Below are 55,465 nucleotides of genomic sequence, written 5' to 3'. Positions count from 1 at the left end.
CTGCGCCGCGAGATCCTCCCGCGCCTGCAGGAGATCCTGGGCGGTGACCCCGTGCCGGCTTTGGCCCAGGCAGCCTATGACGCCGCGCTTGACGACGCCTTCCTCACCACCCACCCCACCCCCGACTGCGCCGAGCTGGCCGCCCTTCCCGAGCCGAAGCGCCGCCGGGCGATTGCCGCGTGGCTGCGCGAGGAAGGGGTAGAGGTTACGCGCGAGGCGGTGCGCGGCATCGATGCCCTGTGCACGCAGTGGCACGGGCAAGGGGCAGTCGCCGTCCGTGGTGAAAAGAGAGGTACAAGGTTGGAAGTCGCACGCGTTGGTGGCAAACTGTCACTATTGCCTCGGTCAGCAAAGGAGCGCTTACGTGCACGACACCCATGATTCAGCCGTCCCCGCCAATCCTTATGGAGAGGACATTAGAAACGTACTCGTCGCCGAAGACGATCTTCAGGCGCGCATCCAAGAGATGGCGGACCGCGTTTCCGAGAAATACAGCAACGCCGATGATGACCTCATCCTGGTGTGCGTGCTCAAGGGTGCGGTCTTCTTCTTGACGGACTTTGCCCGCAAGCTCACCATTCCGTCCCAACTGGAGTTCATGGCGGTGTCCTCCTATGGCAACTCGGCCTCCTCCTCGGGCGTGGTGCGTATTTTGAAGGACCTGGACCGCGATATCGAGGGCCGCGATGTGGTCATCGTGGAAGATATCATCGACTCCGGCCTGACCTTGTCCTGGCTCATCCGCAATCTGCAGGGTCGCCAGCCGCGTTCCCTGGAAGTGGTCACGCTGCTGCGCAAGCCTGAGGTAGTCAAGGCGGAGCTGGATCTCTTCGACGTGGGCTTTGATATCCCCAACGAGTTCGTCGTGGGCTATGGCCTGGATTTTGCGGAGCGCTACCGTGACCTGCCGTATGTGGGCACGCTGGAGCCTGCGGTATACAGCAACGACTAGTTTTTCTTGCCCTCTGTTGCATGAGGCCTCGAATTCGCAAGGTAATTAATGAAAAATAAGAACATCATCCGCTATGGCTCGATCGCGGGCCTAGTTCTCATCCTGCTGTACGCTTTCACGTTCTTTAGCAATGATGCCCGCAGCTTCAAGCAGGTGGACACCTCCGTGGCCATGCAGCAGCTGACGGATAAGAACGTCGAGGAAGCACAGATCGATGACCGCGAGCAGCAGCTGCGCCTCAAGCTCAAGAAGCCGGTGACGGTGGAGGAGCAGGAGGGCGTCGAAGAGGTCATTGCCAAGTACCCGGCCCGCGCCTCCGAGCAGGTCTTCAATGCGGTGAAGGGCTCTGGTGCGGAGAAGTACCAGACCAAGGTGACGCAGGATTCCTTCATCGGTTCCATGATCAGCTTCCTGCTGCCGATGCTGATCCTCTTCGCGCTGCTGTTCTGGCTCATGACCCGCATGCAGCAGGGCGCGGGCGGCATGTTCGGCATTGGTGGCTCCAAGGCCAAGGAGCTGACCAAGGACATGCCCACCAACACCTTTGCGGATGTTGCCGGTGCGGATGAAGCGGTGGATGAACTCCAGGAGATCAAGGACTTCCTGGATGATCCGGAGCGCTACCACGCGCTGGGCGCGAAAATCCCGCGCGGCGTGCTGTTGTACGGCCCTCCCGGCACGGGTAAGACCCTGCTGGCCCGCGCCGTTGCGGGTGAGGCCGGCGTGCCTTTCTATTCCATTTCCGGTTCCGACTTCGTGGAGATGTTCGTCGGCGTCGGTGCCTCCCGCGTGCGCGACCTGTTCAAGCAGGCCAAGCAGAATAGCCCGTGCATCATCTTCGTCGATGAGATTGACGCCGTGGGCCGCCAGCGCGGTTCCGGTACCGGCGGCGGCCACGATGAGCGCGAGCAGACGCTGAACCAGTTGCTCGTGGAGATGGATGGCTTCGGTGACCGTGAGGGCGTCATCCTCATCGCCGCCACCAACCGTCCCGACATCTTGGACCCGGCGCTTCTGCGCCCGGGCCGCTTCGACCGCCAGATCCCGGTGACCAATCCGGACCTGGCCGGCCGCGAGCAGATTCTGCGCGTGCACGCTAAGGACAAGCCGCTGGCCAAGGAAGTGGACGTGGCGCAGCTGGCCAAGCGCACCGCCGGCATGTCCGGTGCGGACCTGGCCAACGTTCTCAACGAGGCTGCCCTGCTCACCGCGCGCATTGGCGGCAACGTCATTACCTACGACGCGCTGGAGGAGGCCACCGACCGCGTCGTCGGCGGCCCGCGCCGCCAGAGCAAGATCATCTCTGAGCATGAGAAGAAGGTCACCGCCTACCACGAGGGCGGCCATACCTTGTCGGCGTGGGCGCTCAAGGACATTGAGCGCGTCTACAAGGTGACCATCCTGGCCCGCGGCCGCACCGGCGGCCACGCCATGACCGCGCAGGAAGACGACAAGGGCATGTACACCCGCGACGAGCTTTTCGCTCGCCTCGTCTTCGCCATGGGCGGGCGTGCCGCGGAAGAGCTCGTGTTCGGCGCACCGACCACCGGTGCCTCCTCCGATATCGAGCACGCCACCAAGATCGCGCGTTCCATGCTGACCGAATACGGCTTCAGCCCGGACCTGGGCACCGTCAAGTACGGCCAGGAACAGGGCGATCCCTTCAGCTATGCCGGCGGCGGTGGAACCATTGACTACTCGGATTCCGTGGCCACCAAGATCGATGAGCAGATGGCGTACCTCTTGGACCGCGCGCACCAGCAGGCCTATGACATCCTGTCCGAGCACCGCGACTACCTGGATAAGCTCGCCGAGATGCTGCTGGAGAAGGAAACCCTGCGCCGCCCGGATCTCGAGGGCATCTTCGAGGGCATTGAGCCGCGCGAGGCCTTCGACGTCTTCCCGAACGAGGACGCCCGCTTCCCGCGCCAGGCTGGTCGCGAGCCGGTGAAGACCCCGGTGGAGCTGGCCCAGGAGCGTGGTGAGGAACTGCCGAAACGCATGACGCTTCTCGACGCCTCCCGTGCCGCCCGCGAGCGCCGCCACGCGGAGCTGGAGCGAGCAAAGGAGAACGGCGGCGAGCTCGCTGGCGCTGCATCGGAGGCGCCGGTCGAGGAGATCGGCTTCAGCTTTGGCCAGCACGCCGGCGATTACGTGGATCCGGAGAAGGGCAACACCTTCTTCGGTGAATCCGAGATCACCGAACCTACCGGCCGCGAGCTCAGCGAGGACCGTGCCGAAAGCGATGGAGCACACGATGAGACCGTGGCCCCAGAGCAGGCCCAGCCGGCTGCGGAGCAACCGGCTGAAGAGCAGAAGGGCCCCAGCAACGAGGTCACCCAGGAGATTCCGCGCGTGCCGGAGTCCGCTGCACCGCAGCAACAAGCACAGCCGGAATCGCAACCGCAAGCACAGGCACAGCCTCAAGCACAGCCACGCGAACGCGAGCAAGAGCGCCGCGGCCGCCACGCCAAGCCGGAGGATCACGCCTGGGGCGCGCCCGGCTGGGGAGACAACGAATACCGCAACAACCCGTACAAGGACGGCGAGAATAATGAGCGATAACATCCCGGCGCAGCGCGAGTTCGATCACGAGCGCGCCGAAGCCGCTGTCCGCGAGCTTCTCATCGCCGTGGGCGAGGACCCCGACCGCGAGGGCCTGCGCGAAACCCCGGCCCGCGTGGCCCGCGCCTACGCGGAGGTCTTTGCCGGTCTCCACCAGGACCCGACCGAGGTCCTCCACAAGACCTTCGCGGAGGAGCACCAGGAACTCGTCCTCGTGCGCGATATCCCCATCTACTCCACGTGCGAGCACCACCTTGTGCCCTTCTACGGCAAGGCACACATCGGCTACATCCCGGGCCCCGACGGCCACGTCACCGGACTGTCTAAGCTGGCCCGCCTGGCGGATATGTACGCCAAGCGCCCGCAGGTCCAGGAACGCCTGACCTCTCAGATTGCAGACGCCCTCGTGGACGTCCTCCACGCACAGTCCGTCATCGTGGTCATCGAGTGCGAGCACCTGTGCATGGCCATGCGCGGCATCCGCAAGCCAGGGGCCACGACGACGACGTCCGCAGTCCGCGGCGGTTTCAAGAAGAATGCGGCCTCCCGTGCGGAGGTCATGAGCCTCATTAGGAGCTAGTTTCCATGGCAGTCAGCAACCTTACCGTTCCCGGCCGCACGCTGGTCATGGGCATCGTCAACGTCACGGAAGATTCCTTCTCCGACGGCGGACGCTGGATTAATGTCGACGACGCCATCGCGCACGCCCGGCACTTGGTGGCCTCCGGCGCGGACATGATCGATGTGGGCGGCGAGTCCACCCGCCCAGGTGCGGTGCGTGTCGCGGCCGAAGAGGAAGAGCGCCGCGTCGTGCCCGTCATCAAGGCGCTGCACGAGGAGGGGATCAAGACCTCGGTGGACACGATGCGAGCCTCGGTTGCCACAGCGGCCGCGGAGGCCGGTGTCGACATGATCAACGACGTCTCCGGCGGTGCGGCCGACCCGGACATGTACCGCACCATGGCCGCCACCGGCCTGCCGGTGTGCCTCATGCACTGGCGCACCGTCCAGTTCGGCAGCGCGGCCGGAGTGGCCGACCACGGCGGGGACGTCGTGCGCGATGTCCACGAGTCCCTGGCGAAGCTCGCCGATAACGCCCTGCAGGCAGGTGTCAGCCACGACAATATCGTCGTGGATCCGGGCCTGGGCTTTGCCAAGTCCCCGCAGGATAACTGGGCTTTGCTCAAGGCGCTGCCGGAGTTCCTGCAGGGCGAGTTCCCGCTGCTCGTGGGCGCTTCCCGCAAGCGCTTCCTCGCCGCCATCCGGGAGGATCGCGGTGCCGAGTCCAGCCCGCTGCTCGCGGATCCGGCCACCGCGGCCGTGACCGCCATCTCCGCGCAGATGGGAGCGTGGGGCGTGCGCGTGCACGAGGTCGACGTCTCCCGCGATGCTGTGGATGTGGCCGCCGCCTGGAATGCGGGCGCGGCGTATACCGGCGGCGAGCATGCCTCCGGCAGCTATGCCAACGGCGCCGATGGAGGAACCGTGGTCTCGACTTCGCTGGGGAGGGCTTAAGCCCATGGCGGATCGCATCGAGCTCACCGGTCTGGAATGCTTTGGCTACCACGGAGTCTTCGAGGAAGAGAAGAAGACGGGGCAGCCCTTCATCGTGGACGTCACATGTTGGTTGGACACCGCGGGCATCGAGGATGACCTGTCCCGTACGGTGAATTACGCCGAGCTTGCCGACGTCGCCGCAAACATCGTCGAAGGCCCCTCCCGCGATCTCATCGAAACGGTGGCCGCTGAAGTCGCCGAGACCGCGATGAAGCGCTTCGAGATCCTCCACGCCATCGAGGTGACGATCCACAAGCCGAAGGCACCCATCCCGCGCACCTTTGCAGACGTCGCCGTCGTAGCGCGCCGCTCCCGGAAGCGGATGGCAGGCTAATGCGCGCTGTCTTGTCCATCGGCTCCAACATGGAGGACCGCCGCGCGCTCCTACAGACCGTTTTCGATGAATTCGCCGCCGAGACCGTTGCGGCCTCCCCGGTCTATGCCACCCCGCCGTGGGGCGTGACCGACCAAGATGAATTCCTCAACGCAGTGCTTATCGTGGACGTGGACTGCACTCCGCTGAAGCTGCTGCGCCGCGGCCAGAAGTTGGAGGAGACCGCCGAGCGCGTACGCGTGCGGCACTGGGGTCCGCGCACCTTGGACGTGGACATCGTGCAGGTAGACGGCGTGACCTCCGATGATCCGGAGCTCACCCTCCCGCACCCCTATGCGCACGAGCGCGCCTTCGTGCTCGTGCCGTGGTTGGCTGCGGATGAGCATGCACAGCTCAACGGCACCCCGGTGCGCGAGCTCATCGCGGGTCTCGATGAGGACGAGGTCGCAGCGGTGAAGGAAGTGGGGTAGGCGATGAAGAGGACGTCGATCAGCGCGCTCGTCGGCGTGGCCCTCTTCGTGGCCGCAGCGGCCGCCATCCTCACCACCCGCTTTTATGGCTCAATGCTGGCCATTCCGGCGACGGTGTCAATTTCCCTGTGGGCCATGGCGCTGGTCTGCGTGCTGTTGACCCTCAAGGTGCGCGGCGCCAAGGACGATGAGCATGGCATCGGCCTGGATAGCTCGCAGCTGAATCCCATGACCATCGCACAATTCCTGCTCGTCGGTAAAGCCTCCGCGTGGACCGGCGCCATCGTGGGCGGGGCCTATGCGGGAATGGCGGTCTATGTCGTGCCGCGCGCCGGCGAGCTCGTTGCTGCGGCCGGTGACCTGGCCGGGGTGGTGACCTCAGCGCTGGGTGGTGCCGCGATGTGCGTTGCCGGAGTGGTGTTGGAGCGACACTGCGAGGTGCCACCTCCATCTGATGGTGCACAAGCGGTAAGTTAGTGGGCATGACGAGTCCGAACCACGCCCCTGAGCCCCAGCACGAGTCGGCCCCGGATGATCGCCCGACGACCCAGTTTTCTGTACAGCCGGACTCCCAGCCGCCAACGTCGGTGGAGTCTTCCCAGTCCGGTTCGAAGACGGACGCCGGTTCCATCGGACTCATCGTCTTGGTCATTCTCGCGGTCATTGCCAGCCTGGTCATGCTGATTTCGGGCTCGGCGAATGCGCTGAAGATCGCCTTGCTCGCCTCCCTGTGGGCCGCGGTTCTGGGCTTCTTCCTGGTGGTGCGCTACCGCCGTCAGGCCCATGAAGCCAACGAGCTTCTGGCGGTGGAGCGCGCCCATGCCGCTTCCTCGCTGACCGCCTCCGGATCTTCCACAGCAGACAACAGCCAGGTCCTGGCGGAGATCCGTTCTGAGCTGGAGGCCATCCGCGCCCAAATCGAGGAGATCTCGGGGCGCGAGTGGGTCTACGAACCTGCCGCCCTGTACGCGGAGGCCCGCCGTATCCAGGAGCTGGAGCGCAAGGCCGGTGGCGCGAGCGTGGATGAGCGCGGCGATGCGCCCACCGTGAACTTCACCCAGAAGTCCGGCGGCGCGCCGTCTGCCGACGCCGTGGCAGGCCGCCTCGGCTCGCAGCCGACCCACCCGGTGAGCAACCCGCTGGACAACCTGTTGGCGGATAATGCCCGTGCTAACGCCCAGCAGCCGGCTGCGGAGCCAGGCGCGAAGCCTGCTCAGCAACCCACTCCGAAGCCAGCCGAGCAGCCCGCCGCGAAGCCCGCCGGGAAATCCGCAGAACAGCAGGGCGCCCGCCCAGCCCCATCGCCCTTCGGCGCGCCGCAGCCTTCTCAGAACCGTCCCTCGGCGTTTCGCCCAATGACCGAAACGCAGCCTCAGCCGCAGGCGGCACAACAGAAGCCGCAGCCGAAGCCTCAACCCCAGCCGAAGGCTGAGAAGCCACAGCCCCAGCCAAAGGCGCCGGAGTTCAAGACCGATAGCTTCCAAGCCGTGCAGTGGAACCAGGGCGCCGCGGGCGGGCAGCACGTCAAGTCGAACCCTGCCCCCGCGCAGCCGCACCACCGCCACCGCAAGCCGGAGGCTGACACCGCACAGCCCAGCACCCGTGGCCGCCGCCGCAGCGATGAGCACCGCGAGGGCGCGGTCTCCGTGGCGGAGCTCATGGCGCGCAGGAAGCAGCAGAACAAGGGTGACAAGAAGTAGATGCAGGCACCACGCATGCGGGTGGCGGTCTGGGGTAACTCCCGAGCCGGCCTTAACTTCGCACGGCGCCTCGAGTGGGCCGGCCACACCATCGAGAGCCTTGAGGACCCCTCCGAGTTGGACCGCTTCGATGCGCTGCTTCTCGCCGTGACGGCTCGGGAGCTGGAGGGGGCTGTGGGGGACGTCGCCAAGCACGTTCGCCCCAGGCAGATAGTCATCCATACCTCGTTGTTAGCCGGCGTGGAGGCGCTCGATGAACTAGAGACGCGAGGCTGCCTGACCATAGCCGCCGCACCCATGGGTTGGGAATCGTGTGCGATAAGCACCCTCGATGAGGTGACAGACACCGTCATCGGGCTGCTGCTGACGGAGATTCATATGACCCCGGAACACCTGCCGGAGGAGCAGCGCCTTGAGCGTGCCGCGCGGATGTACTACGCGGAGATGCTCTGGGCGTTGCACAGTAGGGCGGCGCTTGCGGCGAAGATCATCGATGATTTTCCTAGCCACGTGCCCGACCTGGATACCGGGGACATTATCGATGCTTACCCGGCCGCCGTGGAGCTGGGCATGGCGCGCAACTACCGTGACGTCGCCCGCATGGTGGGCGAGCAGGAGAGGATTGAGGAATTGGAACTGTGGGCAGTCAGAAAGGAAGCGCCGTGGCAGAACAACTCCTAGTGGAGGATATCGAGCGCATCCGCATGGTCGGCAGCGCCTACCGCAAGACGGGCAAGCGCGTGGTGCTCGTGCCGCTGGGCCGCGATATTCATGCGGGGCACCTTGCCTTGGTGCAAGCGGCGCAGCGCGTGCGCGGCGGCATCGTGGTCGTGGCTGTGGACCCGGAGACGGACATCTCTGCCCTCGACGGTGTTGATGTGGTGTGGCGCTACGGCGAGCAGAGCCAGCGCACGCGGATCCTCGCACCCGACCACGGCATGGAGGACGTGAGCGCGGAGCTGACCCGCATTGTGGCGCTGACCTGTGCTTTGGGGCCCAGCGATGTGCTCATGGGGGAGAAGGACTACGAGCTGCTCGTGGCCACCCAGCAGGCCTTTACGGACCTCCACATCGCGGCGCGTGTGCAGGGCGTGCCCTCGGTACGCATGCCGGATGGAGTGGTGATGAGCCTGCGCAACGCGGACGTCGCACCGGAGGCCCGCGAGCAAGCCAGCGCGCTGTCGGCGGCACTCACCGCCGGTGCGTACGCGGCGGAGTCCGGAGCCGAAGAGGTTGTGCGCGTGGCACGTGAAGTGTTGGCCGCAGCAAACGTGGAGCCGGAGTACGTCGAGCTGCGCGGACGCGACCTGGGTGAGGCCCCCGCAGAGGGCGATGCCCGCCTCTTTATCGCCGCTACCGTGGGTGGGGTGCGGCTCATCGATAATGCAGGTGTGCCGTTGGGAATTGGCTTCCGTAATCTAGAGCAGTGCGGATAAAAGTCTGTGGCGCAGGTCTCCACCAGTTAGGTTGGAGACATGAAGATTGGAATTCTGGGAGCCGGCGCTATCGGCGGATACTTTGGCGGAAAACTGAAAGCAGCGGGCCACGACGTCGCCTTCGTCGCTCGCGGTGAGACCTTGCGGGTTCTGGGGGAGACGGGCGTGACGCTGATCGACGCCCACACAGAACCCACAACCACCGAAGTTATAAAGGTCCCGGCTGCGCACACCTTTGCTGAGGTCAAAGAACTCTTGGGTGGGCTGGATGTGGCAATTATTGCCTCGAAGGCGCTGCCGGGCAACGAGACCTTTGGCAGCGCGGAGGACCGCGAGGCCCTGCAGGGAATCCCGGTGGTGACCACGCACAACTCGGTCGAGATTCCGTACCTGGCGGCCGAGGAATTCGGGGAAGAAAACATCCTCGCCGGTGTCGCTCGCGTCTATGCCACGCGCCTGGAGCCGGCGCAGATCAAGCGCAACCCAGGGCCCTTGGCTTTGGCTTTTGGTCCGCTGAGTGCTGAGGCGCCGGAGTCGCTGCGCCGTACGGGCGAGGAGCTGGCGGCCGCGTTGAAAAAGTCTGGGGCCTCCAGCAAGTTCCACGACGCCGCGCTTGTCGACGTCTGGTCGAAAGCCATGTTCGTCACCCCGACAGGCACTCTAGGCACCTTGGTGGACAAACCGATTGGGTACCTCTGCCAGGAAATCCCCGGCCAGCTCGAGGCCTTCATGCGGGAAGTTGAGGCCGTTGGGCGCGCACTCGGCGTGGAGCTACCAGAGAACGTGGTGGAACAGACCATGGAGTTTGCCCGCCAGCAGCACCCGGACAGCACGTCCTCAATGCAGCGCGATATCAAGGAAGGATTGCCCAACGAATTAGACGCCCAGGTCGGAGCGATCCGACGCATGGGCGTCAAAGCTGGGGTTGCAACCCCGTTGTGGGACTTCGCACAGGAGGTGCTGGAGGCGCAGCTGCGCACCGCCTAAGAGTGCGCACTACGCAGCGTCGGTGCCTTATTCGGTACCGATCTTGCCGCCCTTCTTCCACACCACAACCACGGCCGGGCGCGGGGTGGACTTACCGCCATCAGGCCAGTGGGAGGTGGCCTTGTCGAAGGTGGCGTCATCAGACTCGCCCGGGTGCTGAACGTTGACCATGACGCGGTCATCGTCGACGATCGGGCCACAGGTCTCCGCGCCCGCCGGGACGGTGAGGAAGCACTTGAGCTCGCCGCGGGTCTCGCCCTCGGTGGTCACGGCGTAGAGGCCGTCGTTAGAGTCCAGCGCGTTGCCGTCAGTGGAGATCCACAGGTTGCCGTGGTTGTCGAAGGCCAGGTTATCCGGGCAGGAAATCGGGGAGACCTTCTCCTTGTCGAAGCCACCGAAGTAGGTGCTGGCCTCACGCGGGTCACCGCAGACTAGGAAGAGGTTCCAGGTGAACTTCTCACCGGCGTGGTCATCCTCGAGCTCCATGACGAGGCCGTTCTTGTTCTCCTTGACCGGAGCCCATTCCTTGGCGTCTTCCTTGTTCTTCTTAGCGTTCTCGCCGGTGGCGCCGCGGTACTTATTGTTGGTCAGCGCGATGTAGACCTTCTCGGTCTCCGGGTGAACCTGGACGTCTTCCGGGCGGTCCATCTTGGTGGCGCCCACCTTGTCGGCGGCCTCACGGGTAAAGACGGCGACCTCTTCGGCGGACATGCCGTCCACGTGGGACTCGAACTTGTTGTTCTCAGTATCGGAGGTCAGCAGCTTGACCCACTCGCCGCTGCCATCGAAAGCGCCGTCCTCCGGCAGGACACCAGAGCCGTCGATTTCCTTCTCCGGGGAGTTGCCCTCCATCTTGGCCACGTACAAGGTGCCGTGGTCCAGGATGGTCATGTTGTGCTCGAGATCGCCTTCCTTGTACTTCTTGGTGGAGACGAACTTGTAGACGTACTCGAAGCGGGAGTCATCGCCGGAGTAGCACACCACGGTGCCATCCTTGGTGATGTGGATGTTGCCGGCCTCGTGCTTGAAGCGGCCCACTGCGGTGTGCTTGATCGGGGTGGACTTCGGGTCCAGCGGGTTGATCTCCACGAGCCAGCCAAAGCGGTTCGGCTCGTTCGGCTCCTTGGTCACATCAAAGCGGTCATCGTACTTTTCCCACTTACGGTCGGACGGGCCCTCCTCGATGCCGAAGCGCTTCAAGGACTCAGCAGCCTTCTGATCCTTGATGTCGCCGCCGGCGAAGTATTGATCAAAGTTCTCTTCGCCGGAGAGCATGGTGTTCCACGGGGTCACGCCGCCGGAGCAGTTGTTGAGGGTACCCAGGACCTTCTCACCCTTCGGGTCGGCGGAGGTCTTCACCAGGTCAGTGCCCTTAGCTGGGCCCACCAGGGTGAACGGGGTGGTGGCGGTGATGCGGCGGTTGAGCGGGCCGAACTCACGCTTGAGCTCGCCGGAGCCCTTGACCTTGGACACCTCGAGGATAGTGTGGCCGTGACCGGCCCAGCCGATCTTCACCTGTTCCTCGGTGGGGTTCTCCGGATCGTAGTCCGGGAACATCATCGGCTCGGTGGTGTACTCGTGCGAGCACATGTAGATCATGCGGTTCTTGTCATCCGGGTGCTCGATGAGGCCGGCGAAGTCATTGTTGAAGCCGAACTGCTTCTCCGCCGCTTCGGCGGTCTGGTTGTTGACGTCGAATTCCGGAGCGCCCTCGATGACCGGGTCACCCCAGGCAATCAGGACGGACTGCTCGTAGCCCTTGGGGATGACGACCTCATCCTTGGTATTGGCCTCAACGGCTTCAAAGTGCATGCCCTCGGCGGAGGTGAGCTCGATGTCAGAGCCCTTTACCTCGCTGGTCTTGTTGGAGGATCCGCCAGCCGCAGACCCGTTGTCATCCGGAGCAGCGCATGCAGCCAGCGCAGAGGAACCACCAACGGCGACGACAGCCAAGCCACCGGCGCGCAGGGCGGTACGGCGGGAGAACTGGTCGCCGAAGTAAGGGTTGTCGGAGGTGTTCTCGCATTCGCCGAAACAGGCATTACCGCACTTGTAGGTGCAGGTAAGAGAAGAACGAGAAGAGGTAAACATGTTAGCCAAGAGATTGCGGCCGTTGAGTGCCATGAAAGTGATGCTCCAAAAATCGAAAATCGTTGGTTGCGCAAGGGGATGTCGCAACGGACGTCATGAGTTAATACGGTTGAGATGACCGCATGGTTGATGCTGTCTAACCACCAGATGAACTCTCTGTGAACCGGGATCGCGCCAGCGTATGGGGATCGACTACCCTAGACAACCGTGAGCGAGAAGAAGAATACTGAAGTTACTGACGTCCCCGAGCAGCTGCGCATTCGCCGCGAGAAGCGCGCCCGACTGTTGGAGTCCGGCACTGATCCTTATCCGGTGACCGTAGACCGCACGATCTCCCTGCGGGATCTTCGCCAGCAGTTCCAGGTGGTGGCCGAAGGCGAGGAGCCGGCCGCGGAAGAGGGCGTCACCTACCTCAGCGCTGGTGAGGAGACTGACGTTGAGGTGGCCATCGCCGGCCGTCTCATTTTCATGCGCAATACCGGCAAGCTGTGCTTCGCCACCCTGCAGGATGGCGACGGTACCCAGGTGCAGGCCATGCTGTCCCTTGCAGAGGTAGGGGAGGAGCGCCTAGCCGCGTGGAAGTCCGACGTTGACTTGGGTGATTTCATCTCCGTGCGCGGCCGAGTAATTGCCTCGCGCCGCGGCGAGCTCTCCGTCATGGCTAGCGAATGGACCATGGCGGCGAAGTCCTTGCGCCCGCTTCCGGTGTCCTTCGCTGACATGAATGAGGAAACCCGCGTGCGCCAGCGCTACAACGACCTCATCGTGCGCGAGGAAGCCCGCAAGAATGCCATGACCCGCGTCAAGGTCATGCGTGCACTGCGCAACTACCTGGAGGATGAGGGCTTCGTAGAGATCGAAACCCCGATGCTGCAGACCCTCCACGGCGGTGCAGCAGCCCGCCCGTTCGTAACGCACTCCAATGCTTTGGACATTGACCTGTACCTGCGCATCGCGCCGGAGCTCTTCCTTAAGCGCGCCGTCGTCGGCGGCATCGATCGCGTCTTTGAGATCAACCGCAACTTCCGCAACGAGGGCGTCGACCGCTCCCACTCCCCGGAATTCGCCATGCTGGAGACCTACGCCGCGTGGGGCGACTACAACGATTGCGCCCGTACCACCCGCGAGTCCATCCAGTCGGTGGCACGTGCGGTCTTCGGTTCCACCACCGTTACTCTGGCGGATGGCACCGAGTATGACTTCGGTGGTGAAGAGTGGCCGGAGATTGAAATGTATCCCTCCCTCAACGAGGCTCTGCAACGCAAGTTCCCGGGCCAGCCGGAGGTCACCATCGACTCCACCGTCGAGGAGCTGAAGGCGCTTGCCGACGTCATCGGGCTCGACGTCCCGAAGGACGGTGGCTGGGGCCACGGCAAACTGGTGGAAGAGATCTGGGAGGTGCTCTGCGAGGACCAGCTCGAGGGCCCGATCTTTGTGAAGAACTTCCCGGTCGAGACCTCTCCGCTGACCCGCCAGCACCGCTCCCTGCCGGGTGTGACCGAGAAGTGGGATCTCTACGTGCGCGGCTTCGAGCTGGCTACCGGATACTCGGAGCTGGTGGATCCCGTTATCCAGCGCGAGCGCTTTGAGGATCAGGCGCGCTTGGCCGCCGGCGGTGATGAGGAAGCCATGGTCTTGGACGAGGACTTCCTCGCCGCCATGGAGCAGGGAATGCCTCCGACAGCCGGCACGGGCATGGGCATCGACCGCCTGCTCATGGCCCTGACTGGCCTGGGTATCCGTGAGACCGTGCTCTTCCCGATTGTGAAGCCGGAGAAGTAGGCCCGAGGCCAACTCGCACAGAGCTCACCCCGCGGCACATTCCGCGCGCAACGCACAAGCCACCAGCCCCACAGCTGAAGGCTTGTGCGTTGTTGTTTTGCAGCCTCCAGTTTGTCGCCGCAGCGCACATCACTCAGCGAGAAGCCTGCCTGCGTGGAAAATACAAAGCATGAAAAAGCTACTCTCTCTTCTCACACTGCCGCTTGTAACGGCTGGCTTGGTTGCGTGTTCTTCTGATGAAGGAACCGAGGAAACCCATCGATTCGAAGTTGTGGAGTCCTCCGGTTCTCAAAGCAGTGCGCAAAGCTCTGAAAGCGCCGAAGAAAGCGATTCCACAGATCGCGAGCCGGAGTTTGGCTCTCAATCTTCCGGACTCAAAGAGCGCGATGCCGAGGACTTCCGCGCCACTGGGTTCAGGTATGAGACCACGGTTGCTTGGGGAGTGAGGAGCCCAGACGGCAGGGTGTCGTGTTCTCTGACTGAGGGCTCTAAAGGGCCTTGGTGCAGCGTTGGCTTTGAGAACCCGCCTATCCTGCCTGACCCCGAGAACCCGCAATGGGAAGCGAACATGGTTTCCTTCAAAGATGGCGCAGGCTTCTTCCCCAACGGCGTGGTGGATGCCGGCGACCAGGTTCCATCGCAGCAGCTGGGGGAAGGCGAGAAGGTCGAAATAGACGGTGTGGTTTTTGAAGCCCCCAGCGCAGATGAATTCACCGTTCAGGCCCAAGGGCACCAGTTCACCGTGAAATACGGCGGCCAGTTTTCGGCGGATACCTATCCTTTTAAACCGGACTCCAATGGCTATGCGCCCGTGGGTACCGTCTGCGGCGAGGCTGACACCAATTTTGGCCGTCAGAAAGTCTTTGTGCAGACAGACGGGACGAATTGCACGACTGCAATGGACATCGTGGACAAGTACTTCAACTACGAGTGGGACATCAAAGAAATGAACTCTCGCGGAATTTTGGAGCTTGACGGCTGGAAGTGTTCCTACCGAGAACCGGAGTACATTGACATGCCGGATCCGGATGCACGCCGTCTGCACTGCGGTGATTTGTCCGGTAATGGTCGGGTCATTCTTCTCGACGCTGTACACCCAGATGTTCCGAAATACACATATAACTACTAGCGCAGCACTAATTCGTGGGACGATGATTGTTATGAAGAAGCTTCTCTCTATCCTTTCTGCCTCCCTCATGGCCTGCGCCGTGGCTTCGTGTTCTTCCACGAGCGAACCGGCGGGCGATGAGCCACAGTTTCAACAGAACTCAGCCAGCTCCACTAGCTCTGAGTCTGCCTCCAGTAGCTCTACTGAGGCCGCGGCGTCGAGCAGCGCCAAGCCCGATAAAGACAAACCCGGCGGATTGAAGGAACGCGATCCGAAGGACTTTAAGGCCGGCGGTGATCGGGCGAGTATTCCGAACCCCATCCCGGCCGTCAAGAGCCCTGATGGGCGCGTCCTCTGCCTCATTCACGAAGAGACTGACGGCCCAAACTGCAAGGTGGAGTTTGCTGATCCGCCAATCTATCCGGGGCCAGTCATGCAAAGCTGGAGGTCAAACGCGGTGAGCTACCGCAGTGACCGTGGCTTCTTCCCTGTGTGGGCCATCGAGTTCTATAGGCCCACCGAGGTTGAAACGCTCAACGAGGGCGAGACCGTGAGCTTTGACGGTGGAACCTTTGAGGCGCACAGCGGCAATGAGTTCGTGGTCAAGTCGAACGGGCACCACTTCACCGTCAAGGATGATGGACAGTACTACTCCGATACCTTCCCGGCGAAACCGGACGCGGATGGCATTGCCAACACCGGTGCGGTGTGTGGTGAGAGCGGCACGCGTGGTGAAGACACCGGTTTGGTCTACGTGCAAGAGGACGGCACGAATTGCAATGACGCCATGGAATTGTTGGATGAATACGCCAACCATGATTGGCAGGCTGGCGAGGGCGGAAGCCGTGGCCACCTCGAGACTGACCTAGGACACTGTGCATACGGTGCGCCGAAACTGTGGGAGGATACCCCAGAAAACCGGCTGCTGGGCTGCAGCCTGGATAGCGGTGGCAGCGTCGTGGTCATCACGTCCCGCAACATGGAAACGATTCCTTAAAACCCCACCACCTGCCGGGGAGCGAGGAAACCTCGCTGCCCTGGCTCATGTGGCATCCCCGGCTAGCTTGCGAGTACTCTAAACTCCTTGCGCGCTGACATCGGAAGCGTTGGCGCGAGTATCCCCAGAGCAGAGAAAAGAAAGGTGTGGCTGGCCGCATGTCCGCTGAGATTCCCTCCAAGGTAGTCATCAACCTCAGCATCCTGGTGCTGGGAGCGATGGTCATGATTCTCAACGAGACCTCGCTGTCCGTCGCACTACCAGCCATCATGGCGGACTATGGCATCCCCGCCACGAGCGCACAGTGGTTGTTGACGGGATTCATGCTCACCATGGCCGTCGTCATTCCGACCACCGGTTACCTGCTGGAGAGGCTCACCACGCGCCAGATTTTCTTCGCCTCTGCCGGGTTCTTCCTGGCAGGCACCGTGGTGGCGGCCCTTGCGCCGAGCTTCGTCGCTCTGCTCCTCGGGCGCGTCCTGCAAGCAGGCGGGACTGCGTTGATGATCCCCACTCTCATGACCGTGGCCATGACTCTGGTCCCACCGCAGCGCCGCGGCACGGTGATGGGCATTATTTCTGTGGTTATTTCCGTCGCCCCGGCGCTGGGCCCCACGGTCGGCGGGGCAATCCTCAACCGCTTCACCTGGCACGTCATTTTTTGGGCCATGGTGCCGCTCATCGCTCTCATCCTGGTGGCTGGTCTCTGGCGCCTGAGTGATGTGGGTGAGAACCGCGATACCCCACTCGACGGTCCCTCCGTACTTCTTTCTGCTTGTGCATTTGGCGGTCTGATCTATGGTTTGTCTTCGATTGAAAAGATGCTGCAGGGTGGCGCCTGGGTAGACATCGCCGTCACCGTGGTGGGCGTCATCGCGCTCATCGTCTTCATCCGCCGGCAGCGGCGTCTGGCGCTCGAGGATCGTGCACTAATGGATATGCGCCCCTTCCGCGTTCGCAACTTCACGCTCGCGGTGCTCATCCTGGTATTGTCCTTCGGCCTGATGCTGGGAATGGTTACGGTCTTGCCCATCTACCTGCAGACCACCCTGGGCGTCACCGCCTTTGCCACGGGTTTGGCGGTGATGCCGGGTGGAATTCTCCAAGCATTTCTTTCCCCGATTGTGGGCCGACTCTTCGATTCCTATGGCCCGCGCCCGCTCATGATTCCGGGCTCGCTGTTTATGGTGGCCAGCCTGTGGCTCTTGGCCACCTTGGGCGAGAACTCAGCCGTGTGGATGGTTGTGGGCATGCACGTTCTCTTCTCCTTCGGCATGTGCCTGATGATGACGCCGTTGATGACAACAGCGCTGTCCTCGCTTCCGGAGAAGCTGTATTCGCACGGGTCGGCCATCATGAACACCTTCCAGCAACTGGCGGGTGCGATGGGAACGGCCTTCCTCGTTGTCTTCCTCACGCGCGGCACCCAGGCCGGTGTCGCGGCGGGGATGGGACCAGCCGCAGCGACGGCACAGGGAACGCACTGGGCTTTCCTCTTCGCTGGCGTGGCCGGCACCGCCATTGCGGTGATTGCGCCGCTGCTCAAGCGCGTGAATTAGCACAGCGGCATGTTCAGGCGAAGCTCCTCTGCATCCTCGCCCCACACGAGAACGGCGTCGGTCGAGTCCTCGGCGCCCATGTAGAACACCGGCTCGGTGTCGGAAACGTCGTAGCTGCGCACGGTGCACTGTCCGTTGGACAGTTCCTGTGCATCCTGCGTCGGGGCGGCTGCATCGCGCTTGGCGACGTCCCCGTACCGCGCCACGGAGTAGCCCACACCGTCACCAACGCAGGTGATTTTCGCGTCCTGACCATCTTCCGGTTCGCGGGCATCGCAGGTGGCACCGCTGAAGCCTTCCCCGCCGGGACGGGAGCTGATGAGTCCCGGGTGGTCGTCGACAAGCGCCTGCTCCGCCTCGGACCACGCCGGCCGCCCCAAGAAGAACCACAGTAGGCCGCCGATCAGAGCTAAGAGGAGAAGCCCCACGCCGAGCCCGGCGAAGACTTTCTTCTTCGAGGTCGACTTGCGCTTGGTGGAGCCTTTCGCGGGAGCGGGAGCTGCGACCTGCGGTTGGGGCTGCGTTCCCCACCCCTCCTGCGGGGCGGGGGAGTAAGGCTGTTCTGGCTGCCACTGCGGTGTGCCCGTTGCGGCGGTGTTCGTGCCACTGGTATTCGCGCCAGCCGTGTTCGTGCTGGTCGTGCCCGCGCTACGCAGCGAATCAACGACGGCAGCAGCCGAGGGATAGGCGGCAGCTGCGCGGAAGGAAGGGCAGGCGGCGGCGACGATGCGCGCGAGGCGGTCGATTGCTTCTTTCGCTGTTGCGTTGGGAGCTTCGTTAGTTGAGGCTGGTCCGACCGCAGCGAAGAAGGCATTCGAGCGGTTATCGGTCAGGATGATGCGACGCGGATTGAGCGCGCGGATGGCGTAGTTGGCGCGGCCCTTGTTGAGCAGAAAATCGGTGGCGTCTGCCAATGGAGCAAAGACGGCGAGGGCTTCCTCCCGGGACAGGTGGTGCGCGCCAACGCCGGAGGAGGTGAAGTTAGAAAGCTGCTCGCCCGGCAGACTGCGGCGCACAAAGAATTCCTGACCGCTGTTCATCGTGCCTGTGCCCACGATGGGTGCGATGGCGCTGTGCTGTAGCTGCCCCATAATGCCGGACTGGCGGAGTACGCCGCGGTGCTCCGGGGCGTAGATTTCCACGAGCATCTCATCGTGTGAGGGATCTTCTACGAGGAAGAGCGTGGAGTCGGCTCCTTGGTCCAAGACTGCCTTTTGGCGCAGCTGGTGCTGGGTGGTGAAAAATTCTGGGAGCATAGACACGGTGAGGGGAAATCCTTCGCGGAGAGTCGACGATGAGATTTATAGAATCCTCTTCATTCTAAGGGGATGAAGCCTCCATGGCAGGCTGGTGCGTGATGCGGGCTTTCTACTGCCTGTTCGCTACCGGCGTACAGTGCCGTTGCCTGCGGAAACGGGGATTTAGGGGAAGTGGGGAGAAAAATCGTGAATGGAGTGTCCGCCCCGCGCGTTAGAGTGGATGACACATTTAAAGCGAAAGGTAAGAGGTAATGTTCGAGAGGTTTACTGACCGTGCTCGCCGCGTCATCGTTTTGGCGCAGGAGGAAGCACGCATGCTCAACCACAATTACATCGGCACCGAGCACATCCTCCTGGGGCTTATCCATGAAGGTGAAGGTGTAGCAGCCAAGGCCTTGGAGTCCATGGGCATCTCGCTGGAGGATGTCCGCCGTGAGGTGGAAGAGATCATTGGTCAAGGTTCTCAGCCGCACACAGGCCACATCCCATTTACCCCGCGCGCCAAGAAGGTCCTCGAGCTCTCGCTGCGTGAGGGCCTCCAGATGGGGCACAAATACATTGGCACCGAGTTCCTGCTCCTCGGCCTCATCCGTGAGGGTGATGGTGTGGCTGCGCAGGTGCTGACCAAGTTGGGTGCTGACTTGCCGCGCGTTCGCCAGCAGGTTATCCAGCTGCTCTCCGGATATGAGGGCAACGAGGGCGAAGGCAACCAGTCCCAGGGCGGTGCCGGCCCGGTTGGCGCTGGTGCTGGCGCTGGCCAGGGCGGCCGTGGCGGCTCGGGCGGCTCCGGTGAGCGTTCCAACTCTCTGGTGCTGGACCAGTTCGGCCGCAACCTCACCCAGGCTGCGCGCGATGGCAAGCTGGACCCAGTGGTGGGCCGCGATTCCGAGATCGAGCGCATTATGCAGGTGCTGTCCCGCCGCACGAAGAATAACCCGGTGCTCATCGGTGAGCCCGGCGTGGGTAAAACCGCCGTGGTCGAAGGCTTGGCTCTCGATATCGTCAACGGCAAGGTCCCGGAGACCCTCAAGGATAAGCAGCTCTACTCGCTGGACCTGGGCTCCCTGGTGGCCGGTTCGCGCTACCGCGGTGACTTTGAGGAACGCCTGAAGAAGGTGCTCAAGGAGATTAACCAGCGCGGTGACATCATCCTCTTCATCGATGAGATCCACACCTTGGTCGGCGCCGGTGCCGCCGAGGGCGCTATCGACGCCGCGTCGCTGCTGAAGCCGAAGCTGGCCCGTGGCGAGCTGCAGACCATCGGTGCCACCACGCTGGATGAGTACCGCAAGCACATTGAGAAGGACGCCGCTCTCGAGCGCCGCTTCCAGCCGGTCAAGGTGGAAGAGCCTTCTCTCGATGACACCATCCTCATCCTCAAAGGCCTGCGCGATAAGTACGAGGCACACCACCGTGTCTCCTATACCGACGAGGCACTGAAGGCGGCGGCCTCCCTGTCTGACCGCTACATCAACGACCGCTTCCTGCCGGATAAGGCCGTGGACCTCCTCGATGAGGCCGGTGCCCGCATGCGTATCAAGCGCATGACCGCTCCGGAGGGCCTGCGCGAGGTCGATGACCGCATCGCTGAGGTCCGCAAGGAGAAGGAAGCTGCGATCGACGCCCAGGACTTTGAGAAGGCCGCTGGCTTGCGCGATAAGGAGCGCAAGCTGGGTGAAGAGCGCGCGGAGAAGGAAAAGCAGTGGCGTTCCGGTGACCTAGAGGAGATCGCTGAGGTCGGTGAGGAACAGATCGCAGAGGTCCTGGCTCACTGGACTGGCATTCCGGTTCTCAAGCTCACGGAGAAGGAATCCAACCGCCTCCTCAACATGGAGGAGGAGCTGCACAAGCGCATCATTGGCCAGGACGAAGCCGTCAAGGCTGTGTCCCGCGCCATTCGCCGCACCCGTGCTGGTCTGAAGGATCCGCGCCGTCCTTCCGGTTCCTTCATCTTCGCCGGCCCGTCCGGTGTGGGTAAGACGGAGTTGTCGAAGTCCTTGGCTAACTTCCTCTTCGGTTCGGATGATGACCTTATCCAGATCGATATGGGTGAGTTCCACGACCGCTTCACCGCCTCCCGTCTCTTCGGTGCTCCTCCGGGATACGTCGGCTACGAGGAAGGCGGCCAGCTGACGGAGAAGGTCCGCCGTAAGCCGTTCTCCGTGGTCCTCTTCGACGAGATCGAGAAGGCCCACAAGGAGATCTACAACACCTTGCTGCAGGTGCTGGAGGACGGCCGCCTGACCGATGGCCAGGGCCGCATCGTGGACTTCAAGAATACGGTGCTCATCTTCACCTCCAACCTGGGCACCCAGGACATCTCGAAGGCCGTGGGCTTGGGCTTCACCGGCTCCTCGGAGAATGATTCGGATGCGCAGTATGAGCGCATGAAGAACAAGGTCAACGACGAGCTGAAGAAGCACTTCCGCCCTGAGTTCCTCAACCGTATCGATGAGATTGTGGTCTTCCACCAGCTCACCCAGGAGCAGATCGTCGAGATGGTGGAGCTGCTCATCGGACGCGTCGAGAAGCAGCTTTCCGAGCGTGACATGGGCATCGAGCTCACCCAGAAGGCCAAGGATCTTCTTGCCAAGCGTGGCTTCGATCCGGTCTTGGGCGCTCGCCCGTTGCGCCGCACCATCCAGCGCGAGATTGAGGACCAGCTCTCCGAGAAGATCCTCTTCGGTGAAATTGGCGCCGGTGAGATCATCACCGTGGATGTTGAAGGCTGGGATGGTGAGTCCAAGGACAACTCTTCCGCAACCTTTACCTTCACCCCGCGTCCGCGCCCGCTGCCGGAGGACACCTTCGACAAGGAGCTCGAGGAAACCGCCGTGCGCGAGGCCGATGAGGAACTAGCCACCGAGATCGATGAGGGATCCCACGGTCCGAATTCCGATGGTCCTGACACCGTCACCCCGGATGTCCTCGATGAGTCTGGTAGCGACTCCGCCGAGGAATCCCACAACAACGATGGTGATGACGGCAATCCGCCGCCGGCTGGTGCCGGTGCTGGCCAGCCGCTCTAAGCGCTGACTTGGGCCCCGCGCTGGGCCTATAAGGATTAGCCCCGAACCGCATGCGAGTGACACTCCGTGCGGTTCGGGGCTTTCTTTGCGTGACCGGTGGGCGGGACGGCCCGGTGGGCGGCGTGCCCACAACTAGAACAGAATCAGCACACTGTCTCGTGGGATTCGTGTTCTGGGGGCTCGATTTGGATGGTGGAGTGCTCGATGCCATGTTCGCGCAGAACGTGCTGGGCGGCATCTAACAGCGGACCGGTGTCGACGGTGCCGTCGCGCACGATGTGCACGGTCGTGAGAACGTTGACTCCGTCCAGGCTCCACAGGTGCAGGTCATGGATGTCGGCAACGCCTTCGACCCGACGCAGCACGGGTTCGATCACGCTGGCGTCGAAGCCCGCCGGAACCTGCTCGAGCAGAACGCTTGCCGACAACCGCATGAGCTGCCACGCGCGTGGGAGCACCATCGCCGCGATGACTAAAGAGGCGATCACGTCCGCCGCCACAAATCCCGTGGTCAGCACCACGATGCCCGCTACGATCACCGCGACCGAGCCGAGCAAGTCCACCAGTACGTGTAAGAACGCGCCTTCCACGTTGATCGAGGACTCGCGGTGCCGGTGCAGCACCCACGCCGAGAGCGCATTGGCTACCAGGCCGATCACCGCGATGATCAGCATCGCCTTGCCCTGTACCTCGGCCGGGCTCTGCAGGCGGCGCACCGCCTCGACGACAATCCACACTGAGATTGCCAGCACCATTACTGCGTTGGCTAGCGCCGCAAGTACCTCTACTCGCCGGTAGCCGTAGGTGGCCTGGGCTGATGCTTGGCGCCGCCCAACCAACACTGCGATCACCGCAATGATGAGTCCCGCGGCGTCGGAAAGCATGTGCATCGCATCCGCCATCAGTGCCATCGAGCCCGCCAACCATCCGCCGATTAGCTCCGCGAAGAAGACAATGCCGGTAATACTGAGCGCAATCAGGAGCGCGCGCAGCGGCGTGCTGGAGTGATCATGGTCGTGGTGCTCGTGTGCCATGCACTCAGCCTATCACCACCAACGCTTATTGACAATAAAATGAAAACGTATGGCGGCGGGCAAAAGTGTGCGTTCTAGCTCTACTTGGCCACGCCGAGGTCTACCAGAGCTTTCTTTGCTACTTCAGGGTCATCACTCTTGATCATGTACTCAACGATTCCCTTATCATCCGCGAGGATCTCCTGAACAGTGAAGATGGCCTCCAATCGCTGTGCCTTGAATGTGGAACCGCGCGTTGATTCTGCCGGAATCTCAGCGGCGTCCAAGACGGGCTTGCCGTCACGAACGGCGGCGGTGGCAGCAGGATCATCGGTGAAGACTACATAACCAACCTCAGGCGCCTTCGTAGTATCCACGGAACAGTTGGTGCCCTTCGCTTCTGGGGCAGGGGAGTTATCCGCGCCGTAGTAGCTGAACATCACTTCATAATCTGTGCACACTTCCACGAAGTCAGCAATCGGCTCGGGCGCATGGTCGGTAGGAGTGAGGCCGCTTTGAGCGTCGCCAGCAGTATCGCCACCGGTCTCGCCGGCGGTGTCACCGTTGGAAGCCCCGGAATCGGCAGGTGCTTCAGCGGCGGGCTGCGCAGGCGCGGCGGAATCCTCAGACTTGTCACCAAAGAGGGCATCTTTAGCTGCGACGTAACCAATCGCTACCACCACGATGACCGCGATTACTAGCGGAAGGAGCAACAGCTGCTTCTTTACACTGAGGCCTTGCTTCGGGGCATCGGTATGGGAACCTGTCGTGCCTGCGGTGGGGTTCGACGTGGAGGCGGTGCCTGATGCATTCTTCGAAGCTGCGCCTGGGTCTAGTAGTTCGCCATGCTTGATGAAATGGCGGTAGCCATTATCCGCAACTGTCTGGCCTTCTTTGATGTGTGATGTGTCTTCCGCCCCGTTAAGGTGATCGGGCGAACCCGGGTATGCAAGTCGGCTCATTATTCAGTCCACCACCGTGAATCAATATCGGAATACAGGGAGCGCATCGACTCAACGTGCTCTTCAAAGCTATTGCGATTGAGACGGTGCTTGTTTTCTTTCCACCGCTTAAAAAGCTCCTCCGAAGACACCGCGCGCGAGGCCTCCGTTCGTGCCTCCCGGCCTGCGGTCAGGGCCCACTGGGCGGCAAACTGCACGCGACGCGCGGCCTTTTCCGTGAACCCGCTCCACACTTTGTATGTGTTGTAGAGTTGAGCCACGACGGCCCAGCTATCCTGGTAGGGCAGAACTGTGACGTTGCCCAGGTTGTCAAGTTCAAGGAACTCAAAATGAGATGGATCCTTCTTATCGGCGGTCACGAGGATCCTTCGGTTGGTGACAAACGCGGCACCATCCACCCCGCTAGCTTTCGTGGCGGCGGCTTCCAGCACAATCTCGTCGACACCAAGGCCTTCTACAACGGCTGCGGCGGCAGCGTGCACAATCTCGGAATCACCAGCACGTTTAAGCGCAGCACCGAGATCTGGCCGGTCTGTCAATGCAATTTGGGGTCCTGTCATGCACACGAGACTAACAACACATCAAAAACTGTGACTGGGTGCGCTGAATTATGGTGTAGATCACCCCCAGCATAGGGGTGATGGATGGGGCACCACGGAACCGTGCCAGAAACCTCGGTACGTTGTGTGGGTATGAGCTCAACGTTCACGCCAGCAAAGTTTGATGATACTTGGATCTACCGCCTTACAAAGTTCCCGTGGCCGGAACCGGCGCCGAGCAAAGATGAGGTGCGCCGACACTCTTGGGGAATGACGTACAAGAGCAATAAGGCGTTTGCGACCCCGCTAGGGGTTGAGGCCATCAACGCAAGGGCGGCCAAGTACTACAAAACATCTCTCGAGCAAAACTGGGGGGTCACTGGTGCACAGGAAGCGTATCAGGTTATTGATGCTCTGCTCGAAGGTGGCCAGCACGTGGAAAATGACCTGGTTTTACCCCTCGCATACGCCGTGAAGAACGTCCCCGAGCGCGAGCTAGATGCGGAAGTGGAGGAAAAGGTCGAGTTCCTCAAAGACTTCTTTATTGCCCAAGGCGCGGATCCGCGCCTTGGAGAACATAAGTTCCGCTACCTCGTGAGGATGTTGCGCTCGGAGGGCTTTGCCAAAGCAGCAGCCCCGGCACTGCCCACCACTACGCGCGCATGGGACATAATCCGTGTTCACGCTGTTGGTGGCCCGGCAACGGAGCTGGGGTGGATCTCTCCAGAAGAGTTCCTTCAGATTTCGGACAAGGCCGTGGCGACCCTGCAGCGCTACTTCGTGTCGTGGGCTGACGTAGCCGCAAGTTTCTGGTGGGGCCGAATGATCTGGGCGAGTGATGGTGAGCCCGACGTCACCGCTGCGATGAAGGATCAATCGCAACGGCTCACCGAGCTGCTCGCACACAGTGATTCGCCTTGGGTGCGCGTGCCCTTGCACGACATCCAGGCCGAGGAGCCATTCTCATCCTTGGGTGGTTTGCACTAAGTCTTAGGAAGCCTGGCAGTTAGAGGGTGCGGGGACATCCTTGAAGCGATCGATCAGATAGTCCACGCCGCGCGGAACCGAGTTGATGATGCCAACGGCGTGGTTGGCCCCGGAGTGGGGAAGAACGTCGACGGGGTCGGCGGCGTCAAACTGGACGGTGCCGCCGAGTGAGCAGTAGCTACCGGCCATCGCGCGAGCTTGCTCGTAGGGGATGAGGTCATCGGTGGGGGAGTTCATGACCAGCATCGGGGCGTTGAGGGCACGCTGGCCCAGTCGTTGCTCCGCAAGCATCTGGGCGGCAGCCGGTTTGCGGCGCACAAGTTCGCCGAAGGACTCGCCCGTCTTGGTCAGCTGGCTGGTGCGGGTAAAGCCCCACGTCGCAATCGAATCACCAATGCAGGCGTGGGCGGCGCTGGCAAGGAAGTGCATGCCGCGCGGGTTCATCTCGGTGACGACCTCGTTATAAAACTCAGGGCTGCGCTCCGCATAGCCGTTGATGGCATAGCCCAACACGTGAACGATGGAGGAGCCATCGACCGCGTTCATGACCTCGAAAAGATCGGCCGGCGGGGCACCGGCGTAGGTGCCCTTGACGTTGAGCTCCGGTGCATAGGTTTCCGCGTACTCGGCTGCGGCCGCGGCCGCACCGCCTCCTTGGGAATAGCCAGCAAAACCCACGGGGGCATCGGCCGGCGCGTTCGCGTGGCGGAGGGCGGCGCGGGCGGCGTCGAGAACCGCGTGTGCTTCCTCGATGTGGTTGACATAGGTGTGGTGACCTGGTGTGCCGAGTCCAACCAGGTCGGTCGTGACCACGCGCACGCCCTGTTGCGCGGCGTATTGGTACAGCGCGTACTCGTAGTTCATATTGAGCGTGACCTGATTGGCCGGACCCAGCGCGACGTTGCCCACCGACTGCGTGGCATTGGACGGAGCGCACTGGTCGCCCGCGCCGCGGGTGCCGGGTGCGAAGATGATGGTGGGGCGCTCACCCGGGCCGCTCCAGGCAGCGGAAGGCTCGTAGATGACGCCGGTGACGGTGGTGGGGGAGCCGTCCATGAGCGTGGACTCATAGGAGATCTTCTCCGCAGTGACGCCGGAGACGCCTGCGAGGTGGTCAATCGGATGGGCGGAGGTCGGCGTGCCGGGTGTAGCCGATGCTGTGACGGGCAGCAGCGCAGAAGCCGCCAGCGTAAGGGCCGCCACGAGTGCGCGAGGAGAGATTAGATTCATGCCGTAAGGGTAATCGCTCTGTCGCCGGTGCGCAGCGACTTCGCTGCGCTGAGACGTCGCTGCGCTAAGCTAGCGCGCATGGGCATTTATTTTCGCAAGCGCAAGAAGACCGGAAAAAATAGCTGGATCAATCTCTCCGGCTCCGGTGCCTCGATGTCAACAAAGGTCGGTCCCGTGACCTTTAACTCCCGCGGCGGCATGTGGGTCAATCTTCCAGGTGGACTGAACTTCCGGGGGCGCTGGCGCTAATGACTTCTCACCCCAGCAGCGACTATGTCCGTATGGGGTACGAGGCCGACGTCGTCCTGCGCCTAGGCATGATGCTCATGGGTGCGGGAACGTCCGGCTACCGCGTGCTGCGCGGCATGAAACGTGCCGCTCGCGCGCTCGGCTTTGATCGGCTCGACGCCAACGTTGGCGTCACACAGATCACCTGTACGTTCCACCGTGGCCGCGACTTCCGCACGGTGGTGGCGCAGCAGCATTCACCGGCTGTCGATGCTTCCCGGATCGAAGCCCTAGAGGACCTGACCCACCACCGGCTGTACGCGGGCATCACGGCGGAAGAACTCACAAAGATGCTCGACGTCATCGAGGCCAACGTGGTCAAGCGGTGGAACCGCTGGCTCCTAGCTGCGGCGGCGTCCATTGCGTGCGCCTCTTTCGCGGTCCTGAACTTCTTTACGCCGCTGGCGATTCTGCTGGTGGCCCTCGCTGCCTTTTGTGGTCAGCTCACCCGCGCGGTTCTGCACAGCAAGCACGTCCACCAACTGGGGTGCATCGTGGCAGCCGGAACGGTGGCCAGTCTCGTGTACTTCTTCACCACCGAGGCCGTGGCCGCCGCCGGGGTGGCGGACCCGTCAGAGTTTTCCTCGGGCTACGTGGCCGCGGTGCTCTTCCTCATTCCCGGCTTCCCGCTGTTCTCCGCGCTCATTGACCTCGCGCGCTTCGACTTCGAGGCCGGGCTATCCCGCCTGACCTATGCGCTGACGGTGATCACCGCCGCCACCTTTACCGTGGCCCTAGTCAGCTGGACCACGGAGCTCACTCCGGAACCGGGCATCCCCGACTATGCGCCGGTGTGGTACCTCGCCGCCGCGGCGGCCAGCTTCTTGGGCATTTCCGGATTCGCGTTCCTCTTTAATTCCTCGCGCCGCATGGTGCTCGTGGCGGCCGCGGTGGGCACGGTGGCCAACCTCGTTCGCCTTATCCTTATCGGGGTCGGGGCCACAAGCTACGTCGGCGCGTTCGCCGGCGGTCTCATCGTGGGGCTTTTGGGCGCGGTGGCCTCCAAGCGCGCGCATCTACCGCGCATCACCACGACGGTGCCGGCGTCCGTCATCATGATCCCGGGAACCTCCATGTTCCGCACGGTTTATCACCTTAATGTTGGCAACATGGACCAGGCGTTGAACAACTTCGCCACTGCCTCGATGGCCGTGGCGGCCATTGGTTGCGGGCTCATCCTCGCCCGCCTGCTGACTGACCGCGATTGGACCTTCGGTCACCTCATCGATTTCTCGCACGTGCCTAGTGCGGCAGGTGAAACAGGCCCTGCTCGTTGATGTCCATTAGGCCATCCTCGATAAGCGAGGCCTGCGCCCGCGAGCGCTGCGCCGCGTCCGGCCACACCGCATCCAGGTCGGCTTGGCTCACTGGGTGGGGTGAGCCGCGGAGGACGTCGAGAAGCAGCCCGCGCACCTGCCGGTCCGTGCCGGTGAACTTCTGCACGCGCTTCTTTGCCCGCGCCGCTTCCTCCTCGCTGGGTTCCGGACAGCCCGCGAGCTGCCACGCGCACGAGGCCTTGATGGGGCAGGCGGCGCAGTCGGGGTTCTTGGCTGTGCACACCAGTGCACCGAGCTCCATGAGCGCGGCGGAAAAACGTGGCCCATTTTCTTCCGGAAGCAATGCTTCCACCTGTGCCAGCTCGCGTTTTGTGGGAGGCGGCGCGAGGAAGCGGCCCTCCTCGGCACGGGCATAGACGCGGCGCACGTTGGTATCCACCACCGGGACGTTGTAGCCAAAATGGAAGCACGCCACGGCGCGCGCGGTGTACTCACCGATCCCGGGCAACGCCAAGAGCTTGTCGACGTCCCCCGGAACCGCCCCCTCACCAATCTCCTTCGCGCACTCCCACAAGCGCAGCGCGCGGCGCGGGTAGCCCAGCTTTCCCCAAGCGCGCAGTACGTCCGCTTTGGACGCCGCCGCGAGGTCGTGTGGGGTGGGCCAGCGGCGCATCCACTCCTCCCACTGTGGGGCCACGCGTGCGACGGGGGTCTGTTGGCTCATGACCTCGCTTAAGAGCACACCCCACGCTGAGGTGCCCGGCCGGCGCCACGGTAGGGGACGCTCATGGGCATCGAACCATTCCACGACAGCTTGGGTATCCATAGGCATCTCAGTGTAGGGCGGTGGGGACTAGAGTAAGAATCATGCCTTTAGTAGATGTCCCTCAAAACCCACAGAAGGTGTGGGAAGCCCTCCAGGAAGGTAACCACCGCCTGGTGACGGGTAACCTCATCGACGTTAACCAAGACGCGAAGCTGCGCGCTGGCCTGACTCAGGGCCAGGACCCACGCGTCATCGTGCTGGCCTGCTCCGATTCCCGCGCGCCCATTGAGCACGTGTTCAACATTGGTTTCGGCGATGCCTTCGTCATCCGCACCGCCGGTCACATCCTGGACAGCGCGGTGATGGCGTCGCTGGACTATGCCCTGGAGAATCTCAAGGCCAACCTGCTCGTGGTGATGGGGCATCAGTCCTGCGGTGCGGTGGGCGCAGCCGCGGACTTCCTGGCGGGCGGCGATCTGCCGACGGGCCTGCAGCGTCCGATCATTGAGCGTGTGGCCGCTGCCTCGATGGTGGCCAAGCGTGATGGCCGCGAGGAACTCGCCGATTTTGAGCGCGAGAATACCGCGCAGACAGTCTCCCAGATCATTTCTGACGTTCCGGCTGCGCGCCAGCTTCTCGACGCCGGCACGCTCGGCATCGTCGGCCTGCGCTACCTCCTAGAGGATTCCAGCGTGGAGACCGTCGTCCTGCACGGCGTTCACTAGGCTCGCCGGCTGGCCCGGGCACTGGGCGGGACTAAGCGCATAGAAGTCGCTGCTCAAGACACGCGGCCCCGGGCTGGCCCGGGTTGGGCTCTAGTCCCCTTAAACTAAGAGCTGTGACTGAGCCATCCCGTACCCCGAAGCAGCTGCCGCGAGAGATTTACCTGCGTCGCCGCATCGCCGCGCTCGTGGCGATTCTGGTACTCGTGGTCATCCTTATTTGGGCTGCTACCGCGCTCTTTAGCGGTTCGAAGGAGGACCCGGGAGCCGAGTCGCAGCAGGCGGCGGCGTCGGGAACTCTGACTCCGTCGGAGGATGCAACCTCGGCGGTGGAGACGACGGAATCCACTGCGTCTGAGGAATCCACCGAGCCCGAGGCGGGGGAGGCGGACAAAGAAGAACCGACCTCCGAGGCAAAGCCAGCTGAGCTCACCGTTGATCCATCCAAGACAACGTGTTCCCTCCAAGACCTTAAAGTGATGGCCAAGACCAACGAGGACAGCGTCCCCGCTGGAAAGATGCCCACGTTCTACTTGGAGGTATTTAACCCGACGACGGAGGACTGCTCCATCGATCTCGATGAAGAGCAGCTGCGTTTCGAGGTCTACAAGATGGGCTCGAACGAACGCGTGTGGTCCGATACCGATTGCTATGCCTCGGTAGAAACCGGCAAGCAGACTTTCAAGTCCGGTGAGACGCGCTACTTCCAGGCGGATTGGTCCCGCAAGCGCTCCGAGCCGGGCCAGTGCACCGAGCGCGAGGAAGCCGAGCCGGGCGCTTACTTCCTGCATACTGTCATCGGGGAAAACTACTCCCCAGCGTTGCCGTTCAACTTGCTTTAAGCGCTGCAATCGCCTCGCTCAGGGTTGCGGCTTGGCGCACCTGTATGCCGCCGCCGACATCTACCTTTCCGGGCGGGACGATGGCGTAGCGGTAACCCAAGCGGGACGCTTCTGCCAAGCGGCGGTCTAGGTTCGGTACGCGGCGAACTTCGCCGGCCAAGCCCACCTCGCCGATGACCACCGTCTTCGGTGGTAGCGGCTGCTCGTGCAAGGAAGACCACGTGGCGAGCGCTACGGCAAGATCCGTCGCCGGCTCTTGAATCTTCATGCCGCCCACCGTGGCCACGTAAGCGTCCTTATCGTTGGTGCGTTCACCGGCGCGGGCCTGCAGTACGGCGAGCACCATCGGGACACGGTTGGCATCGAGCCCCGTGACCACGCGCCGCGGGTTCTTCGCCACGGGGTCGACGGTCAGCGCCTGCACCTCGGCCAGGATGGGGCGCACACCATCCATGGCGACGGTCACCGCCGAGCCGTCTGGGGTGCTGCCGCGGTGCGAGAGGAAGAGGCCGGAAGGGTCCGCCACCTCCCGGATGCCGGCGGCGGTTTGCTCAAAACAGCCCATCTCATCGGTGGCGCCGAAGCGGTTCTTGAGTCCCCGAAGCAGACGCAGGGAGGATTGGCGGTCACCTTCAAAGTTCAACACGACGTCCACGAGGTGTTCGAGCACGCGCGGGCCAGCGACGTTGCCGTCCTTGGTCACGTGTCCGACGAGGAGAATGGGGATTCCGGTGGTTTTGGCCAGCGTGGTCAGGGCTGCGGTCACCGCACGCGACTGTGCCACGCCACCGGCTACGCCCTCCACCCCGGCTGCGTGCATGGTTTGGACGGAGTCCACGATGAGGAGGCTGGGCTTGAGCTGCTCGACGTGACCAAAGACGACATCCAAATTCGATTCGGCCGCGAGGTAGAGCGTCTCGTGCAAGGCCCCGGTCCGCTCGGCTCGGGCGCGGACCTGCCCGGCGGATTCCTCGGCCGTGGCATAGAGGGCGGTGCGGCCCAGTTGCGCCCAGCGGGAGGCGACCTCCAATAACAAAGTGGATTTTCCGACTCCCGGCTCACCCGCCATGAGCACCACCGAACCGGGAACGATGCCGCGGCCAAGAACGCGATCGAGCTCCCCGATGCCAGTGTTGAGGGCCTTCGTGGCGGCAGCGCCCACCTTCGTAATCGGAACCGCTGGGCTCGTCGGTGTCAGGCCGGTTGGTCGGCGTCCAGACACAGCGGCCTGGGCCGCGGTGCTGCTTTCTGACGCCGCGGTTTCCTGCAACGTTCCCCATGAACCGCACTCGGGGCAGCGGCCAAGCCACTTGGGGGAGACGAAGCCGCATTCAGAGCACGTGTGGACGGGACGAACCTTTTTTGCCATGCCCATCACTCTAGTAAGTGGTGTGGACATTCACGTCGCGGGCAGGATCGCACCCTTTTCATCGCGCGCGATATGCACAGAGGCGCTACAGTGTTAGCCAGGTTACATCTTGTGTGTGCCTGCCCCCTCTTTATCCCCGTCCGATTTCTCACAACAAGAAGGTATTTCCATGAAGATTCGTCGTACCCTCGTCGCCGCTGGCGCTGCTGCCGCCGTCGCCCTCGCTGGCACCCCGGCTGCTTCTGCCGCACAAGCTCCCGAGCCGCTGGCCACTGTTCTGACCGAGATCACCAACGTCGCTGGCTATGAGGCTCAGAACCTCATCCTCGTACCGGCGGCGCTGTCCTCCTTGGGCTTCCTGTCGAACCTGCTGTCCTAGTCCAGTTCACTTACCCCCACACCTCACTATTCAAGGAGACCCCATGAAGATTCGTCGTACCCTCGTTGCTCTGACCGCTGCTACCTCCCTGGCTGTAGCTGGCGCCCCGGCCGCTTCCGCCGCTACCTACCCGGAACCGCTCAACCAGGTTATGGATGAGATGGTGAAGTACGGCGGCCCGCAGGCGCCGAACCTTCTTCTCATCCCGGCTGCCCTGTCCTCTCTGGGCATTCTTAACTCTCTGCTTGTGATGACTACGGCATCCTCGCGAGCTTAAGAGTTTCCTGCGTTCGCTGAGGAGCGTTAAACGCACACCGCCCCAACTGCCAAAGTTGAAGCCCGTGATTCGAAGATCTGGGAAAACTTTGGCGGCTGGGGCGGTTCTCTATGAAGAAAAGGCTTACTTGTTCTCGGCGTAGCCCTCGGTGGACTGCGGGTCGCGGTCAAAGTCACCGGACTGCAGCGGGGAGGCAGACACGGTGGCGTCAACCTCGATGGTGCCGGTGTTGAAAGTGAAGGTCACCGGGCGGGAGCCGCCGAAGGCGAAGCCGTCGTTCTCCAGGGTGGTGGCTACGTAGGTGATGTTCTTGTCCTTGCCGTCCTTCGGGAGACGGTCCAGGTTCGTCTGGGAATCAGCGTAGAGGGCGTGATCGCGAGGAAGCGGCTCTGCGCCTTCCAGTGGTACGTCCTGGCCGTCGACGCTCACGGACTCGAGGACGACGTCGTCGACCTTGTAGCCCTGGTTGACGGCCACGAACTTCAGGGAGGTCTCACCGGTGTCCGGTTCAACCTGAATGGTGACGTCACGCACGGCCACCTTGCCATCTTCGGTGCTTGCGGATGCGCCGTCGACAGCAATGACCTTTTCCGCGGTCTGTGCAACATGACCGGCCGAGCAGGACGCCAAGGCCAGCGCGGAGAGGGCGGTAACTGACATGATGGCACCGCAGCGAGCGGCGGACTTCAGGGACTGCACTGTGAGTGTCCTCCATTGAATTGCGATCACAAAGCTTATCAACGCTTTAGCCTAGTACCTCCGCAGTAAAAGCACACAGTTTCCGACAAACCTCTTGGGTAAACCGGGGGTAGCCGCGCTTTATGTTGGCCGTCATCGTGGTGTAAAGCGAGCTGCTCTACGGGCTTGGGTGGGGGAGCAGTGCCGGAAAACTGCGTGCTAGAGTAGATACCCTGTATATGCGGCCCACTGAGAGTACGCCGAGAGCGCACGATGGGCACCGTCTCAAAGGCTTCATAAGGAGTGGCAATGGAATTTAAGGTCGGAGAGGTCGTCGTCTACCCCCACCACGGCGCCGCCAAGATTACGGCGATTGAAAAGCGCGAGATGGGCGGCGAGGAGCTCGAGTATCTCGTCCTCCAGATCAACCAGTCCGACCTCGTGGTTCGTGTGCCCTCCAAGAACGTTGAGATGGTGGGCGTGCGTGATGTTGTGGGCAAGGAAGGCCTCGAGAAGGTCTTCTCCGTTTTGCGCGAAGAAGACGTGGAGGAGGCCGGCAACTGGTCCCGCCGCTATAAGGCCAACCAGGAGCGCCTTGCATCCGGCGATATCAACAAGGTGGCAGAAGTCGTGCGTGACTTGTGGCGCCGCGATCAGGACCGCGGCCTGTCCGCCGGTGAGAAGCGCATGCTTGCCAAGGCCCGCCAGATTCTGGTCGGTGAGCTTTCCCTGGCTAAGCCGGTCGATGACAAGAAGGCGGACACCATGATGGAGGAAATCAACGCCACCATCGAGCGCCACCGCGCCGCCGGCTTGGTCGAGGACAAGTCCATCACCACCGACATTGACAATGACGTCGATCTCGATGACCTCTCCTTCGACGACGAAGACTAATACCCGCCGCGTGATCGCCCTCGTCGCGGCGGCCGGTCAGGGAACGCGCCTTGGCGCTGATATTCCTAAGGCCTACGTGGAGCTGCGCGGAAGTACCCTGCTTGAGCGCTCCGTGAAGGCCATGATTACCTCGGAATTTGTCGATGAAGTCATCGTTCTCGTCAGCCCCGCCATGGAGGATTATGCCGCCAGCATCCTCGACCGCATCGATTCTGATATGCCCGTACGCATCGTCCACGGCGGGGGTGAGCGCGCCGATTCCGTCTGGGCGGGCCTGCAAGCCATCCCAGATGAGGATGCCGTGGTGCTGATCCACGACGCCGCCCGGGCGTTGACGCCGCCGGGGATGATCGCGCGCGTCGCCAAGCGCGTGCTCGACGGGGCCACCGCAGTTATCCCGGTCCTTCCCGTGGCGGATACCATCAAAGAAGTCGAGGGGACCACGGTGCTGTCTACTCCGGATCGCTCCCGCCTGCGCGCCGTGCAGACGCCGCAGGGTTTTAACCTGGCCGCGCTGCGCCGCGCCAACCTAGACTATTGGGCGCAGGACCCTGACTTTGTCGCCACGGATGACGCCAGCCTGATGGAATGGCACGGCGAGCGCGTGGAGACCGTGCAGGGAGATACCTTCGCGTTTAAAATCACCACTCCCATCGACCTCGTCCTGGCGAAAGCCGTGACGGATGAGGCCGAACCGACCATCTTCGAGGTGCCTAGTGACTAACCCCATCATCCCGCGCGTGGGAATCGCCACCGATGCCCACCAGATCGAGCCCGGAAAACCCTGCTGGATCGCCGGCCTCCTCTTTGAGGACGTGGATGGCTGCGAGGGCCACTCCGATGGTGACGTGGTGAGCCACGCGCTTGTCGACGCCTTGCTCTCCGCCTCCAACCTCGGCGACCTCGGCTCCTTCGTTGGCGTGGGCCGGCCAGAGTACGACGGAGTCTCCGGAGCACAGTTGTTGCGCGAGTGCCGCGAGCTGCTGAAAAAGGAAGGCTTCATCATCGGCAACGCCGCTGCGCAACTGGTTGGCCAGAGCCCCAAGATGGGCCCGCGGCGGAAGGAAGCCGAGGCCGTTCTGAGCGACATCCTCGGCGCCCCAGTGTCCGTCTCTGCGACGACGACGGATCACCTTGGCTTCACCGGCCGCAAGGAGGGCCGCGCTGCCGTGGCCACGGCCGTAGTCTGGCGCGCTCCCAATTCCTAACGTAAAGTCATCAGAAAAGGAGGACGCTGTGGCTTTGACAATGCGAATTACCAATACCGAGGCACTTCGTGCTCGGCACGACGAACTCCTGCACGCCTTGGAAGCTGTGGTAGGGGAAAACCTTAGCTCTGAAGATTTGCGGATGCTTGCAGAGTCCGGTCGCTTTTCGAAAACAGAGCGCGCTCTATACGACGAGCTCCGACGCGTCGAGCTTTTGCTTGAACGTTAACGGTGGTCTGTATGGGGGAATGGGGCAACGTCTGACAATGGAATTCTTTAATTGGGTGCATGCCGTGCACCTGAAAGTGTTGCCCCTCAACGAAGAGTCCGATATTCGGGTGTGGACGGACCTCAATCCAGATGATGGCTCTGCACTATTGGAATTGCATGCCCCGTTGGTTTATGGGGTAGGAAGCGATAGCAGCCATAGTGTTTCCTACAGTGACCTTTTCGAATCTGTGGTTCGCTTTCACACGGCCGTTTCACCTGATGAATTGTCCCTCAGCATAAAGTCGAGCAAGTTTGAGCTACGGGTCGGGACCGCTCCTGGGGTTCGTTTCGAGTATGAACGAGACAATCGTGTCGCTCCGACGGCCCATATTCATCATTCAGGGGTGGCTGGCCTGTTGAGCCCAGCGCTGATGAAAAACTTTTCCGGAGTGAAGAATCGACGGAAGAAGGGAAAGATTGAGGACATACATTTTCCAGTAGGCGGCAGACGATTTCGGGTGTCTCTGGAGGATTATTTCTTCTTCCTTTTCGCGGAGTGCGGTTTTCGATCAAGACCTGGATGGAAAAGCTACCTCGGCAAAAGTCGGGAGAAATGGCTCGACGAACAGTTGCGCGGAGCGGTAGCTGATAATCCTGAACGAGCTGCGAAGGCCTTGCGGCAGATGGGATACGCCGTTGAATGGACAGGCACTGCGCCCGATTCTGATACATGCGACCATCGGCCGTGGTGAATTCCTACCTGGGGGTCAATTAGACTAGGCCAGGTGAGTACTTTGCGCATTTTTGATACCGCCACCCGCAGCCAACGTGAGTTCGAGCCGGTTCGTCCCGGCCACGCGTCGATCTACCTGTGCGGTGCTACCCCGCAGTCCCAGCCGCACATTGGCCACCTGCGCTCCGGCGTCGCCTTCGACATCCTGCGCCGCTGGCTTAGCGCGCAAGGCTATGACGTGGCACTCGTGCGCAACGTCACCGATATCGATGACAAGATCCTCACCAAGGCTGCTGAGAATAACCGCCCCTGGTGGGAGTGGGTCTCCACCTACGAGCGCGAGTTCACCAAGGCCTACAACACCCTGGGCGTTCTGCCCCCTTCGGTGGAGCCGCGCGCGACGGGCTTTGTCACCCAGATGGTGGAGTACATGCAGCGGCTTATCGACGCCGGCTTCGCCTACGCCGTGCCTAGCGGCACGGCGGGGGGAGAGGACGAATCCGGTTCCGTTTACTTCGACGTCGCGGCGTGGAATGCCACGGAAGGCTCGGACTACGGCTCGCTGTCCGGCAACCGTGTCGAGGAGATGGAACAGGGCGAAACAGACAACGCTGGCAAGCGCAGCCCGCAGGACTTCGCGCTGTGGAAGGCTGCAAAGCCGGGGGAGCCGTCCTGGCCCACCCCTTGGGGTCGTGGCCGTCCGGGCTGGCACCTGGAGTGCTCTGCCATGTCCACTTACTACTTGGGCAGCGAGTTCGATATCCACTGCGGCGGCTTGGACCTGCAGTTCCCGCACCACGAAAATGAGATCGCGCAGTCCCATGCGGCGGGGGATAAGTTCGCCAACTACTGGATGCATAACCACTGGGTCACCATGGCCGGTGAGAAGATGTCGAAGTCCTTGGGCAACGTCCTCTCCATTGCCAACATGCTGGAGATCGTCCGCCCGGTGGAGCTGCGCTACTACCTGGGCTCCGCGCACTACCGCTCGGTGCTCGAATACTCCGAGGAGGCGCTGACCGAAGCTGCGGCTGGCTACCGCCGCATCGAGGATTTCGTAGGCAAGTTCGAGGGCGTCGAGAAGGGCGAGTGGACCCCGGCCTTCGAAGAAGCGATGAATGATGACATCGCTGTGCCGAAGGCACTGGCGGAAATCCACACCACCGTGCGCGCGGGCAATAAGGCGCTGAGCGACGGCAACCGTGAAGAGGCTGAGCACCTCGCCGGAGCCGTGCGCGCTATGGCCGCGGTTCTTGGCTTTGATCCACTGGATGAACAGTGGAAAGATAGTGGCGAAGAAAGCGGCGCTGAAGCGGCCCTGGACGTTCTCGTTCGGGCCGAATTGGAGCGTCGCACCACCGCCCGCGCAGAAAAGGACTGGGCTACTGCGGACGCCGTGCGCGACCGCCTTGCAGCCGCGGGTATTACCATCACCGACACCGCCGACGGCCCCACCTGGTCCCTGGCGGATTAACGTCCTCTGCATACGCAGAGGACACCATAAGGAGAAGATCTATGGCACGTACCCATGGCCGCGGCGGCGCAGGTATCCGCAAGACGAATAAGAAGGGCGCCACGAAGGGCTCTGGTGGCCAGCGCCGCAAGGGCTTGGCAGGCAAGGGCCCCACGCCTAAGGCGGAGGACCGTATCTACCACGCCAAGCACAAGGCGAAGCTGGAGCGCGAGCGCCGCAATTCGGGCCGTCACCAGAAGGAGACCGCGGAGATGGTCGTTGGCCGCAACCCGGTCATCGAGTGCCTGCATGCCAAGGTGCCTGCTACCTCCCTTTACATCGTGCAGGGCACGCGCAATGACGCTCGCCTTTCCGAGGCGGTAGCCATGTGCAATACCCGCAACATCCCGATTCTTGAGGTCCAGCGCCACGAGATGGACCGCATGACCGGCAACGGTATGCACCAGGGCATTGGCCTGCAGATTCCGCCGTACAAGTATGCCGACGTTCATGACCTGATGGATCGGGCCCGCGATGCTCAGGAACCGGGTATGTTCGTCATCCTCGATAACATCACCGACCCCCGCAACCTCGGCGCGGTCATCCGCTCCGTCGCGGCCTTCGGCGGCCACGGCGTTATCATCCCAGAGCGTCGCTCCGCCTCCGTCACCGCGGTGGCCTGGCGTACCTCCGCCGGCACCGCCGCGCGCTTGCCGGTGGCTCGCGTGACCAACGTGACCCGCACGGTCCAGGACTTCCAGAAGGCCGGCTACCAGGTTGTTGGCCTGGATGCGGGAGGCGAGCACACCCTCGATACTTACAACGGTGGTACCGACCCCGTTGTCATCGTCATCGGCTCTGAGGGCAAAGGCATTTCGCGCCTCGTCCGCGAGAACTGCGATGCCATCATGTCCATCCCCATGACCGACTGGGTTGAATCCCTCAACGCCTCCGTGGCGGCAGGTGCGGTGCTTTCCGAGTTCGCCCGCCAGCGTCGCGCGGCCCAGAAGTAGGCTCACGCTTTCGTCGCCATGTTCCTCACGAGTGTGCGTCCCGCCCCGGAGCTTATTGGGGAGGGACTGCCCGGCGTGCCGGAACACATGCGCCGCCTGGGCGTGCTCATCGCAGCGCTGCCCGGCGGCGCCTTGCGTTTGCCTACGCCCGTGACCGTCGTCGTGGGGGATAACGGCGCCGGAGAATCCACGCTGCTCGAGGCCATCGCCGTGGGGCTTGGCGTCAATCCCGAGGGCGGCTCGCGCCACGCCCGGTTTGCCACCGGCGACGAGGACTATCCCGAGTGGCTCATCTGCTCGCGGGCGCACAACCCGCGCGACGTGTACTTCTTGCGCGGCGAGACCTTCCTCAACTTGAGCGAGTATCACCACCAGATCCACAGCCCGGAGAATCCCGATCCGCTCAGTGACCTGCCGTTTCTCAGCCACGGCCAGGGTCTGCTCGCCCTCGTCGAGAGACGCTTCCATTCTGACGGAATGATCATTCTCGACGAGCCGGAAGACGGCTTGTCCTATCCCCGGCAGGTCGAGGTTGTCACGCAGCTCGAGCGCCTCGCCGCCCAGGGCGCGCAGGTCATCCTCGCGACGCACTCGCCAGTCTTCCACAGCATGCAAGGCGCGACCGTCTACGCGTTCGGCGACAAGGGGATTGCGCCCGTCGCTCCCGAAGCGACGGAAGCTGTCCACGCCGCGCGCGAGTTCCTTGCCGATCCATTGGGAACCGCCGCGTTTCTTATTGGGGAGGGCGAATGAGAGACTTCTATGTCGACGCCTATGCCGCGCTGGACGGCGGCCACGGACCTGAGTGGGTGTCCTCCGTTCCTGGTTTCGTGGCGCTGCGACGCCAAGGACTGGACCTGCGTGCGCCGGTGACCGTGCTGACCGGGGACAACGGGGTAGGAAAGTCGACGCTCGCCGAGGGCATTGCCTTCGAGTACGGCTTTCCTGAGCGCGGTGGGATATGGGGTGTGCAGCGCTCCGCCGGTCCCATCAATCCCCTCCGGAGGTGGGCGAGCCTGCGGCTAGGTACCGCGCCCAAGGACGGCTACTTCCTGCGAGCGGAGGCGCACTACAACGTTGGTTCGACCGCGATGTCGCATGGCGAGTCCGTCATGGACGTCGTGCAGCGTTCCTTTGATGGGCGCGGGCTCTACATCCTCGACGAGCCGGAATCTGGGCTTTCGCTCGTGCGGCAGATGACGCTCATGGCGGAAATCCATCGCGCCGCGGAGGCGGGTGCGCAGTTCATCGTGGTGACGCACTCGCCGATTGTGGCAGCCATCCCCGGTGCGCGGATTGTTGAAATTACAGAAGATGGGTTCTTCCTTGAGCTGCGCGACGTGACACAGACGCTGGCGTTTCAGTCGTTGCGTGAGTTTCTCTACGCCTCCGGATGCTAGATTCAGGGCCGAGAAAGCTGGATGGCGATCTTTACTTCTTGGTTGCTGGCCAGTACTTCACATCTTGAACATTCAGATTGCGTGCGTGTGCCGAATACAAGGTTCTGGAGGATTGGGGTTCCACGGCTTAGAGACGAGGACAACTCGGTCCTTTGCCTGCCGTTTTCACCTTGTACAGATTCAGCTGCGGGTAACTTGAAGAATCTTCGCCAGCAAACCGTGACATCGAGAGTGCATACATGCACAGACGTGTGCAACATCACGCTGGGACGTAATAATTCTCTAGATAACAACGGGTCGCAAGTGTGATTAGTCAGTACGCGAGAAAAGAAAACCTACGCGATGGAACGCGACCTCTACGCGATCGTCAACGACATTGCCGACCACTACAACAAGGTTCACTGAATGATGAACTGAAGGATCTTTTATCCCTTGTAGGCCTTTCATTGCACCACAGTGTTTCCTGCGAGCATGCTTCGCTCGGTATGAAACAGCGTCTAGGAATCGCCAAAGCACTGGTCGGTAATCCACAATTATTGCTTCTCGACGCTCACCTACGAACGGCCTCGACCCGAGGTTGGGGCTGAGTGGAGTGAGACACGATGGGGCGCACGTGCAGTCTAGAGCCCGAAGAATTCCTCCACGAGCTCGGCAGCGATGAAGGAATCCGTGTTTTTACCCAGGCGTGGGTCCAGCTCGTTGCCCGACGGGATGACGTGGCCCATGCCCTCGACGCTCACGAGCTCGACCGGCGCGCCGGTGGCGTCTGCCGGCTCCCAGCGGTCGACAACGGTGTCGGGGAAAAGGTGGGTGCGCTCTGGGCCGGCGGCATGGTTGAGCTCCGCGAAGCGTGCGGCGTTCTCCTGCGCGCCGGTGACGGCACCGCGGGTGCGCTTCGGGTCAATGCCCGCCGTTCCGCCCGTATAGGGCGCGAGCCGGTCGCCCGTGCCGTGGACGAACATGACCGGGGTGGGTTGGTACGCCGAGTCCGGATTGGTGGGCGCATGGTTGGCGCCGGCGCCGAGAGTGGAGGCGAAGATGCAGGCGGCATCGGCAAGCCCGGGGGCGTCGAAGAGCAAGCGGATAACCATCTGCCCGCCGTTGGAGAAGCCGCAGAGGAACACGCGGCTAATCTCCTGCTCCGCGCGCAGCTCGTCGAGGATGGCGCGCGTGAAGGCGACGTCATCGATGCCCAGCTCGCGCGCGGCGACGGGCAGGGTGGCGCGGGCATCGTTAAAGTGCTGTTCCACGCCGGTGGGGTAGACCGCAAGCATGCCGTGGCGGGTGGCGAGGTCATCGAACGTGCCGTTAGTGAAGCGGCGGATGACGTTCGCGGATTGCAGGGAGCCGTGGAAGAACAGGAGGAGGTCTCTCTGGCGCTCGACGTCATCATTCGGGCGGTACACGAGGTACGTGCGGGTGCGGTCTTGTAATTCGAGGCTACGGCGTTCCAAAGTCACGCATCTAGCCTAATCCTGATGCGCGCAGTGCTCATCGTGCGTCGAGGTGTGGTGTGTCTCGGCGTCGGCGCGATCGGTGGCGGCGCGGAAGTGTTCCTGGGAGGCGCGGCGGGCGGCGACGTCGTCGCGGACGGCCTTGCGGCTGCGAGCCCAGCCGATGCCGCGGCAGACCAGGTAAATAACAAAAGAGATGCTCGTGACGAAGACCGAGACGGGCAGGCCCGGCGCCAGGGAGAGGACCAGGCCGCCCACGGCGGAGACCTCCGCGAAGATGGTGGACCACACCACCGCGCGCAGCGGGGAGGAGGTAATCTGTACCGCCGCTGCGCCCGGGGTGATGAGCAGCGCCATGACGAGTAGGGAACCGACGATCTGTACGGACTGCGCGGCCGTCAGACCAACGAGGATGGCGAAGCAGACCGCTAGGGACTTCACCGGCACGCCGGCGGCTTGGGCCATGACGGGATCCGCAGAGGCGAAGAGCAGCGGGCGCCAGAACAGCGCCACTACGGCGACGATGATGGCGGTCGTGGCGGCGAGTAACCACACCGAAGCGGAGGAGACGCCGACGATTTGTCCCGTCAGGAGCGTCATCGCGGTCTTGGCGTTGCCGGGGTAGAGGTGCAAAAAGAGCACCGAGAGGCCCAGGCCGAAGCTCATGACCACGCCGATGGCGCTGTCTTGTTGGCCTTTCAAGCCCAGCACCGCCAGGATGATGGCGGCGACAATGGCGCCGGCAATCGCGCCGAAGCCGATGTTCAGTCCGAACAACAGCGCTGCGGCCGCACCCATGAGCGCGAGCTCCGAGGTGGCATGCACGGAAAAAGACATCTGGCGCAGCACGATGAGCGAGGTCATCACTCCGGACAGGATGCCCAGCAGCGCACAAGCAACCAGTGCATCCTGTACGAAATCGACGCCCAGCAGGTACTGGGTGTCCTCGAGGAACTTAGACAACGATGAGCCTCCCATCGACGTTGAGGACCTTCACGGACGAGCCGTACAGCTCCGAGAGCACCTCCGAGCGCATGACCTCATCCACCGTGCCGAACATGTGCCCGTTGGGCGCGAGGTAGAGCACCTTGTCCACCACACCCAGCACGGGATTGATGCCGTGGGTGACGAAGAGGATGGAGGTGCCGCGTTCGTGACGCCACGCATTGAGCTTCTCGACGGTCGCCTGCTGCCTTCCCGGGCCCAGCGACAGCAGCGGCTCATCGGCAAGGATGAGTTCTGGGTCGTTGGCGAGGGCTTGCGCCTGGCGGATGAGCTGCTGCTGGCCGCCGGAGAGCTGGCCCACGCGGCGGTTGGCAATTCCGGTGGCGCCGACCTCGGCGAGGAGCTCGTCGACGCGGCCCCGAGCAGGCCGTCGGTTGCGCAGGGTGCCGTGGGCGAGGGACAGTGACACCAGATCCCGGGCGCGCAGGGGCAGGTCCTGGGGGAACATTCTTTGCTGTGGGATAAAGCCCACGCGGCACGCGACGTCCACGCTGCCCGCGGTGAGCTGGCGGGTACCCAGGATAGTTCCCAGCAGCGTGGACTTGCCCACGCCGTTGGGGCCTAAAACGGCGATGAACTCGCCGCGGTCTACGGCGAGGTTCATATCCGACCACAGTGGTTCTACTGCGGCATTCTTAAAGGAAATGAGCACTTATGCGGCCTCGAGTGCGCTGACGACTTCTTCGTAGTAGTCGAGGAAGTTGGTCTTCTCCGGCGGGGTTTCACCAATCTCTACCACCGGGATGTTCTTGTCCTCGGCGGCGGTGCGAATGCGCTTGGTCATGTCGGTTTCGGTCTGCGGGTTGAAGATGAGCAGGTCGATCTTGTCCTGCTTGATGTCCTCGAGGAAGTGCGCCAGGTCGGCGGCGGTGGGCTCGCCTTCAGCAACGGTGGCCTTGCGGTAGCCCTCCGGGGTGGCGTCGGTGCTCTCGGTGTATTTGAAGATGTAGTCCGCGATGGGCTCGGTCTGCGCGTAGTTGTGCTGCGGGAGCTTCTCGATGCGTGCCTTCAGGCCCTCCACGCGCTCGACCAGAGGATCGGCGGTGGCCTTGGCCTCCGGGTTGGCCTCGTTGACGAGATTGGCTACGTCGGTCGCCACCTTCTCGATGGCCGCGGCGTCGTACCACACGTGCTCGTTGCCATCGATGTTGGTGATCTGCTCGGGGTGCTCGGCGGCGATCTTCTTGGCCTCGTCCATGGTCACGGTTTCGCCTTCGTGAGCGTGGTCATGATCATGACCTTCTCCATGGTCATGCTCGTCATGACCATGTTCGTCGTGGTCATGCGCGTGTTCCTCGTGCGCATGGTCGTGTTCTTCTCCATGATCATGATCGCCATGGTCATGCGCGGTCAGCGGCAGGGCGTGGATGATCTCGTCCTGGTTCTTGACTGCCTGGTAGAGCCATGCGTCGTAGCCGCCGCCACCGGCGATGATGACGTCGGCGTCGTTAGCGCGCGCGATGTCGGCCGCGGTGGGTTCGAAGTGATGGGGGTCCACGCCATTGCCGCTCACGATGGGGTGGACGTCGATGTTGACGTCGGTCTGCGCGGTGTTGACGACCGCCTGGGCCACATCAGCCCAGATGGAGGTCGAGGCGACGACCTGGATGGTTTCCTTATCAGCACCGGCATCCGAGCCGCCATCGGCGTTATCGCCGCTGGCGGAACAGGCGCTTAGCGTGGCGGCGCCCAGGGTGGCAGCGAAGAGGAGGGCGGTGGGACGTCGGAAAGCACGGCGTGAGTGGGAAGTGGTCATGTCCCTATTTCTACGCTTTAGTGAAAATTGTTGTCAAATGATAATGAGTTGAAAACGGGTAGTGTTACCGTCATGTCCAAACGCAGCACGACGCTGGCCTCCCTGGCTGCCGAACTCGGGGTTTCGCCCACCACGGTGTCCAACGCGTATAACCGCCCGGACCAGCTGGCGCCTGCCACCCGCGAGCGCATCCTCGCTGCCGCGGCCGAGCGCGGCTACACCGGCCCGGATCCCACCGCGCGCAGCCTGCGCACGCGCCGCCAGGGGTCGCTGGGGGTCCTGCTCACCGAGCACCTGTCCTATGCCTTCGAGGACATGGCTTCCGTGGACTTCCTCGCCGGGATGGCGGAGGCTTCAGCGGGGGCGAGCACGACCCTTACCTTGATTCCCGCCGGCCCGGATACCGTGGGCGCCCCCAACGATGCCCAGGCGGCGCAACTCGTAGGGTCGGCGGCGGTTGATGGCTTCGTGGTCTATTCCGTGGCGGCGGGCGATGCTTATCTGGAGGCCGTGCGCCGTCGCTGTCTGCCGGTGGTGGTGTGTGACCAGCCCACGGATTCGGGCCTGCCCTTCGTGGGCATCGACGACCGCGCCGCGATCGCCCCGGCGGCGCAGGCGCTTGTCGACGCCTCCCATACCCGCATCGGCATCCTCACCATCCGCCTGCACCGTGAGCGCCTCGACGGCGAAGTGACGGCCGAACAGCTCGCCGCGGCGGACATGCACGTCCAGCGCTCGCGCGTGCTGGGGGCGCTGGACGTCTTCGCGCAGGCGGGCCTCGATCCTTCAGATATCCCCGTGGTGACGCGCCACATCAACGACCCGCGCACCGCCTATGCGGCAGCCGAAGAGTTGCTGAGCGCCCACCCCGAACTCACCGCGGTGCTGTGCACGACGGACTCGATGGCGCTCGGCGTGATAGCTTATGCCCGCGATCATGGAATTGCTGTGCCCGAGCAGCTTTCCGTCACCGGATTCGACGGCATCGCGCCGGCCCTAGCGCTGGGACTGAGTACCGTCGTACAGCCGAATAAGGAGAAGGGGGCGGCAGCCGGGCGCATGCTGGCCAGTCTCATCGATGGGCGCGGCGACGTACCGCGCGCGTTGTTGGAGACCACCTTCCATCCTGGGCGGACCGTGGCCCCGGCTGGGGCTTAAGCGCTGTGCTGCGCGCGGGCGGCGGCGAGTTCTTCGAGGAACTCCGTCACCGCCGCGATATCGGGCACGCGTAGCGCCGCTTGCGTTGCGCCCTCACCGACCTTGACGCCGAGGTCCGGCGGTTGGTTGAGCATGGCGAAGCCGTCTTCGTCGGTGGTGTCATCCCCTAAAAAGACCACCGCCGTGGCGCCGACGCGCTGGCGAAGCTTCTCAAGCCACGTGCCTTTCGTGGCCTGCGTAGCGGAAAATTCGACGACGCACTTGCCCGCAGTCTTAGGGAAGCCATCGGCGCTGAGAGCCTCGCCTTCTGCATAGGCCGCGGCCGCCGCGTCAGGATCCTGCAACTCTAGCGTCCGCAGGTGCAGCACGCGCTGGAAGGGTTTGACCTCCAGTTCCGCGCCGGGGTGGCGCGCGATGATTTCTTTGAGTTCTGCTTCTTTCTTCGCCAGGTGAGCTTCCATCTCCGGAGTGAGGGCGGAATCCTCCCAAGAGGACTCTGCGCCATGCGAGCCGCCCAAAAGTACCGGTTCACGCAGCGGGCAAACCCGCTTTAAGCCTTCGAGATGCCGACCGGAGAGTACCGCGGCGGTGGTGTTCGGGAGCTCCGCTAGGGTGGCCAGGGCGTCGAGTGAGCGCTGCTCCGGCTTTACGTCATACGCGTTGCGCGCGAAGCCCGCTAAGGTGCCATCAAAATCGGACACAACCGCGAGGTGTTCAGTGGAGGCGAGAGCATCAATCATGCTCCCCACCCTAGCGCTGAAAACTTCAGGGCTACAGCGAAGCCATCCGGATGATCGGTGAATCCACTTTGTCGGTGCGCAGCGTCAATACGAGTTGGTTGTTGGGGTTAAGCGCAAAGCCGAATTCATGGCCTTCGGCGATGAGGTTGCGCATGAGCGAATCGGCCCACCTGACCGAGCCCTCGCAGTCTTCACCGTTCGGTGGGCTCTCGTAGGTGGCTTTTTCTACCCTCATCACGTCACCCTCCCAGATCGTGGAGGCCTTGTTCCCTTTGTGGAAGGAGACCTCGGCGGTGAAGGGGACGCAGCCGGTCGAGCCCACGGCAGTGTGCTCACCGAAACTCATGTGCGGCACTTGCGCGGTATCGGCTGGGAGGGAGGATGGCGCGTCCGGGGAGGTATAAAGGTTGATGACCTGCCAATCCTTGCCCACGATGCGATCATCGCCGCGCGGCGTGGGCTCCTCGTCCGCGGAGCCGCACCCGGTGAGGCCACTTGCGAGCAGCGCCGAGGTGAGCACAGCGGTGAGCGCTGCGGCGGGGCGGCGTCGCATCATGCTTCCTCCTGATCCAACGCGCCGAGGAAGGACTGCGACCACAAAGCGATATCATGCTGGCGCACCTGCTCGTTCATGGCAGTCATGCGCTCGCGCATGGTCTCAGGCGATTCCTCCAGCGCCTTGACCGCGGAGAGCAGGGCGCGCTTGATGGATTCGATGTCGAAGGGGTTGCACAGGTTAGCTTGAGTAAGCTCTGCCGCCGCACCTGCGAACTCGGAGAGCACGAGCGCGCCGGAGCCATCGCCGTGGGAGGCCACGTATTCCTTGGCCACTAGGTTCATGCCGTCCTTAAATGGCGTGACCAGCATGATGTCCGCGAGCCTGTAGTAGCGGCGCAGGACCTCCTTCGGAACGGAGCTGTGCTGATAGTGCACCACCGGCGCGCCGAGGCGCCCGAAGCACCCATTGATGCGGCCTACGGCTTCCTCCACCTTCGAGCGCGTGGCGCGGTAGTGGTCGATGCGCTCGCGCGAGGGCGTGGCCAGCTGCACGAAGGTCACCTCTTCTGGGTCCAGCGCCCCGGTTTCGAGGAGCTCCTCGAAGGCAGTAAGACGCTGCAGGATGCCCTTTGTGTAGTCGAGGCGGTCGACTCCCAAAATGACGTGCGTGGGGTTACCCAACTCCGCACGTAGCTGGGCGATGTCCCCCGCATCACCGCCTTCAGCGAACTCACCCGCCGCAATGGAGATGGGAAAGGCACCGATTCCGACGGAATGCCCACTACTGGTCACGATGCGCGCGGTGACCGCGCGGGTGCTCACTTCACCTTCGACCTTCAGGCCCTGGGTGCGGGCGAGCTCTAGGAAATTGCGGGCGTTGGATTCGAGGTGGAAGCCGATCAGGTTGGCGTCGAGAAGCCCCCGCACCAACTCCTCACGCCACGGCAGCTGGCGGAAGAGATCCGGGGAGGGGAAAGGGATGTGGAGGAAGAAGCCGATGGTGAGATCGGGGCGCAGCTGGCGCAGGATGCCGGGCACGAGCTGCAGCTGATAGTCCTGAACCCACACCGTGGCATTCTCCGCGGCGACAGCCGCTACCTCGTTGGCAAAACGCAGGTTGACCTCGCGGTAAGCATCCCACCAATCGCGGTTGTAGACGGGGGTGACGATGAGGTCGTGGTAGAGCGGCCACAGGGTGGCGTTGGAAAAGCCCTCATAGAAGGCCTCAAAATCCTCCTGTGTCAGGCGCACCGGGTGAAGGAGGACACCGTTATCCGTGGTGAAGGGCTCGGGAGCTTCGTCGGCTACGCCCGGCCACCCCACCCAGCAGCCCTGGTGTTCTTCCAAGACCGGGGAGAGCGCGGTGACGAGGCCGCCGGGGGAGGCCTTCCACTCGCGGGTGCCATCGGCGGCGGTCTCGAGGTCCACTGGCAGGCGATTGGCTACGACGACGAAGCTATTGGTGCGCCCGGACATAGCTAGGCCTTCTTTGCGGCCTTTTTAGTTGCCTTCTTCGTGGCCTTCTTAGTTGTCTTCTTGGTGGCTTTCTTCGTGGCCTTCTTAGTCGTCTTCTTCGTGGATTTCTTAGAAGCCTTCTTCGTGGCCTTCTTGCTGCTCTTCTTGGGGGCAGCATCGGCTTGCTCGGCCAGCACCTTGCGGTGGACCAAGCCTTCTGGCTCGACGCCCAGCATCGACATGAGGGTCACGCCGTCGAGGAAATCCTCCGCATAGGTGGCGACAACGCGGCGCGCGGAGCGGGCGGTCTCCTCCTCTACTGCGTGAGTCTGGTCAGCCGCGGGCTGGGTATCTGTGACCTTTGGTGGCACGGAGTCCTCCTGGGATGAAGTATGAAAGCTTTCAGACCGGCTATTCTACGCTATTGCGACTTCGTTGGGGCGCTCGGGTCATCTTTGCCGGGCACCGTGTAGGTGGGGCGCTGCGCCGGAAATTGCGTGGTAACGGGCCACATGTCCGTGATGGCATCGCCCTGCTGGAAGCGCGCCTGCTGTGCGGGTGTCGGTGGTTTGGGCCCATATTGCGGCGGCGGGGCCGGCAGATTGTGGCGCGGGGCGAAGGGAGACAGGGGCACGCGCGGGATACGGGCGCGCTGCGCCAGGCGGGTGGCGCGCGCGAAGGAGAACGTGCCCAGGCGCTTGAAGGCGGTGTAGGGGCGGAAGTACTGCGGGCGGCGCAGGCGGCGGGCGACTCGCTCGCCGAAGACCACGCCGGCGGCAAGTGCACCGGCGATGGCGAGGGCGCTGGCCAGGTTGGTCAGGCCGGTGATGAGCTGCTCGTTGAGCATGGCGTACATGCCGCGGTACAACGTCAGGCCTGGAAGCATGGGCGTATAGCCCACGATCATGGTGATGAGTGGCGGCATCATGTAGCGACGGGAGAGCAGGCCGCCGGCCAAGCCCACCGCTGCGGCAGAAATGCCCGAGGCAATGACGGCCCCGACGCCCAAGAAGACGACGAGGAAGTAGTAGAACACCATACCGGCGGCGGCCGTGAGACCGGAGATGGTGACCTCGGACCAGGAGGCTCCCAGCGCCAGTGCGAAGGCGGCGGAGCCGATGCCGCCGCACAGTACGAGCAGTGGGATTTGGTGATAGACGGGCGGGGCGAGCGTGGCTAGTGGGGGAAGGCTAAAGCCCAACCACGACGCCACCTGGATACCCAGGCCCACGCCGGCGATGATGGCGCCGGTGGACATGAGAGCCTCAAAGAACTTCGCGGACGAGGTCACGGGTGCGCGGGTGATGCCGTCCACGAGGCACTGTACGAGCGTTAGTCCCGCCACCAGCACGACGATGCCGGAACCGATGATTTGGGAGGGCAGCATCTGGATGCCAAATCGCGCGAAAACGTTGTAGAGGATGGCCGCGGGAATGACGGCAAGCAGGCCGCCGACAAGGTTCTGATAGAACGGCGGCAGCCGGTAGCCGGCGAGGAACATATTCGTGCCCATGATGAGTGCCGAAATGAGGAAGGTGACAACACCGACGAGAAGGTCACCGCCCAGCATCACGGCGATGAATCCACCCATGGCACCCCACGCGCTGACGATGGTGGTCTTGGAATAGGGGTTCTTCATCGCATCGATGTCATCCAAGATCTTCTCCGCCATTGCCGGTGGCGTAGCACCGGAATGGATGGAACGGATGAGCCTGTCAACGGCGGATAGTTTGGTGAAATCCACGGCGATGCTCGGCGCCACGCGGAAGACGTGGAGGTTGTGCCGATCCGGCCCTGTGCCGATGGCGGTGTGGATAGTGATGGTATTCATCAGGATCGACACGTGGCAGTAGTGCAGGCCATAGGAGGAAGCGACGAGGTGAATCTGTGCCTGCACGTCGGTATTGGCTGAGCCCGCTGCGATCAGGATTTCGCCGACGCGCGCGGCGATCTCCATGACGCCGGTGACCTGGGCCGGATCGGTGAGATCAACAGGGGCGAGCGGGGAGGGCGGCGGTGCGGCCTTAGCGGCGTCAATGGTGGCGACCGGAGCCGACCGGTGCAGCAGGCGCTGGCGCAAGGAAGAAAGAACAGACACGGAAAAGAAAGACCTCAACAACACTTCTGGGTTCGGTAAGTCAGCACTTTAGTAACTGCCGCGGATTTATGCACCTGCCAGTGCTTTTCGGGCCCCTGACGGCCGCTTTTTCGCAGTGCAACCACCCTGGCTTTCCGTCCATGGGGTGGGCTCAGGTACGATTCCCCATAGCGGATGAGCCGCGGTGCTGGAGTGGCGCAATCGGTAGCGCAACGGTCTTGTAAACCGTAGGTTGCGAGTTCAAGTCTCGTCTCCAGCTCAAAAGGGCCTTTTTCAAGGCCCTTTCTCTCTTTTAGGGCCTATTCGGCGAGGTGGCCCAAGGCGACCTGACTTAGGTCATGGGTGGGTGAGTAACGTCACTCTTGACACTGTTACCTGTTGGTTTTCGTCGGTGGGGAGGAAGTTTTCCGCACTAAGTGGGTAGTGCCGGGGGTGTTCAGTAGTCTGATTTTTGTGAGTCCTTATATTCGCACCGTCAAGACCGCTTCTGGGGCGATGGCGGTGCAGGTTGTGTTCTCTGAACGCAAAGGTGCGAAAAGGATGAAGCATATCGGTTCAGCGCATTCAGAGTCTGAGCTTGCGCTTTTGCGGGCTGAAGCTCAACGCATCGTTGATGGTGACCAACTCGCAATGGACTTCGGCGAGGTTAGACACATCCCTCCGGCAACAGGCAGCGTGTCCAACCCGCTGCCGGTAGTCGGTCAGCGGGCCGGATACTTGCTGGACTGTATTGATGCGTGTTTCAACGAGTTAGGTCTTGCTGCAGCAAGCGGTGATGATCCGGTGTTTCGCGATCTGGTGCGTGCCCGGATTATCAATCCCGGATCAAAGCTGGATTCCATCGAGACTCTTGCCGAGGTTGGCATCACCAGCGCAAGCTATCGCACCATCCAGAGGCGTCTTTCCTCCTTCGCTACCGAATTGTTCGGGGAGATGCTAACCCAAGCGTTGGCCCATCATGCAGGTATCGGGCCAGGTACTTTTATTTTGTACGACGTGACCACCTTGTATTTTGAAACCGATACTGCTGATGAGCTTCGCAAACCTGGTTTTCCCAAAGAGCGCCGCCTAGAGTCGCAAATCCTTGTCGGGCTGCTTACTGATGCCACTGGGTTTCCACTGCATGTGGGCGCGTTTGCTGGGAACTCGGCAGAAACCCACACGATGCTGCCGATGATCACACGGTTCCAAGAGGCCTACCAACTCGATGAAGTAACCGTCGTTGCTGATGCGGGCATGTTTTCAGCGGCGAACAAACAAGCGTTGATAGATGCAGGGCTGCACTACATTTTGTCGGTGAAAACCCCCACCGTGCCTGAGGTGATCGAAACCTGGCGGCAGGAAAACCCCGGTGAAGACTACACCCACGGCCAGATCTGGACGCAAGCCTCGGCAAGCGATGGACGCAAGCACGCTACCCCGAATTCGGTGACCCACTTCCAGTACTCCCATGATCGGGCTAGACGCAGCCTGCGCGGAACCAAAGAGCAAGTCGCGAAAGCCAAACGCGCTGTTGACGGCGATATCGCAATCAAGCGCAACCGCTATATCGATCTTTCCGCCCCGAACAAGAAGGTCAACTATGCTCTTGCTGCCAAGCACCGAGCCCTAGCCGGAATTAAAGGCTACGAGACCGACCTTGTTAACTTGCCTGCTAACGAGGTGATCGGGCATTACCGCAGGCTGTTCAACATTGAAAAGCCGTTTCGGATGTCCAAATCAGACCTGAAAGCACGCCCAATCTATGTCAGGAAACAAGACTCGATTACAGCACATCTCCATATTGTGATGGCAGCACTAGCCGTGGTCCACCTGATGGAGACCCGCAGTGGTCAATCCATCAAACGCCTGGTGAGAACACTCAAGAAATACCGCAGCTTTCAACTCGTCGTTGGCGGCGAAACCATTCACGCCGCCGTACCACTCCCGCCCGACCTGACCGCCACCATCCAAGCAATCACCGGCCGCGAACTTCCGCACTAAATTGGCCTAAGTCAGGTTCAAGTCTCGTCTCCAGCTCAAAAGGGCCTTTTTCAAGGCCCTTTCTCTCTTTTAGGGCCTATTCGGCGAGGTGGCCCAAGGCGACGTCGATAAGCGCGCGGCGCCTTTGCGGCGGCAGGGGGCGGTCGGTGAGGTGATCGTGGACCCACAGGCCGTCGGCGATGATCGAGGCCAGCACGACGGATTCATCCTCCGAGACAGGATCGGGGAGCCAGCGCCTGTCGACGTCCCTCCACACCTTCTGGAAGTCCGGATGGGACTGTGAGTGGATGGACATGAGCAATTCAATGAGCGGGTCATTCTTTCCCATGGACTCCAGCGCGGCACGGTAGCGCTGGAGTGGGCTCAGCTGGTCTGCCGTCTTGCCGTCGGAGAGACCGACGAGCTCTTCCTCCCAGCGCTCCGCGCAGAGCTTGTGGCAGTCAATGAGCAGCTCGTGGCGGGTGGGGAAGTGGTAGATGAGCCCAGACTTACTCATACCCGTTGCGGTGGCCAAGGAATCGTAGGTCAGTGCGTGGACGCCATCCTCTTCGATGATGGCGAGCGCCTTTTCGAGCGCCTCAACCTTCTTGCTAACGCGTGGCATCGGCACCTCCTGAGGTTGGATTGCTGCGGAAGCACCAGCCGGTGACCGCGGCAAAAATGAGCATGACTACGCCGAGCCCAGCGGCGGTGGCTAGGTAGGCGTCGTTATACGCGGCGCCGGCGGCCTCCGCGAGTGCGGGGTTGTGGAGTGCTTCCATGCCTAAGTCCTGGATGTCCTCGGGGAGCCCGCTCTTGTAGAGCATCGGCAGCACTGATCCAGTGACCGCAATGGACAGCAGCGTACCGAATTCATAAGACACTTCCTCCACGCCCGCGGCCATGCCGGAGCGTGACGCAGGAGCGGCACCGATGATGGCAGTGGAGGACACCGACATCACGAACCCCGCGCCGAGGCCAGTGATGAACAGACCAGCCAGGTATGCGGGGAAGACCTCGTGCGTGCCGCCCCACACCACGCCGCCAATGCCCGCTGCCATGGCGAGGAAGCCGCCGGCGATGATGGGCAAGAAACCCCAGCGGTGCAGGTTAGCCCCGCCCAACGCGGACATCGGCAGCGCCGCAATCGCGATGAGGGAAATGATGAGCCCAGCGTGCAGCGGGGAATAGAGGTCCACCAACTGCAGCTTCTGCGTGGTGGTCATTTCCAGCCCTGCCATGCCAAACATGGCGCCCGCTGCGGCCAGCACGCCGCCGCTGAAGATGGGCGAGCGGAAGATATCGAAGGTGAGAAGAGGCTCCTCCAGTTTGTGCTGGCGGCGAGTGAAGAGGATGGCACCGATGAGGCAGGCGGCCAGCGCGCCGCCAATAAGCATGGCGTTGAGGTGTGAGCTGGCGACAGACTTGATGACGAGCACCAGCGAAGCCAGGGTGATGAGCGCGTAAAGGGAAGACAAGAAATCCCACTGCTTCGCCGGGTTCGCCACATTAGGCGGGGCGAGGAAGGCGGTGAGGATGAGCGCGATGATGACGATGGGCACGTTGACCAAAAAGACCGAACCCCACCAGAAGTGCTCGAGCAAGAAGCCGCCCACCGTGGGGCCCGCCGCCGCGCCCACGACGGCGATGGATCCCCAAATACCGATGGCGGTGTTGCGCTCAATCTCATCCTCAAAGGTCAGGCGAATCAGCGCCAGGGTAGCGGGCATCATGATGGACGCACCGAGACCTAGGAAGGCGCGAGCGGCGACGAGCTCCCACGCGCCGGGGGCGAGTGCGGCGGCCAGCGAAGCGATGCCGAAGACCCACAGGCCGATGACGAACATACGGCGGTGGCCGATCTTGTCACCTAACGTGCCGGTGCCTAGGAGGAGGCCAGCGAGCATGAGCGCGTAGGCGTTGATGATCCACAGCTGCTGCAGCGAGGTGGCGTGCAGCTGCTCGGAGAGCTCCGGCAGGGCAGTGTAAAGGATCGAGTTGTCCAGGCCGATCATGAGCAGACCCAAAGAGACGACACCAAAGAAGGTCCACCGGCGGGTCGCTGAGGTGCGCAAGGCTTCTGCCGAGGCTTTCACGCGTACATCTGTCATGCTGCGAAACTATAGCGAACGGTCGTTGCAGTTTCAAAGGCTTGAATGTCGACTTGTTGTTAAAGTCACAAAGTGCGCGTGACGTGAGAAGGCAGCTTTATGGTGGCGAAACACCACCGGGAGGGAGAACACTGGGGTCCGTTAGCGATAAAAGTTAGAGAGGTACAACATGGCACGCAATTACGCCACGCAACTCGTAGAAACCTTGGAAGCCCAGGGAGTTAAGCGCATCTATGGGCTTGTCGGTGATTCCCTCAACCCCATCGTGGACGCGGTGCGGCAGTCCTCCATCGAGTGGGTCCACGTCCGCAACGAAGAGGCCGCGGCATTCGCCGCTGAGGCGGATTCCCTCACCACCGGCAACCTCGCCGTGTGCGCCGCCTCCTGCGGCCCGGGAAATACGCACCTTATTCAGGGGCTTTACGACGCCCACCGCAACGGCGCCAAGGTCCTTGCCCTAGCCAGCCACATTCCTTCCCGCCAGATCGGCTCGAAGTTCTTCCAGGAAACCCACCCTGAGGCCATCTTTCAGGAGTGCTCCGGCTACTGCGAGATGGTCAACTCCGCTGAGCAGGGAGGCGTGGTCTTGCACCATGCCATTCAGAGCACCATGGCCGGCAAGGGCGTGTCCGTCCTCGTTATCCCGGGTGATGTCTCCACTCAAGAGGCGGAAGAGGACACCTTCACCTCCTCCGTGATTTCCTCCGGCCGTCCGGTTGTCTACCCGGACCCGGCAGAGGCCGCCGCGCTGACCCAGGCCATCAACGAGGCCAAGACCGTCGCCCTCTTCGTCGGTGCTGGCGTCAAGGACGCGCGCGAGCAGGTCCTTGCGCTGGCCGAGAAGATCAAGGCTCCCATCGGCCACGCCCTGGGCGGCAAGATGTACATCCAGTACGACAACCCCTTCGACGTCGGCATGTCCGGCCTGCTCGGCTACGGCGCGGCCCACGAGGCTACCCACGAGGCAGACCTGCTCATCCTGCTGGGCACGGACTTCCCCTATAACGACTTCCTGCCGGATGCCAACGTGGCCCAGGTCGACATCGATGGCTCCCACATTGGCCGCCGCACCCGCATCAAGTACCCGGTGACGGGCGATGTCGCCGCCACCATCGAGAACATCCTGCCGCACGTCGATGAAAAGAAGGACCGCTCCTTCCTC

General features: G+C 62.6%; 56 protein-coding genes and 1 tRNA gene (2 of these 57 cut by a window edge). 37 read left to right on the top strand and 20 right to left on the bottom strand.

Features of this window, described 5'->3' with window-relative positions; translation table 11 throughout:
- The 12 genes in view from tilS to HMPREF2760_RS07155 are tightly spaced (at most 48 nt apart) and all read left to right on the top strand, a layout consistent with a single transcriptional unit that may run on beyond the window.
- Window positions 1–381: the end of a tRNA lysidine(34) synthetase TilS gene (gene tilS, locus HMPREF2760_RS07210; RefSeq protein ID WP_070522717.1), read on the top strand. The gene continues 579 nt to the left of window position 1, outside the view; 381 of the gene's 960 nt are visible here — the last part of the coding sequence; its start codon lies off the left edge, out of view; its stop codon occupies window positions 379–381.
- A complete protein-coding gene (gene hpt, locus HMPREF2760_RS07205) occupies window positions 365–952 on the top strand; it encodes a hypoxanthine phosphoribosyltransferase (RefSeq protein WP_070522720.1) in 588 nt (195 codons plus the stop codon). Before tilS ends, hpt begins: the two co-directional genes overlap by 17 nt.
- 48 nt (window positions 953–1,000) lie before the next feature.
- Window positions 1,001–3,517, top strand: a complete 2,517-nt coding sequence (gene ftsH, locus HMPREF2760_RS07200; RefSeq protein ID WP_070522723.1) for an ATP-dependent zinc metalloprotease FtsH — start codon at window positions 1,001–1,003, stop codon at window positions 3,515–3,517.
- Entirely contained in the window at window positions 3,507–4,097 is a 591-nt protein-coding gene (gene folE / locus HMPREF2760_RS07195; RefSeq protein ID WP_070522726.1) for a GTP cyclohydrolase I FolE, read from the top strand. The genes ftsH and folE overlap by 11 nt, the downstream gene beginning before the upstream one ends.
- 5 nt (window positions 4,098–4,102) lie before the next feature.
- Complete coding sequence (folP, locus tag HMPREF2760_RS07190; RefSeq protein WP_070522729.1) at window positions 4,103–5,032, top strand: dihydropteroate synthase; 930 nt, start codon at window positions 4,103–4,105, stop codon at window positions 5,030–5,032.
- A 4-nt stretch (window positions 5,033–5,036) separates the two neighbouring features.
- Entirely contained in the window at window positions 5,037–5,408 is a 372-nt protein-coding gene (gene folB, locus HMPREF2760_RS07185) for a dihydroneopterin aldolase (protein ID WP_070522732.1), read from the top strand.
- Complete coding sequence (gene folK / locus HMPREF2760_RS07180; protein WP_070522736.1) at window positions 5,408–5,878, top strand: 2-amino-4-hydroxy-6-hydroxymethyldihydropteridine diphosphokinase; 471 nt, start codon at window positions 5,408–5,410, stop codon at window positions 5,876–5,878. The genes folB and folK overlap by 1 nt, the downstream gene beginning before the upstream one ends.
- 3 nt (window positions 5,879–5,881) lie before the next feature.
- Complete coding sequence (locus tag HMPREF2760_RS07175; RefSeq protein ID WP_070522739.1) at window positions 5,882–6,355, top strand: DUF3180 domain-containing protein; 474 nt, start codon at window positions 5,882–5,884, stop codon at window positions 6,353–6,355.
- A gap of 5 nt (window positions 6,356–6,360) precedes the next feature.
- Complete coding sequence (locus HMPREF2760_RS07170; RefSeq protein ID WP_070596956.1) at window positions 6,361–7,578, top strand: DUF6779 domain-containing protein; 1,218 nt, start codon at window positions 6,361–6,363, stop codon at window positions 7,576–7,578.
- A complete protein-coding gene (locus HMPREF2760_RS07165) occupies window positions 7,579–8,259 on the top strand; it encodes a 6PGD fold domain-containing protein (protein ID WP_083304495.1) in 681 nt (226 codons plus the stop codon).
- Complete coding sequence (locus tag HMPREF2760_RS07160) at window positions 8,241–9,014, top strand: pantoate--beta-alanine ligase (protein WP_369815756.1); 774 nt, start codon at window positions 8,241–8,243, stop codon at window positions 9,012–9,014. Before HMPREF2760_RS07165 ends, HMPREF2760_RS07160 begins: the two co-directional genes overlap by 19 nt.
- A 39-nt stretch (window positions 9,015–9,053) precedes the next feature.
- Window positions 9,054–10,001: a 2-dehydropantoate 2-reductase gene (locus tag HMPREF2760_RS07155; protein ID WP_070522741.1), complete on the top strand. Its 948-nt coding sequence runs from the start codon at window positions 9,054–9,056 to the stop codon at window positions 9,999–10,001.
- Window positions 10,002–10,028: 27 nt separating this feature from the next.
- Here HMPREF2760_RS07155 and HMPREF2760_RS07150 read toward each other — a convergent pair whose 3' ends face one another.
- Window positions 10,029–12,125, bottom strand: coding sequence for a PhoX family protein (locus HMPREF2760_RS07150; RefSeq protein ID WP_070522744.1), 2,097 nt, complete (start codon window positions 12,123–12,125; stop codon window positions 10,029–10,031).
- Window positions 12,126–12,299: 174 nt separating this feature from the next.
- Between HMPREF2760_RS07150 and lysS the strand changes: the two genes are divergently transcribed.
- The 4 genes from lysS (at window position 12,300) to HMPREF2760_RS07130 (ending at window position 17,538) form a co-directional block, all read left to right on the top strand.
- The gene (gene lysS, locus HMPREF2760_RS07145) at window positions 12,300–13,874 is read left to right on the top strand and encodes a lysine--tRNA ligase (protein ID WP_070522747.1); all 1,575 of its coding nucleotides are present in this window, start codon (window positions 12,300–12,302) and stop codon (window positions 13,872–13,874) included.
- 169 nt (window positions 13,875–14,043) lie between these two features.
- Window positions 14,044–15,003 (top strand): hypothetical protein, encoded by a 960-nt coding sequence (locus tag HMPREF2760_RS12745; RefSeq protein ID WP_070532267.1) that lies wholly within the window; start codon window positions 14,044–14,046, stop codon window positions 15,001–15,003.
- A gap of 31 nt (window positions 15,004–15,034) precedes the next feature.
- A complete protein-coding gene (locus tag HMPREF2760_RS07135; RefSeq protein ID WP_070522753.1) occupies window positions 15,035–15,979 on the top strand; it encodes a hypothetical protein in 945 nt (314 codons plus the stop codon).
- Window positions 15,980–16,137: 158 nt separating this feature from the next.
- Window positions 16,138–17,538: an MDR family MFS transporter gene (locus HMPREF2760_RS07130; protein WP_070523012.1), complete on the top strand. Its 1,401-nt coding sequence runs from the start codon at window positions 16,138–16,140 to the stop codon at window positions 17,536–17,538.
- Here the strand turns inward: HMPREF2760_RS07130 and HMPREF2760_RS07125 are convergent.
- A complete protein-coding gene (locus HMPREF2760_RS07125) occupies window positions 17,535–18,794 on the bottom strand; it encodes a serine/threonine protein kinase (protein WP_070522755.1) in 1,260 nt (419 codons plus the stop codon). The two genes, HMPREF2760_RS07130 and HMPREF2760_RS07125, sit on opposite strands and share 4 nt — an antisense overlap.
- 254 nt (window positions 18,795–19,048) lie before the next feature.
- Between HMPREF2760_RS07125 and HMPREF2760_RS07120 the strand changes: the two genes are divergently transcribed.
- A complete protein-coding gene (locus HMPREF2760_RS07120) occupies window positions 19,049–21,826 on the top strand; it encodes an ATP-dependent Clp protease ATP-binding subunit (RefSeq protein ID WP_070522758.1) in 2,778 nt (925 codons plus the stop codon).
- A 143-nt stretch (window positions 21,827–21,969) separates the two neighbouring features.
- Here HMPREF2760_RS07120 and HMPREF2760_RS07115 read toward each other — a convergent pair whose 3' ends face one another.
- The 3 genes from HMPREF2760_RS07115 to HMPREF2760_RS07105 form a co-directional block, all read right to left on the bottom strand.
- Window positions 21,970–22,860, bottom strand: coding sequence for a cation diffusion facilitator family transporter (locus HMPREF2760_RS07115; protein WP_070522760.1), 891 nt, complete (start codon window positions 22,858–22,860; stop codon window positions 21,970–21,972).
- Between the two features lie 80 nt (window positions 22,861–22,940).
- Entirely contained in the window at window positions 22,941–23,801 is an 861-nt protein-coding gene (locus tag HMPREF2760_RS07110) for a hypothetical protein (protein WP_070522763.1), read from the bottom strand.
- Window positions 23,801–24,361: a hypothetical protein gene (locus tag HMPREF2760_RS07105; protein ID WP_070596948.1), complete on the bottom strand. Its 561-nt coding sequence runs from the start codon at window positions 24,359–24,361 to the stop codon at window positions 23,801–23,803. The genes HMPREF2760_RS07110 and HMPREF2760_RS07105 overlap by 1 nt, the downstream gene beginning before the upstream one ends.
- 249 nt (window positions 24,362–24,610) lie before the next feature.
- Between HMPREF2760_RS07105 and HMPREF2760_RS07100 the strand changes: the two genes are divergently transcribed.
- Entirely contained in the window at window positions 24,611–25,327 is a 717-nt protein-coding gene (locus tag HMPREF2760_RS07100; RefSeq protein WP_232755617.1) for a DUF1266 domain-containing protein, read from the top strand.
- Window positions 25,328–25,330: 3 nt separating this feature from the next.
- On the opposite strand, the gene HMPREF2760_RS07095 is transcribed toward HMPREF2760_RS07100, so the two are convergent.
- Window positions 25,331–26,557 (bottom strand): lipase family protein, encoded by a 1,227-nt coding sequence (locus tag HMPREF2760_RS07095; RefSeq protein WP_070522772.1) that lies wholly within the window; start codon window positions 26,555–26,557, stop codon window positions 25,331–25,333.
- Window positions 26,558–26,635: 78 nt separating this feature from the next.
- On the opposite strand from HMPREF2760_RS07095, the gene HMPREF2760_RS12560 reads away from it, so the two are divergent.
- Window positions 26,636–26,806 (top strand): DUF4236 domain-containing protein, encoded by a 171-nt coding sequence (locus HMPREF2760_RS12560; RefSeq protein WP_083299135.1) that lies wholly within the window; start codon window positions 26,636–26,638, stop codon window positions 26,804–26,806.
- Window positions 26,806–28,122, top strand: a complete 1,317-nt coding sequence (locus HMPREF2760_RS07090) for a threonine/serine exporter family protein (protein ID WP_070522775.1) — start codon at window positions 26,806–26,808, stop codon at window positions 28,120–28,122. The genes HMPREF2760_RS12560 and HMPREF2760_RS07090 overlap by 1 nt, the downstream gene beginning before the upstream one ends.
- Here the strand turns inward: HMPREF2760_RS07090 and HMPREF2760_RS07085 are convergent.
- Window positions 28,088–28,948, bottom strand: coding sequence for an HhH-GPD family protein (locus HMPREF2760_RS07085; RefSeq protein WP_070596947.1), 861 nt, complete (start codon window positions 28,946–28,948; stop codon window positions 28,088–28,090). The two genes, HMPREF2760_RS07090 and HMPREF2760_RS07085, sit on opposite strands and share 35 nt — an antisense overlap.
- Before the next feature lie 41 nt (window positions 28,949–28,989).
- Here HMPREF2760_RS07085 and HMPREF2760_RS07080 point away from each other — a divergent pair, with 41 nt between their 5' ends.
- Together HMPREF2760_RS07080 and HMPREF2760_RS07075 are read left to right on the top strand one after the other, a co-directional pair.
- Window positions 28,990–29,613, top strand: a complete 624-nt coding sequence (locus HMPREF2760_RS07080; protein WP_049154728.1) for a carbonic anhydrase — start codon at window positions 28,990–28,992, stop codon at window positions 29,611–29,613.
- A gap of 113 nt (window positions 29,614–29,726) precedes the next feature.
- A complete protein-coding gene (locus HMPREF2760_RS07075; RefSeq protein WP_049154729.1) occupies window positions 29,727–30,452 on the top strand; it encodes a hypothetical protein in 726 nt (241 codons plus the stop codon).
- On the opposite strand, the gene radA is transcribed toward HMPREF2760_RS07075, so the two are convergent.
- On the bottom strand, window positions 30,439–31,821 hold the full coding sequence (gene radA, locus HMPREF2760_RS07070) for a DNA repair protein RadA (protein ID WP_049154761.1): 1,383 nt from the start codon (window positions 31,819–31,821) through the stop codon (window positions 30,439–30,441). The genes HMPREF2760_RS07075 and radA overlap by 14 nt on opposite strands.
- Before the next feature lie 169 nt (window positions 31,822–31,990).
- On the opposite strand from radA, the gene HMPREF2760_RS07065 reads away from it, so the two are divergent.
- Both HMPREF2760_RS07065 and HMPREF2760_RS07060 read left to right on the top strand, forming a co-directional pair.
- A complete protein-coding gene (locus HMPREF2760_RS07065; RefSeq protein ID WP_049154730.1) occupies window positions 31,991–32,200 on the top strand; it encodes a hypothetical protein in 210 nt (69 codons plus the stop codon).
- Between the two features lie 43 nt (window positions 32,201–32,243).
- On the top strand, window positions 32,244–32,477 hold the full coding sequence (locus HMPREF2760_RS07060) for a hypothetical protein (protein ID WP_046647225.1): 234 nt from the start codon (window positions 32,244–32,246) through the stop codon (window positions 32,475–32,477).
- Between the two features lie 123 nt (window positions 32,478–32,600).
- Here the strand turns inward: HMPREF2760_RS07060 and HMPREF2760_RS07055 are convergent, their stop codons facing one another.
- Window positions 32,601–33,176 carry a hypothetical protein gene (locus HMPREF2760_RS07055; RefSeq protein WP_049154731.1) on the bottom strand — a complete coding sequence of 192 codons (576 nt, stop codon included), beginning with the start codon at window positions 33,174–33,176 and terminating at the stop codon, window positions 32,601–32,603.
- Between the two features lie 288 nt (window positions 33,177–33,464).
- On the opposite strand from HMPREF2760_RS07055, the gene HMPREF2760_RS07050 reads away from it, so the two are divergent.
- The 9 genes from HMPREF2760_RS07050 to HMPREF2760_RS12555 all read left to right on the top strand — a co-directional run bounded on the left by HMPREF2760_RS07050 (window position 33,465) and on the right by HMPREF2760_RS12555 (window position 40,653).
- Window positions 33,465–34,049 (top strand): CarD family transcriptional regulator, encoded by a 585-nt coding sequence (locus HMPREF2760_RS07050; protein ID WP_070511088.1) that lies wholly within the window; start codon window positions 33,465–33,467, stop codon window positions 34,047–34,049.
- Window positions 34,021–34,773 (top strand): 2-C-methyl-D-erythritol 4-phosphate cytidylyltransferase, encoded by a 753-nt coding sequence (ispD, locus tag HMPREF2760_RS07045; protein WP_046649266.1) that lies wholly within the window; start codon window positions 34,021–34,023, stop codon window positions 34,771–34,773. The genes HMPREF2760_RS07050 and ispD overlap by 29 nt, the downstream gene beginning before the upstream one ends.
- Window positions 34,766–35,257, top strand: a complete 492-nt coding sequence (ispF, locus tag HMPREF2760_RS07040; RefSeq protein ID WP_070596946.1) for a 2-C-methyl-D-erythritol 2,4-cyclodiphosphate synthase — start codon at window positions 34,766–34,768, stop codon at window positions 35,255–35,257. Before ispD ends, ispF begins: the two co-directional genes overlap by 8 nt.
- Window positions 35,258–35,505: 248 nt before the next feature.
- Window positions 35,506–36,219 carry a hypothetical protein gene (locus HMPREF2760_RS07030; protein ID WP_071406933.1) on the top strand — a complete coding sequence of 238 codons (714 nt, stop codon included), beginning with the start codon at window positions 35,506–35,508 and terminating at the stop codon, window positions 36,217–36,219.
- A 33-nt stretch (window positions 36,220–36,252) separates the two neighbouring features.
- On the top strand, window positions 36,253–37,674 hold the full coding sequence (gene cysS / locus HMPREF2760_RS07025; protein WP_070596943.1) for a cysteine--tRNA ligase: 1,422 nt from the start codon (window positions 36,253–36,255) through the stop codon (window positions 37,672–37,674).
- A 41-nt stretch (window positions 37,675–37,715) separates the two neighbouring features.
- Window positions 37,716–38,666, top strand: coding sequence for a 23S rRNA (guanosine(2251)-2'-O)-methyltransferase RlmB (gene rlmB / locus HMPREF2760_RS07020; protein WP_070596942.1), 951 nt, complete (start codon window positions 37,716–37,718; stop codon window positions 38,664–38,666).
- 18 nt (window positions 38,667–38,684) lie between these two features.
- Window positions 38,685–39,419 carry an AAA family ATPase gene (locus HMPREF2760_RS07015; protein ID WP_070596941.1) on the top strand — a complete coding sequence of 245 codons (735 nt, stop codon included), beginning with the start codon at window positions 38,685–38,687 and terminating at the stop codon, window positions 39,417–39,419.
- Window positions 39,416–40,066 carry an AAA family ATPase gene (locus HMPREF2760_RS07010; RefSeq protein WP_010188886.1) on the top strand — a complete coding sequence of 217 codons (651 nt, stop codon included), beginning with the start codon at window positions 39,416–39,418 and terminating at the stop codon, window positions 40,064–40,066. The genes HMPREF2760_RS07015 and HMPREF2760_RS07010 overlap by 4 nt, the downstream gene beginning before the upstream one ends.
- Before the next feature lie 305 nt (window positions 40,067–40,371).
- Window positions 40,372–40,653, top strand: coding sequence for an ATP-binding cassette domain-containing protein (locus tag HMPREF2760_RS12555; protein ID WP_080550367.1), 282 nt, complete (start codon window positions 40,372–40,374; stop codon window positions 40,651–40,653).
- A 33-nt stretch (window positions 40,654–40,686) separates the two neighbouring features.
- Here the strand turns inward: HMPREF2760_RS12555 and HMPREF2760_RS07005 are convergent, their stop codons facing one another.
- From HMPREF2760_RS07005 to HMPREF2760_RS06990, 4 genes are read right to left on the bottom strand one after another with little or no spacing between them, the layout of a single operon-like run.
- Window positions 40,687–41,526, bottom strand: a complete 840-nt coding sequence (locus HMPREF2760_RS07005; protein WP_070522820.1) for a CE1 family esterase — start codon at window positions 41,524–41,526, stop codon at window positions 40,687–40,689.
- A gap of 9 nt (window positions 41,527–41,535) precedes the next feature.
- Window positions 41,536–42,498 carry a metal ABC transporter permease gene (locus HMPREF2760_RS07000; protein WP_185963225.1) on the bottom strand — a complete coding sequence of 321 codons (963 nt, stop codon included), beginning with the start codon at window positions 42,496–42,498 and terminating at the stop codon, window positions 41,536–41,538.
- Window positions 42,476–43,177, bottom strand: a complete 702-nt coding sequence (locus HMPREF2760_RS06995) for a metal ABC transporter ATP-binding protein (RefSeq protein WP_070596939.1) — start codon at window positions 43,175–43,177, stop codon at window positions 42,476–42,478. The genes HMPREF2760_RS07000 and HMPREF2760_RS06995 overlap by 23 nt, the downstream gene beginning before the upstream one ends.
- Window positions 43,178–44,281 (bottom strand): metal ABC transporter solute-binding protein, Zn/Mn family, encoded by a 1,104-nt coding sequence (locus tag HMPREF2760_RS06990; protein WP_070562298.1) that lies wholly within the window; start codon window positions 44,279–44,281, stop codon window positions 43,178–43,180. It lies immediately after the preceding gene.
- 72 nt (window positions 44,282–44,353) lie between these two features.
- Here HMPREF2760_RS06990 and HMPREF2760_RS06985 point away from each other — a divergent pair, with 72 nt between their 5' ends.
- Window positions 44,354–45,439 carry a LacI family DNA-binding transcriptional regulator gene (locus HMPREF2760_RS06985; protein ID WP_070522832.1) on the top strand — a complete coding sequence of 362 codons (1,086 nt, stop codon included), beginning with the start codon at window positions 44,354–44,356 and terminating at the stop codon, window positions 45,437–45,439.
- Here the strand turns inward: HMPREF2760_RS06985 and otsB are convergent.
- The 5 genes from otsB to HMPREF2760_RS06960 are packed head-to-tail and all read right to left on the bottom strand — an operon-like array spanning window position 45,436 to window position 50,230.
- Window positions 45,436–46,179: a trehalose-phosphatase gene (otsB, locus tag HMPREF2760_RS06980; protein WP_070596938.1), complete on the bottom strand. Its 744-nt coding sequence runs from the start codon at window positions 46,177–46,179 to the stop codon at window positions 45,436–45,438. The genes HMPREF2760_RS06985 and otsB overlap by 4 nt on opposite strands.
- A 31-nt stretch (window positions 46,180–46,210) precedes the next feature.
- Complete coding sequence (locus HMPREF2760_RS06975; RefSeq protein ID WP_070562292.1) at window positions 46,211–46,735, bottom strand: hypothetical protein; 525 nt, start codon at window positions 46,733–46,735, stop codon at window positions 46,211–46,213.
- Window positions 46,732–48,153: an alpha,alpha-trehalose-phosphate synthase (UDP-forming) gene (locus HMPREF2760_RS06970; RefSeq protein ID WP_070596937.1), complete on the bottom strand. Its 1,422-nt coding sequence runs from the start codon at window positions 48,151–48,153 to the stop codon at window positions 46,732–46,734. The genes HMPREF2760_RS06975 and HMPREF2760_RS06970 overlap by 4 nt, the downstream gene beginning before the upstream one ends.
- Before the next feature lie 2 nt (window positions 48,154–48,155).
- Window positions 48,156–48,503 carry a hypothetical protein gene (locus HMPREF2760_RS06965; RefSeq protein WP_046649277.1) on the bottom strand — a complete coding sequence of 116 codons (348 nt, stop codon included), beginning with the start codon at window positions 48,501–48,503 and terminating at the stop codon, window positions 48,156–48,158.
- 50 nt (window positions 48,504–48,553) lie between these two features.
- The gene (locus HMPREF2760_RS06960) at window positions 48,554–50,230 is read right to left on the bottom strand and encodes a threonine/serine exporter ThrE (RefSeq protein ID WP_070596955.1); all 1,677 of its coding nucleotides are present in this window, start codon (window positions 50,228–50,230) and stop codon (window positions 48,554–48,556) included.
- Window positions 50,231–50,416: 186 nt separating this feature from the next.
- Between HMPREF2760_RS06960 and HMPREF2760_RS06955 the strand changes: the two genes are divergently transcribed.
- A tRNA-Thr gene (locus tag HMPREF2760_RS06955) sits at window positions 50,417–50,489 on the top strand.
- Window positions 50,490–50,731: 242 nt separating this feature from the next.
- Window positions 50,732–52,213 (top strand): IS1634 family transposase, encoded by a 1,482-nt coding sequence (locus HMPREF2760_RS06950; protein ID WP_210386348.1) that lies wholly within the window; start codon window positions 50,732–50,734, stop codon window positions 52,211–52,213.
- 76 nt (window positions 52,214–52,289) lie between these two features.
- On the opposite strand, the gene HMPREF2760_RS06945 is transcribed toward HMPREF2760_RS06950, so the two are convergent.
- On the bottom strand, window positions 52,290–52,817 hold the full coding sequence (locus HMPREF2760_RS06945; protein ID WP_070596936.1) for a TetR/AcrR family transcriptional regulator: 528 nt from the start codon (window positions 52,815–52,817) through the stop codon (window positions 52,290–52,292).
- Entirely contained in the window at window positions 52,804–54,303 is a 1,500-nt protein-coding gene (locus HMPREF2760_RS06940) for an MFS transporter (RefSeq protein WP_046649280.1), read from the bottom strand. Before HMPREF2760_RS06940 ends, HMPREF2760_RS06945 begins: the two co-directional genes overlap by 14 nt.
- Window positions 54,304–54,472: 169 nt before the next feature.
- Here HMPREF2760_RS06940 and HMPREF2760_RS06935 point away from each other — a divergent pair, with 169 nt between their 5' ends.
- A protein-coding gene (locus HMPREF2760_RS06935) for a pyruvate dehydrogenase (RefSeq protein WP_070546757.1) crosses the window boundary here: on the top strand, window positions 54,473–55,465 show its 5' portion. Its footprint extends 753 nt past the window's final position; 993 of the gene's 1,746 nt are visible here — the first part of the coding sequence; the start codon lies at window positions 54,473–54,475; its stop codon lies off the right edge, out of view.

This window comes from Corynebacterium sp. HMSC065D07 (assembly GCF_001810695.1).
GTDB classification, from domain to species: Bacteria; Actinomycetota; Actinomycetes; order Mycobacteriales; family Mycobacteriaceae; genus Corynebacterium; species Corynebacterium hesseae.
The sequence above is the reverse complement of the archived record's forward strand: the minus strand, read 5'-3'. Positions and strand labels throughout refer to the sequence as shown.

Excerpts from the sequence above, each read along its gene's own strand:
- ftsH (WP_070522723.1), top strand. The coding sequence starts at position 1,001 with ATGAAAAATAAGAACATCATCCGCTATGGCTCGATCGCGGGCCTAGTT.
- folE (WP_070522726.1), top strand. The coding sequence starts at position 3,507 with ATGAGCGATAACATCCCGGCGCAGCGCGAGTTCGATCACGAGCGCGCC.
- folP (WP_070522729.1), top strand. The coding sequence starts at position 4,103 with ATGGCAGTCAGCAACCTTACCGTTCCCGGCCGCACGCTGGTCATGGGC.
- folB (WP_070522732.1), top strand. The coding sequence starts at position 5,037 with ATGGCGGATCGCATCGAGCTCACCGGTCTGGAATGCTTTGGCTACCAC.
- folK (WP_070522736.1), top strand. The coding sequence starts at position 5,408 with ATGCGCGCTGTCTTGTCCATCGGCTCCAACATGGAGGACCGCCGCGCG.
- HMPREF2760_RS07175 (WP_070522739.1), top strand. The coding sequence starts at position 5,882 with ATGAAGAGGACGTCGATCAGCGCGCTCGTCGGCGTGGCCCTCTTCGTG.
- HMPREF2760_RS07170 (WP_070596956.1), top strand. The coding sequence starts at position 6,361 with ATGACGAGTCCGAACCACGCCCCTGAGCCCCAGCACGAGTCGGCCCCG.
- HMPREF2760_RS07165 (WP_083304495.1), top strand. The coding sequence starts at position 7,579 with ATGCAGGCACCACGCATGCGGGTGGCGGTCTGGGGTAACTCCCGAGCC.
- HMPREF2760_RS07155 (WP_070522741.1), top strand. The coding sequence starts at position 9,054 with ATGAAGATTGGAATTCTGGGAGCCGGCGCTATCGGCGGATACTTTGGC.
- HMPREF2760_RS07150 (WP_070522744.1), bottom strand. The coding sequence starts at position 12,125 with ATGGCACTCAACGGCCGCAATCTCTTGGCTAACATGTTTACCTCTTCT.
- HMPREF2760_RS12745 (WP_070532267.1), top strand. The coding sequence starts at position 14,044 with ATGAAAAAGCTACTCTCTCTTCTCACACTGCCGCTTGTAACGGCTGGC.
- HMPREF2760_RS07135 (WP_070522753.1), top strand. The coding sequence starts at position 15,035 with ATGAAGAAGCTTCTCTCTATCCTTTCTGCCTCCCTCATGGCCTGCGCC.
- HMPREF2760_RS07130 (WP_070523012.1), top strand. The coding sequence starts at position 16,138 with ATGTCCGCTGAGATTCCCTCCAAGGTAGTCATCAACCTCAGCATCCTG.
- HMPREF2760_RS07125 (WP_070522755.1), bottom strand. The coding sequence starts at position 18,794 with ATGCTCCCAGAATTTTTCACCACCCAGCACCAGCTGCGCCAAAAGGCA.
- HMPREF2760_RS07120 (WP_070522758.1), top strand. The coding sequence starts at position 19,049 with ATGTTCGAGAGGTTTACTGACCGTGCTCGCCGCGTCATCGTTTTGGCG.
- HMPREF2760_RS07115 (WP_070522760.1), bottom strand. The coding sequence starts at position 22,860 with ATGGCACACGAGCACCACGACCATGATCACTCCAGCACGCCGCTGCGC.
- HMPREF2760_RS07110 (WP_070522763.1), bottom strand. The coding sequence starts at position 23,801 with ATGAGCCGACTTGCATACCCGGGTTCGCCCGATCACCTTAACGGGGCG.
- HMPREF2760_RS07105 (WP_070596948.1), bottom strand. The coding sequence starts at position 24,361 with ATGACAGGACCCCAAATTGCATTGACAGACCGGCCAGATCTCGGTGCT.
- HMPREF2760_RS07100 (WP_232755617.1), top strand. The coding sequence starts at position 24,611 with ATGACGTACAAGAGCAATAAGGCGTTTGCGACCCCGCTAGGGGTTGAG.
- HMPREF2760_RS07095 (WP_070522772.1), bottom strand. The coding sequence starts at position 26,557 with ATGAATCTAATCTCTCCTCGCGCACTCGTGGCGGCCCTTACGCTGGCG.
- HMPREF2760_RS12560 (WP_083299135.1), top strand. The coding sequence starts at position 26,636 with ATGGGCATTTATTTTCGCAAGCGCAAGAAGACCGGAAAAAATAGCTGG.
- HMPREF2760_RS07090 (WP_070522775.1), top strand. The coding sequence starts at position 26,806 with ATGACTTCTCACCCCAGCAGCGACTATGTCCGTATGGGGTACGAGGCC.
- HMPREF2760_RS07085 (WP_070596947.1), bottom strand. The coding sequence starts at position 28,948 with ATGGATACCCAAGCTGTCGTGGAATGGTTCGATGCCCATGAGCGTCCC.
- HMPREF2760_RS07080 (WP_049154728.1), top strand. The coding sequence starts at position 28,990 with ATGCCTTTAGTAGATGTCCCTCAAAACCCACAGAAGGTGTGGGAAGCC.
- radA (WP_049154761.1), bottom strand. The coding sequence starts at position 31,821 with ATGGCAAAAAAGGTTCGTCCCGTCCACACGTGCTCTGAATGCGGCTTC.
- HMPREF2760_RS07065 (WP_049154730.1), top strand. The coding sequence starts at position 31,991 with ATGAAGATTCGTCGTACCCTCGTCGCCGCTGGCGCTGCTGCCGCCGTC.
- HMPREF2760_RS07060 (WP_046647225.1), top strand. The coding sequence starts at position 32,244 with ATGAAGATTCGTCGTACCCTCGTTGCTCTGACCGCTGCTACCTCCCTG.
- HMPREF2760_RS07050 (WP_070511088.1), top strand. The coding sequence starts at position 33,465 with ATGGAATTTAAGGTCGGAGAGGTCGTCGTCTACCCCCACCACGGCGCC.
- ispD (WP_046649266.1), top strand. The coding sequence starts at position 34,021 with ATGACCTCTCCTTCGACGACGAAGACTAATACCCGCCGCGTGATCGCC.
- HMPREF2760_RS07030 (WP_071406933.1), top strand. The coding sequence starts at position 35,506 with ATGGGGCAACGTCTGACAATGGAATTCTTTAATTGGGTGCATGCCGTG.
- rlmB (WP_070596942.1), top strand. The coding sequence starts at position 37,716 with ATGGCACGTACCCATGGCCGCGGCGGCGCAGGTATCCGCAAGACGAAT.
- HMPREF2760_RS07015 (WP_070596941.1), top strand. The coding sequence starts at position 38,685 with ATGTTCCTCACGAGTGTGCGTCCCGCCCCGGAGCTTATTGGGGAGGGA.
- HMPREF2760_RS07010 (WP_010188886.1), top strand. The coding sequence starts at position 39,416 with ATGAGAGACTTCTATGTCGACGCCTATGCCGCGCTGGACGGCGGCCAC.
- HMPREF2760_RS07000 (WP_185963225.1), bottom strand. The coding sequence starts at position 42,498 with ATGGGAGGCTCATCGTTGTCTAAGTTCCTCGAGGACACCCAGTACCTG.
- HMPREF2760_RS06990 (WP_070562298.1), bottom strand. The coding sequence starts at position 44,281 with ATGACCACTTCCCACTCACGCCGTGCTTTCCGACGTCCCACCGCCCTC.
- HMPREF2760_RS06985 (WP_070522832.1), top strand. The coding sequence starts at position 44,354 with ATGTCCAAACGCAGCACGACGCTGGCCTCCCTGGCTGCCGAACTCGGG.
- otsB (WP_070596938.1), bottom strand. The coding sequence starts at position 46,179 with ATGATTGATGCTCTCGCCTCCACTGAACACCTCGCGGTTGTGTCCGAT.
- HMPREF2760_RS06975 (WP_070562292.1), bottom strand. The coding sequence starts at position 46,735 with ATGATGCGACGCCGCCCCGCCGCAGCGCTCACCGCTGTGCTCACCTCG.
- HMPREF2760_RS06970 (WP_070596937.1), bottom strand. The coding sequence starts at position 48,153 with ATGTCCGGGCGCACCAATAGCTTCGTCGTCGTAGCCAATCGCCTGCCA.
- HMPREF2760_RS06945 (WP_070596936.1), bottom strand. The coding sequence starts at position 52,817 with ATGCCACGCGTTAGCAAGAAGGTTGAGGCGCTCGAAAAGGCGCTCGCC.
- HMPREF2760_RS06940 (WP_046649280.1), bottom strand. The coding sequence starts at position 54,303 with ATGACAGATGTACGCGTGAAAGCCTCGGCAGAAGCCTTGCGCACCTCA.